Here is a 56,992-nt window from a genome sequence, read left to right as displayed (position 1 = left end):
GGCGCCGTCGCCGGGACGGACTCCAGCAGCCGGGCCAGGGCGTCGCGGTCGGCGACGTCGCAGGCCGCGACGCGTACGGTGGCGCCGAGGGCGGTGAGTTCGGCGGTGAGTTCCCGCGCGCCGGGCGCGTCGGGGCCGCGCCTGCCGGCGAGGAGCAGATGGCGGACGCCGTGTCCGGTGACGAGACGGCGGGCTACGAGTGCGCCGAGGGAGCCGGTGCCGCCGGTGATGAGGACGGTGCCGTCGGGGTCGGGCCGGCGGGGCAGGGTCAGTACGACCTTGCCGACGTGGCGGGCCCTGCTGAGGTGCCGGAAGGCGTCCGGGGCCTGTCGTACGTCCCATGCCGTCACCGGCAGCGGGGTGAGGACTCCTCGGTCGGCGAGGCCGACGAGCTCGTCGAGCAGCTCCCGTACCCGGTCGTCGTCCGCCTCCGCGAGGTCGTAGGCCCGGTATTCCACTCCGGGGAAGCGTCCGGCGACCTCGGTGGCGTCGCGGATGTCGGTCTTGCCCATCTCCAGGAAGCGGCCGCCGCGCGGGAGCAGGCGCAGGGACGCGTCGACGAACTCGCCGGTCAGGGCATCGAGGACGACGTCCACGCCGCGGCCGCCGGTGGCGTCGAGGAAGTCCTGCTCGAAGTCGGTGGTGCGGGAGTTGGCGAGGTGCGCGTCGTCGAGTCCCTGGGCACGCAGGGTGTCCCATTTGCCGGGGCTCGCGGTGCCGTAGACGTCGGCGCCCAGGTGACGGGCGACCTGGACGGCGGCCATGCCGACGCCGCCGGCCGCGGCGTGCACGAGGACCGTCTCGCCGGCTGTGACGCCGGCCAGGTCGCGCAGGCCGTAGAGGGCGGTGAGGAACGCGATGGGTGCGGCGGCGGCCTGCGCGAAGGTCCATCCGGCGGGGACGCGGACCAGCCTGCGGTGGTCGGTCACGGCCTCGGGGGCGAACGCCCCGCCTGGGAACAGGCCCATGACCCGGTCGCCGGGTGACAGGCCGGTCACGCCGGGGCCCGTCGCCAGGACGATGCCCGCGGCCTCTCCTCCGATCGCGGCCCGGCCGGGGTACATGTCGAGGGCGATCATGACGTCGCGGAAGTTCATGCCGGCGGCGCGGACGGCCACCCGGACCTGGCCGGGGCCCGGCGGGCCGGGGTCGGCGTCCGGGACGAGGGCCAGGTTCTCCAGCGTGCCGGGTCCTGTGGTGTCCAGGTGCCAGGCGGCGGCACCGTCGGGGACCGTCAGGCCCGTGTGGGAGGCGCGGACGAGGCGGGGCACGGACACCTCGCCGTCCCGCACCGCGAACTGCGACTCCTCCAGGGCCGCGGCCGTCGCCGGGACGCCGGTGAGCGCGTCGCGGGAGGCGTCGTGTCCGTCGAGGTCGGCGAGGAGGAAGCGGTCGGGGTGCTCGGACTGGGCGGAGCGGACCAGGCCCCAGACCGCGGCGCCCGCCGGGTCGGTGACGTGCTCGCCGTCGCGAGCGGCGACGGCTCCCCTGGTGACGACGAGCAGCCGCGCGGTGTCGTCGGTCTCGGCCAGCTGTGCCTGGAGGTTCTCCAGCACGTGGGAGGTGAGTGCGTGCACGTCGTCGGCAGTGGCGCCGTGGCCGGTGGCGTCGAGGACGCGGACGCCGTCGAGTCCGTCCGCGCGTGCCGTCACCGGCAGAGGCGTCCAGGTCGTGCGGAACAGGGACGCGTGTCCCGTTTCCGGGGCGGGATGCAGGTGTTCGGCGGCCACGGGGCGCAGGACGAGGGAGTCGACGTCGGCGACCGGGGCGCCGGCGGCGTCGGTGATGCGCAGGGACACCGCGTTCTCTCCGGCGGGGGTCAGCCGGACGCGCAGGGCCTTGGCACCCGTCGCGTGCAGGCGTACGCCGTTCCAGGCGAACGGCAGCAGACGGCTTCCGTCACCGGGCTCGGCGATGCCGCTCAGGGCGCTGGGGTGCAGCGCGGCGTCGAAGAGGGCCGGGTGCAGGCCGAACCGGTCGGCGTCGTCGTGTTGTTCGTCGTCGAGGGCGATGTCGGCGAAGACCTCCTCGCCGAGGGTCCACGCGGCGCGCAGTCCCTGGAAGGCGGGGCCGTACGCGTAGCCGGCCTCGGCGCGTTCCCGGTAGAAGTCCGTGACGGGCACGGCGGTGGCGTTCGGCGGGGGCCACGGGCCGGTGTCGGCGGCGGGAGCGTCGCCGGGGTCGGTGCGCGTCAGGGTGCCGCTCGCGTGGCGTGTCCACGCCGTGTCGGCGCCGTCGGGGCGTGAGTGGACGGCGACGGGGCGGTCGCCGGTCTCGTCGGGGGCGCCGACCTGCACGCGGAGGTGCACCGCGCCGTCGGCGGGCAGGACCAGCGGCGCGGCCAGGACGAGTTCGCGGACGGCGCCGTGCCCGACCTCGTCGCCGGCCCGGACGGCCATCTCGACCAGGGCGGTGCCGGCGAGCAGGACCGTGCCGCCGACCGTGTGGTCGGCGAGCCAGGGCCGGTCGGCCGGGGACAGGCGTCCGGTGAAGGTGACGGCGTCGGCCTCGGGCAGCTCCACCGCCGCGGTCAGCAGCGGGTGGCCGGCCGCTGTGATGCCCGCGGCCGCCAGGTCACCGGGGCCGGCGGCGTCGAGCCAGTACCGCCGGTGCTGGAAGGCGTACGTCGGCACGGTGGTGCGGCGGGCGTGGCTGCCGGCGAACAGGGCGGGCCAGTCGACGCGGGCGCCCCGGATGTGGGCGCGGGCGACGGCCGCGAGCAGCGTCCTCGGTTCCGGCCTTCCGTCGCGCAGTGCGGGCACGCAGTCGACGTCCTCGGGCAGGCAGTCGCGCGCCATGGCGGTCAGCACACCGCCGGGCCCGAGTTCGAGGACGGTGGTGGTGCCCTGCTCGACCAGGGTGCGCAGGCCGTCGGCGAAGCGGACCGTGTCGCGGACGTGACGTGCCCAGTACTCGGGGGTGCACAGTTGCGCGGGGTCCGCGAGGGCGCCGGTCAGGTTGGAGACGACCGGCAGGGCGGGGGTGTGGAACCTCAGTCCGGCGGCGACCTCCCGGAACGCGTCGAGCATCGGCTCCATGCGCGGCGAGTGGAAGGCGTGCGAGACGCGCAGCCGTTTGGTCCTGCGGCCGCGGGCGGCGAACACGGCGGCTACGGCCTCGACGGCGGGCGCGTCACCGGAGAGGACCACGGCCTCGGGACCGTTGAGCGCCGCGACGGCGACTTTCTCGGTGAGCTCGGCGAGGGCCTCGTCCTCGGTGGCCTGGACGGCGATCATGGCACCGCCCTCGGGCAGGCGCTGCATCATCGCGCCGCGGGCGGCGACCAGGGCCGCGGCGTCCTCCAGGGACCACACGCCGGCGACGTGGGCGGCGGCGAGTTCGCCGACGGAGTGCCCGGCGACCAGGTCGGGGCGCACCCCCCAGGACTCGACCAGCCGGTAGAGGGCCACCCCCACGGCGAACATGGCGGCCTGGGTGTAGGCGGTCCGGTCGAGCAGGTCCGCGTCCGGGGTGCCGGGTTCGGCGAGGACGACGTCGCGCAGCGGCCGGTCGAGCCAGCGGTCCAGGGTGGCGCAGACCTCGTCGAAGGCGCGGGCGTACACCGGGAACGACGCGTACAGTTCGCGCCCCGTCCCGGGGCGCTGTGCGCCTTGGCCGGAGAAGACGACGGCGAGCCTGCCGTCGGTGGCGGTGGCGTGCGTGTCGTCGCCCGCGGCGAGGGCGGCCAGGTCGTGGCGGGCCTCCTCGGGGGAGCCGGCGACCACGACCGCGCGGTGCGCGAAGGCGGAGCGGCCGCTGAGCGTGAGGGCGATGTCGGCCAGGGCCGGCGCGGGCTCCGTGTCGAGAAGGGCGGCGACGCGTCCGGCCTGGGCGCGCAGGGCCTCCTGGGTCTTGGCGGAGAGGACGAGCGGGACGAGCCCTTCGGGCAGGGCGCGTTCCGGGGCGTCCGCCGGGTGCGGTCCGTCGGCGGGCGTCCCGGCGGGTTGTTCGAGGACGACGTGGGCGTTGGTGCCGCTGATGCCGAAGGAGGACACACCGGCGCGGCGGGGGCGCCCTGTGTCCGGCCAGTCCCTGGCCTCGGTGAGCAGCTCGACCGCGCCGGCCGTCCAGTCGACCTGGGGTGTCGGGGCGTCCACGTGCAGCGTCTTCGGCAGCACACCGTGCCGCATCGCCTGCACCATCTTGATCACGCCCGCCACACCCGCGGCGGCCTGCGCATGCCCGATGTTCGACTTCAGCGACCCCAGCCACAACGGCGCACCCTCAGGACGCGAACGGCCGTAGGTGGCCAGCAGGGCCTGCGCCTCGATCGGGTCACCGAGGGAGGTACCGGTGCCGTGCGCCTCGACGACGTCGACGTCGGCGGGGGTCAGGCCGGCGTTGGCGAGGGCCTGGCGGATGACGCGCTGCTGGGAGGGGCCGTTGGGCGCGGTCAGCCCGTTCGAGGCGCCGTCCTGGTTCACGGCGGTGCCACGGACGACGGCCAGCACGTCGTGACCGTTGCGGCGGGCGTCCGACAGCCGCTCCAGCAGCAGCACGCCCACGCCCTCGGACCAGCCGGTGCCGTCCGCCGAGGCGGCGAACGCCTTGCAACGGCCGTCGGCGGCGAGGCCGCGCTGCCGCGAGAACTCGACGAAGCTGCCCGGGGTCGCCATCACCGCGACACCGCCGGCCAGCGCCAGGGAGCACTCCCCCGCGCGCAGCGCCTGGGCGGCCAGGTGCAGGGCGACCAGGGAGGACGAGCACGCCGTGTCCACCGTCACCGCGGGGCCCTCGAAACCGAAGGTGTACGACACCCTGCCGGAGACCACGCTGCCCGCGCCACCGACGCCGAGGTAGCCCTCGATCTCCTTGGCGGGCCGCACCGCCCGGGTGGTGTAGTCGTGGTACATGACGCCGGCGAAGACACCGACGTCCGCGCCGCGCAGCGCGGTCACGTCCAGGCCGGCGCGTTCGAAGGCCTCCCAGGAGGTCTCCAGCAGCAGCCGCTGCTGCGGGTCCATCGCCAGCGCCTCGCGCGGGGAGATCCCGAAGAACTCGGCGTCGAAGCCGGCCACGTCGTCGAGGAAGCCGCCCTCGCGGACGTAGGACTTGCCGGAGGCGTCCGGGTCGGGGTCGTACAGTTCCGCCAGGTTCCAGCCCCGGTCGGACGGAAACGGGGAGAGGCCCTCGGCGCCGTCGGCGACCAGCCGCCACAGGTCCTCGGGCGAGGCGACGCCGCCCGGCAGCCGGCAGCTCATCGAGACGATCGCGATCGGTTCGTCGGGGGCCGAGGCACCGGGGGCCTGCCGGGCCGGGACGTCGGCCGGCTCGCCGCAGACCTCGCCCAGCAGCCGGTGCGCCAGGGCTTCGGGGGTGGGGTGGTCGAAGGCGCTGGTCGCGGGGAGCCGCAGACCGGTGACGGTGGCGAGCCGGTCGCGCAGGGCGACGGCCATCACGGAGGTGAAGCCCAGCTCCTTGAAGGCCCGGTCGGCCGGCATCTTCTCGGTGTCGGTGCGGCCGAGGACCGCGGCGGTCTCGGCGCGCACGAGCCGCAGCAGGATCTCCGCCCGCTCCTCGGCGGGCACGCTCTCCAGCCGGTCGCGCAGCTGCGCGGTCTCGGCAGGGGTCTGCCGGTCCGTGGTGTCGATCAGTCCGCGCAACGGTGCGGGGACCGGGCCGCCGAGCAGGGCGGCGTTGTCGAGGCGCATCGCGACGAGTGCGGCCTCGCCCGCGGCGTGCGCGGCGTCGAACATCACCAGGGCCTGCTGTTCGGTGAGTTCGCCCGCCGCGAAGGGGAGAGCGCTCTCAGCCGCTCCGCGCGGCCAGGGCCCCCAGGCCAGGGACAGCGCCGGCAGGCCGTGGGCGCGCCGGTGATGGGCCAGTGCCTCGAGCGCGGCGCTCTCGGCCGCGAGCGCGCCGGCGCCGGGGGCGCCGAGGACGCCCAGCGGCGAGGAGCACAGGACGAACGCGGTCAGGTCCCGGTCGGCGGTCAGGTCGTGCAGGGCGTGTGCCGTGGCGGACACGGCACCGGTCCCGGTGATCTCCTCCGCGAGCACCACGGCCGTCAGCGGTGGGCGGTCGCCCTCCGCCAGCAGCTCGGCGAGGGCGTCGCGGTCGCCCGGGTCGCCGATGACGGCGGTCGCGTGGGCGCCGGCCCCGGCGAGTTCGGCGCACAGGGCCCGCACGCTCGCGTGCCCGTGCTCGGAGCCGTGGGCCAGGAGCAGGTGGCGGGCGCCGTGCACGGTCACGAGGTGGCGGGCGAGCGCGGCCCCCTGGGCGGTGGCGGCGCCGGTGACCAGGACCGTCCCGTCGGGATCGAGCAGCGGGAGCGGCTGCTCCTCCCGGTCCGTGGAGACGCGGGCGAGGCGCGGCAGCAAGGCGACGCCGGAGCGGATGGCGAACTGGGGTTCACCGGCGTTCACGGCGGCGACCAGGGGACGGGCCCCGCCCTCGCCGAGCCCGTCGGTGTCGAGGTCGGCGAGTACGAGCCGGCCCGGGTGTTCGGTCTGCAGCGCGCGGAGCAGTCCCCACAGCGGGGCGTGGGCGGGGTCCCTGACGTCCTCGCCGTCGCCGGCGGCCACGGCCCGCCGGGTGAGGACCACGAGCGTGACGTTCTCGTCGCGGTCGTCGGCCAGCCAGTCCGCGAGGGACGTGACGAATTCCGCGATGCCCGCCGCGGAGTCGTAGGCGGTCCGGTCGACGAGGAGGACGCCGGTGCCGCCGTGGGACGCGGTGCCGGCCGCCGTGTGGGCGGCGGCGGGGTCGGTGTGGACCTCGCACGTGATGCCGACGGCCTCCAGGGCGGCGGCCAGGCCGAGCGAGTCGGAGCCCGCCAGCACCCAACCGCCCCGCTCGACCGGCCCTGTTCCCATCGACAGCGGGGAGCTGGGTATCCAGTCGACGCGGAACAGCGAGTCGTACAGGCCACTGCTGGTGGCGCGCAGCCGGGCGGGCGTCTCCAGCAGCCGGTGCCGGATGATCTTGCCCGAGGCGGTACGCGGGATCGACTCGATCTCGTACAGCTCCTCGGGCACCTTGAAGTAGGAGAGCCTGTCGCGGCACGCGCCGAACAGCTCCTCCGTGTCCGGTCCCTGGGGGCCGGGGACGATGAACGCGACCGGCACCTCGCCCAGCACGTCGTGCGGCTTGCCGACCACCGCGACGTCGGCGACGCCGGGGACGGAGCGCAGGACCTCCTCGACCTCTCCGGGGTGGATGTTCTCCCCGGCGCGGATGATGAGTTCCTTCCTCCGGCCGGTGATCGTGAAGTAGCCGGCCGCGTCACGGCGGGCCAGGTCGCCGGTGCGGTACCAGCCGTCGTGGAAGGCGGCGGCGGTGGCCTCGGGCTGGTTGTGGTAGCCGGCCATGACGCTCGGCCCGCGCACCCACACCTCGCCCTCCTGACCGTCGGCGACGTCCTCTCCGGTCCCGGTGTCCACCAGGCGTACGCCCAGACCCACCACCGGCAGGCCGCAGGACCCCTCGACGCGGGCACCCTCGGGCCAGTTGACGGTGATGGAACCGCAGGTCTCGGTGGAGCCGTAGGCGTCGATGAGGGGGACGCCGAAGACACGCTCGAACGACCGGCGCAGTGAGGCGGTGGTGACCGCGCCGCCGACCAGGGCCACGCGCAGCCGGGGGGCGGTGAAGCCGCGGTCGCGTGCCGCGTCGAGGAGGTAGTGCAGCAGAGTGGGGACGCCGGCCAGGAAGGTGGCGCGCTCCTCGTCCAGTGCGGTCAGCACGTCCTCGGCCGACAGGCCGTCGACGATGCGGGCGCTGGCGCCCACGGCCATCACGGACAGCACGCAGGCGATGTGCGAGAGGCTGTGGAAGAGGGGCAGCGGCCAGACGACGCGGTCGTCGGGGCCGAGTCCGGGCACCGGCACGTAGCAGGCGGCCACCGACCACAGGCAGTTGCGCTGGGTGGAGAGCACGCCCTTTGGCCTGCCGGTGGTGCCCGAGGTGTAGAGCATCCACGCCAGGTCGTCCAAGCCGAGGTCGTCACGGGCCGGGGTCGCGGGTTCCTGCGTGGCGAACGACTCGTAGGACAGAAAGCCCGACGGCACCGGCCCGTCGCCGACCAGGACGACCGTCAGGTGCGGGCGGTCCGGCAGCAGGCGCCTCAGCTGGTCCACGTGCGGGTGATCGGTGATGACGAGGCGGGCGCCGCTGTCGTCGAGGATGTGCGCGAGTTCCGCGTCGCTGCTCTGCGGGTTGACCGGGACGCCGATGGCACTGGCCCGGGTGATGGCGTAGTAGCTCTCGACGGTCTCGACGCGGTTGCCCAGGCAGATGGCCGCACGGTCGCCTGGTTGCAGCCGCAAATCCGCCAGGTGTCCGGCGAGCCTCCGGGTCCGCAGCTCCAGGTCGTCGTAGCTCACGCTCCGGCGGGCGTCCCGGTAGGCGACCTTGGCACCGAAGTGCCGGGCCTGGTGGATCAGCAGCTCGGGGAGCGGTCGGATCAACTCCGTGCGCAGCATGTGTCGTCATCCCTCCAGGGCGACAGCGGACGGGCAGTCCGTCATGGCAAACGGTTCGCCCTGCCCGGCACAGTCTCGTCATCCGGTGCTTCTCCGCACCCCCCTCAACACCCCCCTACGCATCCCTAACTTGCGGAGTGACGAGAATTAACCGAGAAGATTTCAGCGCGTGTTTGGAGCCGCGGACGGGCGGCATTAGGCTCCACCGCCGTACGGACGGTCGTCACGTCATCGGCCGACGGCCGAAATACATCCGTGATAGGCGGCCGCATTACCGCGAGCGCCCGGGGAGCGGGAATCCTTTTCCCGGCGGACTTCCCTCGACAGCGGATCCGCAGGGAAAGGGACACCCGGACATGAAAGATTCCTCGCCCCGGCACACGCGCATCGTCGTGGAGCTCGGTGAGCGCGCCTACCCCGTCGACATCGGACCCGGCGTGCGCCACTCGCTGCCCGGGATCGTCGAGCGACTGGGAGCGCGGCGCGCCGCGGTGGTCTCCGCCCGGCCGGACGCCTGGACACCCGACCCCGGCGTGCCCTCGCTGGTGGTGCGGGCCCGCGACGGCGAGACGGACAAGACGCTCGCCACGGTCGAGGCGCTGTGCCGGGAGTTCGTGCGCTTCGGGCTGACCCGTGACGACGTGGTCGTCTCCGTCGGCGGCGGCACCACGACGGACGTCGTGGGTCTCGCCGCCGCGCTCTTCCACCGCGGGGTGCCCGTGGTGCACCTGCCGACCACGCTGCTCGCGCAGGTGGACGCCAGCGTCGGCGGCAAGACCGCCGTGAACACACCCGAGGGCAAGAACCTCATCGGCGCCTACTGGCAGCCCAGCGCGGTGCTGTGCGACACGGACTACCTGGAGACCCTGCCGCGGCGGGAGATGCTCAACGGCTACGGGGAGATCGCCCGCTGCCACTTCATCGGCGCCGGCGACCTGCGGGAGCTGACGCCGGCGGAGCAGATCGCGGCGAGTGTGGCCCGCAAGGCGCAGATCGTGTCCGCCGACGAGCGCGACACCGGCCTGCGCCACCTGCTCAACTACGGCCACACGCTGGGCCACGCACTGGAGCGGGCCACGGACTTCCGGCTGCGGCACGGGGAGGCGGTGGCGATCGGCACGGTGTTCGCCGGGCGGCTCGCACGGGCCGTGGACCGGATCGATGAAGCGCGGGCGGCGGAGCACCTGGAGGTGGTGCGCCACTACGGGCTCCCCCACGAGCTGCCCGGGGACGTGGCACCGGCCCGGCTGATCGATCTGATGCGGCTGGACAAGAAGGCGACGTCGGGACTGACCTTCGTACTGGACGGCAAGGACGGCGCCGAGCTGGTGCCGGATCTGCCGGAGCACGTCGTCGCGCGGGCTCTGGCGGAGATGCCGCGCGCAGCGGGCTGAGAAGGGGCGCACACGACAGCTGGGCCGCGCCGGCCCGGACGGGAATTCTTCCGGGCCGGCGCGGATCGTGCCGTTGCGGGCCGGCGCGGATCGTGCCATTGCGGGCCGGCGCGGGTCATGCCGCTGCAGGCCGGCGCGGGTCATGCCGCTGCGAACCGGCGCGGGTCATGCCGTTGCAGGCCGGCGCGGGTCATGCCGCTGCGAACCGGCGCAGGTCATGCTGTTATGGACAGCGGACGGGAACATCACCGTCACCGGCAACCACCGAGCTGGACCCCGGCACTCGCACGCATCCCTCGCGGAGAACGGCAACCTTGGCGGCGGCCTCCGGCAGCGGGCGGGAGCACCACCGTCACCGGCAACAGGTGCGAGCACCACCATCACCGGCAACGGATGGGAGCACACCGTCTCCGGCAACAGGTGGGCGCACCACCGTCACCGGCAACAGGTGAGAGCACCCCCGCACGGCAACCGACCCCGGCCAACCGCCGCGTCCGGCAACGTGCGAGGACTCCAGCGTTGCCGGCAGCCATCGGCCTGCCCCCGCCGCGTCCTGCAGCGGACCGGAATACCGCCGTTCCCGACAACCGGCCCCGGCCCCACCCCTGCCTGCCACCGGCGAAGGCACCGACGCTTCCGGCAGTCACCGGGAGCGCTGCAGGCCGGGGTGGACGTCGGCCCCCTGGCTCGTCCCCTCGCGGTTCCGCGGTGGCCGCTCCCTGGCCGGCAGTGCCGCACCGGGCGGTGAGGACGGTGCGCCAAGGCGAGCGGGCACCACGGGTGGCAGCGGTGGCCGGGGCGGTCGGGCCGTCTCGGCGGTGACCGTGGCGGTGCAGCGGGCAGCCGCCGGCGAGCTTCGCCGCAGGGCCGCCCTTGCTGCCGCCCTGCGGCGATGCCCAGGTGGTGGGGGTGGATCGCCTGGCCGGGTCAGTCCCCGAGGTGACTGGTGACGATCTCGGCGACCTGGCGGAGCACGCGTGGGCTGCTGAGCATCTCCTCGTGGCCGCAGCCCAGTTCGTGGCGCACGATCTCGCCCGCGACGTAGGGCGCCCAGGCCTCGCTGGAGGCCGCTTCGGCCACCGGGCTGGGATCGGCCGCGAACAGGTGCATCACGCCGCTGTACTTCTCCGGCCTGTGGGCCTTCCAGGCGCCGAGGTCGGTCAGCATGGTCTCGACGAAGGTCTCGGCCGCGCTCTTCCTGCCGTGCCAGGCGTAGTTGGTCGCCATGTCGGCGAACTCGGCGATGTCCTCGTACCTGAGCGGGCGCTCGTACGCGGTGAGGTCCTTGCCGTTGATCAGCAGGATCAGTTCGATCAGGCCCTGTTCGTCACGGTCTTCCTTGTCCGTGATGTGCGGGTTGGTGTTGAACACGCCGAGGAACTCGATCTCCTCGCCGCGTTTCTGGAACTCGGCGGCGACGGCGTGGGCCAGAATCCCCCCGAAGGACCAGCCTAGGAGGCGGTACGGCCCCTCGGGCTGGACGCCCTGGATGCGGTCCGCGTAGTCCGCCGCCATGGCCGTGATGCTGTCGACGGGGGTGTCGAACTCCTGGAAGGTGTGCGACTGGAGGCCGTAGATCGGATACTCCAGGCTGAAGTGCTGGGCGAGCACTCCGTAGCACCAGGCGGTGCCCCCCAAGTGGCGCATGCAGAACAGCGGCCGTGCGGAGCCCCTGGTCATCAGCGGCAGCAGGACGTCGAAGGAGTCCTGCGGCTCGTCACCGGTCAGCCGCCGGGACAGCCCGGCCGGCGTCGGGAACTCCACGAGCATCCGGATCGACAGCTCCAGGTCCATCTCGGAGCGCACCCGGGCCAGGAGGCGCGCCGCGAGCACCGAGGAGCCGCCGAGGTCGAAGAAACTGTCGCGTGGTCCGACCTGCTCCACACCGAGCACCTCGGCGAAGAGCCGGCTGAGCATCAGCTCCGACTGCGTGAGGTGCGTCTCGACCATGGCGGTCCGCGCGACGACGGGTGCCGGCAGTGCCTTGCGGTCGAGCTTGCCGTTGGGGGTGAGCGGGAACTCCTCCAGGGCCACCACGGCGGACGGCACCATGTACAGGGGCAGGGTGTCGGCCACGAGGTTCCGCAGCTCCTTGACGTCGGGCACGCGCCCCGGGGCGGCCGTCACGTAGGCCACGAGGCGCCGGTCGCCGGGGCGGTCCTCCCTGACCGTCGCGGCCGCCTGGTCGACGTCCTCGGACCGCTCCAGGGCGGCCTCGACCTCTCCGAGTTCCACCCGGAAGCCGTGGAGTTTCACCTGGTGGTCGGCGCGGCCGACGTACTCCAGGGCGCCGTCCGCGCGTTGCCGCACCACGTCGCCCGTGCGATACATCAGAGCACCGTCGTCGCCGGGACGGTGCGGCAGGAAGCGCTCGGCGGTCAGCTCCGGCCGGTTGAGGTAGCCACGGGCCACACCGGCGCCGGCGATGAACAGCTCGCCCTCGGTACCGGGCTCGACGGGCGCCAGTTGCTCGTCGAGGACGTACAGCAGGGTGTTGCGCAGGGGCCTGCCGATGACGGCCGCGTCGTCGGGCCGGGTGACCGGGTGCATCGTGGACCACACGGTGGTCTCCGTGGGCCCGTACCACTGGATGACCTCGGCGCCGAGGTCGAGCAGCGTCGCGGCGAGCTTCTCCGACAGCGCCTCGCCGCCGATGAGGATACGCAGACCGCGCAGCACCTCGGGGGTGACGGTGGCCAGCATGTGCCAGTGGGTGGGGGTGGCCTGGGCGGTGCCGATCCGCCTTCGGGCGATCAGGTCGCCCAGTGCCTGCGGGTCCTGCCCGGTGGCGCGGGGTGCGATGACCGCGCGGGCACCGGTGTAGTACGGCAGGAACAGCTCGGGCACCGACATGTCGAAGGTGGCGGTGGTGACCGACAGCATGCGGTCGCCGGGTCCCAGGGACAGCCGCTCCCGCATCGCCTCCAGCAGGTTGTGCAGGGCGCGTACAGGGATCTCGACGCCCTTGGGGGTGCCGGTGGATCCGGAGGTGTAGATGATGTACGCGAGGTCTTCGGGCTTCGGCGGGGCGACCCGTTCGGCGTCCGTCAGATGTCCGGCGGGCAGCGCTGCCACCGCCGCGGCCGTCCCGGGGTCGTCCAGCACGATACGGGGGACGCCCACGTCGGTGCGGTCGGCGTCGACGCGGGCCGACGTCACCAGGGCGACCGGGGCGGCGTCGCGGACCTGGAAGGCGACGCGCTCGGCGGGGTGCTCCGGGTCGAGGGCGAGATAGGCCCCGCCGGCCTTGAGTACCGCCAGGAGCGTGACCAGCAGTTCCGTGGAACGGGGCAGCATCACCGCGACGACACGGTCGGGACCGACTCCCCGGGCCACCAGGTGGCGGGCGAGCCGGTTGGCCCGCTCGTGGGCCTCCCGGTACGTCAGCTCCACGCCCTCGTATTCGAGGGCCGTGTGTTCCGCGACGGAGTCGGCCCGCTCCTCCAGCGCCTTCACCAGCATGTTCCACTCCACAGGATGGGGTACGGATGGTCGCCGAGGTGCCGGTCACACGGCCGGGGTGCGCATCCAGCGGTTCCAGTACGGCCGCCAGCCGTGGCGGTGCCAGAACGGCGTGGAGATCGGGTTGAACATCGCGTGGTAGCCGACCGCCGCGCCGATGCCCATGGCGTCCAGGTCGGCGTGCACGTGGTGGGCGAGGGAGGTGCCGATGCCCAGGCTGCGGTAGCCCTCCTTGACGGCCTGGCAGACGAGGTGCGCGACCGGGGTGGCCGTGATCTTCGTAGCGAGCCATGCCTGCTGCGGCTCCGAGAAGTCCTCGCCCCGGTGCATCCCGACGATCTCGCCCTCGTGCTCGGCGACCCAGATCAGCGGTTCGTCGCGTTTGAACGACGCGGTGATCTCCTCGCGCAGCAGTGCCTCGGTGGTGTCGCGCTCGACGGCGCCGCTGACGGCGGCGTCGAACCGGGTCTCCACCATCTGCAGCTCGAACACCGCCTCGCTGTCCTCGACGGTGGCCCGGCGCACGCGCACCTTGCCCGACTCCGGCACCAGCTCGGTGCCCCTGAGCCGGCCGATCATCACGAACTCGGGAACGAACCCGAAGGCGCGCAGGACCCGGGTCATGCCGACGTCGCGGCTGGGCCACTCGACGGCGGCCATGGAGTCCGCGCCGGGGCGCTCCGGGTGGCTCTCCATGTACTGCTGCCAGCGTGTGAGCAGAGCGGCCATCTCGTCGGGACCGGATACCCGGGGGGTGAGTTCCCAGCGGTCCAGCGGGCCGAGCACCGCCTCCAGCGCGTCGGCGTCGACGCGGGTGTGCGTCAGCAGACCCTGCGCCCCGCTCACCTCCAGAAGCTCTTCGCCGTCGGAGGGGTCCGGCAGCGCCGCGGCCTCCGGAATCATCCGGTCGATGGGGCGCAGCCGGTCGCGGTGAGCGGCCAGCACGGATTCCGCCGTCTGTCCCTGGGGCATCGTGTCGTGTCCTCGGCTTTCGGTTCTCGTTCGTGTCCGCGCGGTTCTCCGTCGTGGCCGTGCGGATTCCGGTCGTGTCCGTGCGGAAGCCGGGGCGGCCCGGCTCGGGGGGACTCGGGGAAGAACAGGGTGGTACGTCGAACCGGCCGGGACCGCGTCAGCGGTCGGCGGCCCTTCCCGGCAGCGCGCGTGCAGTGAGCCGACACCCCACGGCACCGAGGTCCCGGCCGGCCTTCATCGGGGCCGCGGGACCGGTGACCGCGCCAATGGTGTCGTGGTCGGCTTGAATGGTGCGGATCATCTCCGCCTCACCGTCGTGCTGGAACGCGTCGGCTTTTCGGTCGCGTCCGGTCACTTCTTCGGCGCCCCATCCCGACGCCTCCCGAGTATGCCGAGATCCGGTCCGTTCATCAACAGCGGTCTGCTCAATACGCACCGTGCTTTGCAGCGGTCCGTCAGGAGGTGGTTTTTCCGCCCCCCACATTGACAGGCGGAGGCCAGTACTCGGTATGTCCGCAGTCACAAGGGGGAACATAGGGGGGTCCCGCAGGGGAATGACGCCCCGCCAACCACTGGGTTAGCGTGCCCATCGCGACGACCGGCCCCGCCGGGCGGTGGTCGCTCGACCTGCCCGGCCAGGCGCGCGGACCGCGCCGAGACGGTGTTCCGGTGCCGGCGTCCGGGCGGACACCCGGTCCCTGAGGAGCTGTTCCGCGTCATGCCTCCGCGATGGTCCCCGCGGCGGCGTTCGCATGCGCGTAGACCGAAGGAGTAAGAACAGCATGAGCAGTGGTGTGCAACTGGGCTCGGCCCTTCCGGTGTGGCCGCAGTACGACGACGCGGAGCGCACCGGCCTGATCCGGGCACTGGAACAGGGCCAGTGGTGGCGCATGGGCGGCGGAGAAGTCGAGGCGTTCGAGCGGGAGTTCGCCGAGTACCACGGCGGCGAGCACGCGCTGGCGGTCACGAACGGCACGCACGCCCTCGAACTGGCCCTGGAGGTCATGGGTGTCGGCCCCGGTACCGAGGTGATCGTGCCGGCCTTCACCTTCATCTCCTCGTCCCAGGCCGCTCAGCGACTCGGCGCGGTCGTGGTGCCTGTGGACGTGGACCCGGAGACCTACTGCATCGATCCGGCCGAGGCCGCGAAGGCCGTCACCTCGAAGACCCGCGCGATCATGCCGGTACACATGGCCGGCCAGCTCGCCGACATGGACTCCCTCGACAAGCTGGCGGCCGACTCCGGCGTGCCGCTGATCCAGGACGCCGCACACGCGCAGGGCGCCACCTGGAACGGCCGGCGGCTCGGCGAACTGGGCTCGGTCGCCGCGTTCTCCTTCCAGAACGGCAAGCTGATGACGGCCGGCGAGGGCGGTGCGGTGCTGTTCCCGACCGCCGAGATGGCGGAACACGCCTTCGTGCGGCACAGCTGCGGACGTCCGCGGGACGACCGCGGCTACTTCCATCGCACGTCGGGCTCCAACTTCCGGCTCAACGAGTTCTCCGCCTCGGTGCTGCGCGCCCAGCTCGCGCGCCTGGACGGGCAGATCCGGACCCGCGAGGAGCGCTGGCCGCTGCTGTCCTCGCTGCTCGCCGGGATCCCCGGCGTGGTGCCGCAGCGGCTGGACCGCCGGGCCGACCGCAACCCGCACTACATGGCCATGTTCCGGGTGCCCGGCATCACCGAGGAACGGCGCGCGCGGGTCGTCGACACGCTCGTCGAGCGCGGTGTCCCCGCGTTCGTCGCGTTCCGCTCGGTCTACCGCACGGACGCCTTCTGGGAGTTGGGCGCCCCGGACCTGTCGGTGGACGAACTGGCCCGCCGCTGCCCCCACTCGGAGGCGCTGACGACCGACTGCGTGTGGCTGCACCACCGGACGCTGCTCGGCACCGAGGAGCAGATGCACGAGGTCGCCGCCGTCATAGCCGATGTCCTCGGCTCATGACCGCGGCCGACCTCGACGGCAGGCCGCTCCGCACCGCCGTGGTGGGGCTCGGCTGGGCGGCTCGGTCCATCTGGCTCCCGCGGCTGCGCCGTCACCCCGGCTTCACCGTGACCGCCGCGGTGGACCCCGACCCCGCCTCGCGCGCGGCCGTCACCGCCGACGTCCCCGGCACCCCGGTCCTGACGGCCCCGCACGAAGTGGACCCCGCGGAGACGGACCTGGCCGTCGTGGCGGTCCCCAACCACCTGCACTGCGAGATCGCCAGTGGTCTGCTGCGCAAGGGGGTCCCGGTCTTCCTGGAGAAGCCGGTGTGCCTGACCGCGGCGGAGGCGGAGCGGCTGGCCGAAGCCGAACGCGTCGGCGGTACGCGGCTCCTGGCGGGCAGCGCCGCCCGCCACCGCGCCGACGTCCGGGCACTGCTCGCCCACGCCGACGACGTGGGTGCCGTCCGCCACATCGAGCTGTCCTGGGTGCGTGCCCGGGGTGTGCCGGATGCGGGCGGCTGGTTCACCCGGCGTCGGTTGTCCGGTGGCGGTGCGCTGGTGGACCTGGGATGGCATCTGTTCGACATCGCCGCCCCCCTGCTGGGCCCGGCAAAGTTCACGCGGATCGCCGGTGCGGTCTCGGGCGACTTCATCGCACGGGAGACCGCACGGGTCTCCTGGCGCGCGGAAGGGGCCGGGCAGGACCGGGAGAGCGAGCGGGCGCCCGGCGGGGCCATCGACGTCGAGGACACCGCCCGCGCGTTCCTCGTCACCGACAGCGGTGCCTCGGTGTCGCTGCACGTGAGCTGGGCCTCGCACGAGGAGCGCGACATCACCCGGATCCGGGTCGACGGCAGCGCGGGCAGCACGACCCTGCGCTGTACGTTCGGCTTCAGCCCCAACCGCCTGGAGCACCCGGAACTGACCCGCACCGACGAGGGGCGGACCCGTGTCGTCACGGTGCCCGCAGAGCCCGTCGGCACAGAGTACGACCGGCAGCTCGACGAGTTGCTCGCCCAGTTGCGGGGTCCGGCCGGTCCGCACCGGGCCGTCGAGGAAGCACGCCGCACCATCGACGCCATCGAGCGGATCTACTCCTCGGCCCGCACCGCACAGCACGGACCCGAGCAGCGCCGGCCGTGACCGGCACGGCCGGCCCCCAGGTCGGCCCGCGCCGCCGTCCCTGTCGGACGGCAGCGGTCCCCGCCCCCCGTAACCGCCGCCCCACGAAAGGGAGCAGCACAGCGCCATGGACAGTCTTGGAGCCAGCCAAGGCCTCGCCACCCACGACAATCGCGCGGAGCCGATCGACGCGGTCGTCTTCGACCTCGACGGAGTACTCGTCAACAGCTTCGCCGTGATGCGCCAGGCGTTCACCACCGCCTACGCCGAGGTGGTGGGGGACGGCGACGCACCCTTCGAGGAGTACGAGCGGCATCTGGGCCGCTACTTCCCCGACATCATGCGGATCATGGGGTTGCCGCCGGAGATGGAGGCCCCCTTCGTCCGTGAGAGCTACCGGCTCGCCCACCTCGTCCCGGTCTTCGACGGCGTGCCGGAGATGCTCGGACAGCTGCGGGCGCGCGGTGTCGGGCTCGCCGTCGCCACCGGCAAGAGCGGACCGCGGGCGCGTTCGCTCCTCCAACAGCTGGGCCTGCTGCACCTGTTCACCGTCGTGATCGGCTCCGATGAGGTACGGCGGCCCAAGCCGGCCCCCGACATCGTGCTGAAGGCGCTGGGGGTGCTCGGCTCCGACCCCTCGCGGACCGTGATGGTCGGCGACGCGGTCACCGACCTCGCCAGCGCCCGGGACGCCGGGGTCACCGCCGTCGCCGCCCTGTGGGGCGAGACCGACGAGGAGACCCTGCTCGCGGAGAAACCCGATGTCGTACTGCGGGCACCGGCGGAACTCCTCGACGCGTGCTTCGGCAGCGCCCGAACGCCTTGATCCCACGCACTCGAAGACCGTCGACGAGGGGCCTGGGTGTCCCCCGGGGATGGGGTGGGGGTCCGCCGACGGAACATCGCACGGGTGCGGTCACGGGACACCGGCGTCCCGACCGGGCTCGGCGGAACGGTTCCGGCGACCGGGGGTCACCGCCCCCGGGATCCCGGCCTGTCACGGCGCCCCGCGGAGGCTTCCGGAGGGTCCTCCCCCATCACCCTCCACCGTTCTCAGTCATAGCTCGACCGATATTTCACCGGAGACTCGACGTGGGAAAAGCCGTGACGGAAACGTGTAAGCCGGCCCTGCAGCAGCCCGAGTGGGACGACCCGTCACAGGTCCGGCGCATCCGGGAGGTGCTGGCCGCGCGCCCACCGCTGGTCAAGGCGGAGGACGTGCGTGCGCTGCGGATGCTGCTGGCCCAGGTGGCCGACGGCAACGCCCTCGTGGTGCAGGCCGGCGACTGCGCCGAGCACCCGGGTGAATGCGACGCCGCGTACGTGTCGCGCAAGTCCGCGCTGCTCGACCTGCTCGCCGCGACGCTGATGACGGCCGCCCGTAAACCGGTCGTACGGGTGGGACGCATCGCCGGCCAGTTCGCCAAGCCGCGCTCCAGGCCTCTCGAACGGATCGGAGGCCTGGAACTGCCGGTCTACCGAGGTCACATGGTCAACGGTCCTCGGCCCACCCCGGAAGACCGGCGGCATGACCCGCTGCGCCTTCTGACCTCGTACATGACGGCCGGTGACGTCCTGGAGCACCTGGGCTGGCGCGGCCCCGCTCCCTCCGGTCACCGGCCGCGGCCCGAACCCCGGGTGTGGACGAGCCACGAGGCGCTCGTCCTGGACTACGAGCTTCCCTTGGTCCGTGAGCTGGGTGACGGACGCCGCTGGCTCGGCTCGACCCACTGGCCGTGGATCGGCGAACGGACCCGTCAGCTGGACGGCGCGCACCTGGACCTGGCCGCCGGCATCGTCAACCCGGTCGCGGTGAAGGTCGGTCCGACGACCACGGTGGAGGAGATCACCCTCCTGTGCGAGCAGCTCGATCCGTTGCGGGAGCCGGGCCGTCTCACGCTCATCGCACGCATGGGCGCCGACGCGGTCTCCGAGAGGCTGCCCGCGCTCGTGGAGGCGGTCCGGCTGGCCGGGCACCCGGTGATCTGGCTCAGCGACCCCATGCACGGCAACACGGTCACCGGCCCGGACGGTCACAAGACCCGCCTGCTGGTGACCATGGCACGGGAGATCCGGGGGTTCCTCCGGGCCGTGGCCGGCGCCGGCGGCACGGCGGGCGGGCTGCACCTGGAGACCACCCCCGACGACGTCCTCGAATGTGCCACGGACGTGTCCGAGTTCGAGGGGGCCACCGTCCGGCGCACCAGTCTGTGCGACCCCCGGCTCAACCAGGAGCAGGCGGTCTCACTGGTCTCCGTCTGGGCCGACGTGGACAGCCGGCCCATCGCGCCTCCAGGCGGGTCACGGGTGGCCCAGGAGAGGCAGGGGAGCCCGCGGGCCCCGGGCGACCGGGAAGTGCTGTCCGCGCCGGAGCACCGAGAGTTCAGGACCCGGAGCCACGCAGAGGTGTGGCTCGACCAAGCCTAGGGCGACGAACGTCGGACCGTGGCAGCCCGGCCGCCCTTCTCTCCTCGGCCGCCCTGCCGCTTCGGCGCCGGTGCGTCGTGAGAACGCGGACCGTTTCCGTTTTCTGTCCCGGCCTCCTGCCCACTGCCAGGGAGTAGTAGGACCCATGCACCTTCTCGTCAACGGAATTCAGCACCGGGTCACCGGTGAGATTCTTGTCCCGAACTCGAAATACCACGCGCACCGCGCGCTGATCCTCGCCTCGCTCGCCGAGGGCGTCAGCCGCATCCGTGGTCTGTCCGACGCCCGGCACGTCGAGTACACGGTGCGGCTGCTGCGCGACCTCGGCGTGACCATCACCAGGGAGGGTGACACCTTCGTGGTGCGGGGACTCGGCGGGCGGTACGCACCGCGCCGGGAGGCCGTGTCCGCCGGCAGCTCCGGTACCACGCTGTACTTCATGATCGGTCTGGCGTCCCTGTCGGACCGTGCCGTGTCGGTGACCGGGCAGAAGTACTTCAAGCGACGCCCGGTCGGCCCGCTGCTGCGCGCCCTGGAACAGATGGGTGTGGGACTGGAGTCGGCCGACGACTGCCCTCCCGTCCACGTGCGGGGCCGCAGGCCCACCGGCGGTCACGTCACCATCGCGGGAACCCTGTCCCAGTGGATCTCCGGTCTGATCCTGCTGGCCCCGTTCGCGACGCGGCACACCACCATCGAGGTGGAGGGTGAGCTCAACGAGCGCCCCTACCTGGAGCTGACGGTGGCCATGATGCGGCAGTTCGGCCTCCAGGTGACGGTCTCCGAGGACTGGCGGCGCTTCGACATCGAGCCCGGCCAGCGGGCGCACCCGGTCGAGCTGGCGCTGCCGCCGGACATCGGCTCGGCGGCGTTCGGCATCGCGACGGCCGCGCTGCACCCCAGTGACGTGCTGCTGCGCGGGATCACCACGCTGGAGGGCGGTCCGGCCGACCACCCGGAGTTCCACTTCCTCGATGTCGCACGCTCCATGGGCGTTCCGATGGAGGTCGACGAGGCGGCCGGCGGGATCCGGATCCGGCAGGACGCGCCGCGGCTCACCGCGGTCGACGTCGACTGCCGCGACATCCCCGACATGCTGCCGATCCTCACGACCCTCGCCACGTTCGCACGCGGCGAGTCGGTGTTCCGCAACATCGCGCACACCCGGCTCAAGGAGTCCGACCGCGCCGCCGCGATGCTCCAGCTCAACGCCATGGGCGGCCGTCTGGAGCTGTCGGACGACGCGCTGCGGGTGCGCGGCGTGGACGGCCTGACCGGTGCCAGGCTGTCCTCGTTCAACGACCACCGCATCCTGATGTCGCTCGCGGTGGCGTCGTCGCGGGCACAGGGACACTCGACGCTGACGTATCCGAACGCGCACCGCATCTCCTATCCGACGTTCCTCGACTCGATGAACACCCTCACCGTGCCCGTGTCGGTTGAGGACGGTCCGGCGGACCCCGCCGGGGACCGTACCCCGGCCGCCGAGCCCGAGGCCGTCGGGCCCGAGCCGGCGTCCCGGGTCACGCTGCCGCAGTGGCTGCGCCGACGGGCCGAGACGCGGCCCGGGGACACGGCCGTCGTGGACGTGCGCTCCGACCGGGACGAGGTGATCACCTGGAGCGAGCTGGCCGAGCGGGTGGACCGCGCGGCGGCCCTGCTGCTGCGGCTCGGTGTGCGGCCGGGCGAGAACGTGGCGTACCAACTCCCGAACCGCGTCGAGTTCGTGGTGCTGTCACTGGCGGCACTGCGCATCGGGGCCGTGTGCTGCCCGGTCATCCCCTTCTTCCGCAAGCGCGAGGTCGGTTACGTCCTCCGGCGCTCCAGGGCGCGGGTGCTGGTCGTGGCGGACCGGCACCGCTCGCGCCGCCCCGCCGAGGAGGCACTGGACCTGGTCGCGGAGAACGGATCGGACCTGGATCTGGAGCACGTGGTGGTCCTGGCGACCGCGGGCGGCCCCGCCCAGCTGCCCGAGTCTCCCGCGGGCGGGACGGCCGTGTACGACTGGGAGCAGGCGCTGTCGGCGACAGTGGTCGACCGCGCTGCGCTGGACTCCCTCGCGCCGGCCCCCGGGATGACGGCGCAGCTCCTGTTCACCTCGGGAACCACCAGCGAGCCCAAGGGCGTCACGCAGCCCACGCGCAACCTGGTCAGGGCCGTGGCGATGGAGATCGGGCATCTGGGGCTCGGCAAGCAGGACGCGATCTGGGTGCCGTCGCCGCTAGCCCACCAGACGGGCTTCCTGTACGGCATGGTGCTCGCCCTGGTGCTGGGCGTGCCGCAGATCCTGCAACCGGAGTGGGACGCCAAACGGGCCCTGCAGTCGCTCAACGACCACCGCGCGACGTTCGTGCAGGCCGCGACGCCGTTCCTGTCCGACCTGGTGAAAGCCGTGGAGGAGAGCGGGGAGACACCGCGGCACCTGCGGATGTTCGTGGCGACGGGGGCCATGGTGCCCCGTGGCCTTGCGGAGCGCGCCGGACGGGTGCTGGGCACCGACGTGTGCGGGGCCTTCGGCACCACGGAGACCTGCCTGGGCGCACTGTCGTCACCCCGCGACGAGCCCCGGCAGCGCTGGGGCTCCGACGGCCGCGCCCTGGACGGCATCGAGCTGCGGATCACGGACGACGAGGGGCTGGTGCTGCCCGCGGGCGAGGAGGGCAACTTCGAGTTGCGTTCCCCCACGGTCTTCGAGGGCTACCTCGGGCGTCCCGACCTGACGTCCCAGGCGTTCACCGAGGACGGCTGGTACCGCACGGGTGATCTGGCGACGATCGACGCCGAGGGCTTCCTGCGGATCACCGGACGGGTGAAGGACGTGATCAACCGCGGCGGTGAGAAGATCCCCGTCTCCGAGATCGAGCAACTGCTCTTCCGGCACCCCGCGGTGGACGACGTCGCGGTGGTCGCGATGCCGGACGAGCGCCTCGGTGAACGCGCCTGTGCCTTCGTGGTCCCGGCCGCGGGGGCGGAGCTGACCTTCTCGGAGATGCGGCGGTACCTCGACGGACACGAGGTGGCCAAACAGTACTGGCCGGAGCGCCTGGAGCGGATCGACGCCCTGCCGCGCAACCCGATCGGCAAGGTGAAGAAGTTCGAACTGCGGGCGCTGGCCCGTGGCTTCCGGCCGCACGACGAGTGCGCCACCTGACACCGCCCGTCCCCGTCACGGTGCCCACCGTGGCGGGGAGGGACAGCAGACCGGAACGACGAGACGAGAGCAGGGGCGGCACATGACGGACGACGAGCGGTTCCAGGAGCTGCGTACCCGGGTCGAACAGTGGGTCGAGGGGCCTGGTGAGCAGTGGGCCGAACGCATCGAGGAGACCGGCCAGGTACCGGAGGAGCTGTGGGCCGAACTGAACGGCCTGGGGTTCCTGCGGATAGCCGCTCCCGCGGAGTACGGCGGACTGGGCCTCGGCTTCGCGCGCTGGATGGAGCTGATGGAGATCTTCTCCCGCTCGCACGGCTCCGTGCGCATGATCGTGCACGTGGTCAACGGCATCTGGCGGTCGATGGACGGCCACGCCGACGACGAGCAGCGCAAGCGCTTCGTCATCCCCTCGGTCACCGGCGAGATCAAGATCGCCTTCACTCTCACCGAGCCGGGCAACGGCACGGGCGCGGACATCACCACGTCGGTGGTGCGCGAGGGCGACACGTACTACCTCTCGGGCCGCAAGCACCTGATCACCTTCGGCGTGCGCTGTGACTACTACCTGCTGGCCGCCCGGGTCGAGGGCAGCACCGGGCACGACGGCACGGTGGCCCTGCTGGTGCCGCGGCACGCACCGGGCGTCACGGTCGAGAACACCTCCGACACCATGGGTGTCACCGGCACCGACCACGCGTCGCTGACCTTCGACCGCACCCCGGTGCCGGTGGACCACCGGCTGGGCGCGGAGGGCCAGGGCCTCGAGGTGTTCCTCGGCGGTTTCCTCACCCCGTCCCGGATCTCCGTGGCGATGAGCTGTGTCGGACTCGCGCAGCGCGCCCAGCAGCTGGCTGTCGAGTACGCCCGCAACCGTGTCACCTTCGGCAGGACGCTCACCCAGCGCCAGGCCATCCAGTTCATGCTCGCGGAGAACGCGGCGGACATCGAGGCCGCACGGCAGCTGGTCCTGCACGCGGCCCGCCGCTTCGAGGAGGGCGCCGACGACGCTTCCATGCAGTCGTCGATGGCGAAGATGCACGCGGTGACGATGCTGACGAACGTCACCGACAAGGCACTGCAGGTGCACGGCGGGCTCGGATACTGGAAGTCGCAGAAGATCGAGCGTGTGTACCGCGACGCGCGTGCCCAGCGCTTCGAGGAGGGCACCAACGAGGTGCAGAAGGCCGTGGTCTTCCGCGAGCTGCTCCAGCGTGCCACGTCCCGGGACGGAGAGGGAACGGTCCGATGAACAGTCCACACTCGCGGCAGACGGCCGACCGCCGGCAGGTCTCCCTGATCACGGGGGCCTCACGCGGCATCGGCCGTACCCTGGCCCTCACCCTCGCCCGCCGGGGCGGCACCGTGGTCGTCAACTACAAGAAGAACGCCGACCTGGCGCAGAAGACCGTGGCCGAGGTCGAGGAGGCCGGCGGTCAGGGCTTCGCGGTCCAGGCGGACGTCGAGACCACCGAGGGTGTCACAGCGCTGTTCGACGAGGTGGCGCAGCGCTGCGGGAGGCTCGATCACTTCGTGTCCAACGCGGCGGCGAGCGCGTTCAAGAACATCGTCGATCTCGGTCCGCACCACCTGGACCGCTCGTACGCGATGAACCTGCGGCCCTTCGTCCTGGGGGCGCAGCAGGCCGTGAAGCTGATGGACAACGGCGGGCGGATCGTGGCGCTGTCCTCCTACGGCTCGATCCGCGCCTACCCCACCTACGCCATGCTCGGCGGCATGAAGGCCGCCATCGAGTCGTGGGTGCGGTACATGGCGGTGGAGTTCGCCCCCTACGGCATCAACGTCAACGCGGTCAACGGCGGGCTCATCGACTCCGATTCGCTGGAGTTCTTCTACAACGTCGACGGCATGCCGCCCATGCAGGGCGTCCTCGACCGCATCCCCGCGCGCCGTCCGGGCACCGTGCAGGAGATGGCCGACACCATCGCCTTCCTGCTCGGCGAGGGAGCGGGTTACATCACCGGGCAGACCCTCGTGGTCGACGGCGGACTCAGCATCGTCGCGCCGCCGTTCTTCGCGGACGCGGGTGAGGCGCTCGAGCTGCCGCCCCGGCCGACGCGAGACGCCTGACCGGACGAGCCGACGACCGGAAGAGCCGACGAGAGGGGACGGCAGGTGCTGGACCACGTCTTCGAGCCTTGCGTGATCGGTGGCCTGACGGTGCCGCACCGCATCGTCATGGGTGCCATGCACCTGAATCTGGAGACCCTGGACGACGGCGGCGCGGCCCTGGCCGCGTTCTACTCGGAACGTGTGCGGGGCGGTGCCGGCCTGATCGTCACGGGCGGCTCCGCGGTGGACGCGGCGGGTTCGGGGGGCCCCGGTTACGGCGTGCTCGACGACGAGGACCACAGGTCGGCGCTGCGCCGGGCCGCCCGTGCGGTGCACGACGGCGGAGGTCTCATCGCCCTCCAGCTCTTCCACGCCGGGCGGTACGCGCTGCCCGGCACCCCCGGTGCGGACGGTGCCGCGCCGCTCGCGCCGTCCGCCGTGTACAGCCGGTTCTCCCGCACCACACCGCGGGCGATGACCGCGCGGCAGATCAGGGAGACCACCGCCGCCTTCGCCCGGGGTGCCCGGGCGGCGTACGACCTGGGGTTCGACGCGGTCGAGGTGATGGGCTCCGAGGGCTATCTGATCAACCAGTTCACCGCGCCCCTCACCAACCGCCGCGACGACGCCTGGGGCGGTGACGCCGGGCGGCGGCGGCGCTTCCCGGTCGAGGTGCTGCGGGCCGTACGGGCCGCGGTGGGACCGGGATTCCCGGTGCTCTTCCGGATGTCGGGCGCCGACCTGGTCGCCGGCGGTACCCCGTGGGAGGAGACGGCCGCACTGGCCGTCGCGCTCGCCGACGCCGGTGCCGACGCGCTCGCGGTGGGTGTCGGCTGGCACGAGTCCCCGGTGCCGACCGTGCAGGCGCAGGTACCGGCGGGGACGTGGGCCGTGTACGCCCAGCGGATCAAGCGGGCACTGCGGACGGCGGGTCACGACGCGCTGCCGGTCGTCGCCTCGAACCGCTTCAACCAGCTGGCGCAGGCCGAGGAGGTGTTGGCCGCGGGCGACGTCGATCTGGTGGCCATGGCCCGCCCGTTCCTCGCGGACCCGGCCATCGTCGGCAAGTCCCGCGCGGGGGCGAGCACGTCGGTGGACCTCTGCATCGCCTGCAACGAGGCGTGCATCGACCGGTCCTTCGGCACCGAGCGGGTGTCCTGCCTGGTCAATCCGCGGGCGGGACACGAGAGCGAGTTCCCGGCCGGCCGCTCCCCCGCGCGCCGGGGCAGGTACGCCGTGATCGGCGCGGGAGTGGCGGGACTGGAGGCGGCCCGCACCCTGGCGAGGCTGGGGCACGGGGTCGAGGTGTACGAGGCGGCGGACGAGCCCGGAGGCCAGTTCCGGCTGGCCGCCCGGGTGCCGGGCAAGGCCGACTTCGGCGCGACCGTACGACGGCGCGCGCGGGAACTCGACGATCTGGACGTGCCCGTGCGCCTGGGCCACCGTTTCGGTTCGCGGGACGTACCTCGTCTGCGCGCCGTGGACGGAGTGGTCGTCGCCACCGGGGTCCGTCCCCATCGGCCGGACCTGCCCGGCGTCGGACTGCCGCATGTGTTCGACTACGCCCAGGCGTTCGCGGACCCCGACGCGTTCGGCCCGCGCGTCGCCGTCATCGGGGGCGGTGGCATCGCCGTCGACCTGGCCCACCTCCTCACCGGCGGCTCCTCCGCCGCCCTCACCCCGGAGGAGTTCCTCGCGTCCCGCGGCCTCGCCCCGCCGCGGAAGGCGGTCGCGGGGCCACGGGCCGTGCCCGTACCGGCAGAGGCGTCTCGGCAGGTCACGGTGATGCGGCGGGGCGGCAGGATCGGCACCGGAATCGGGCCGTCCACCCGGTGGGTGGCCATGGAGGAACTCCGCGCCGGCGGCGTGCGCCTGCTCACCGACGTCGTGTACGAGGAGATCACCCGGGACGGTGTCGTGGTGGAGGCCGCAGGGGAACGGCGGTTGGTCGCCGCCGACCATGTCGTCCTGGCCACGGGTCAGGAGAGCCGGCGGGATGTCGTCGACCTGCTCCACCGGGCCGGGGTCCCCTTCGAGATCGCGGGTGGCGCCGCCGACGCCCGGGCGCTCAACGCCGTACGGGCCACCGCTCAAGGGCTGCGCGCCGCGCACCGCATCGTGGAGCGGACCGCATCGCGGAAGCAGGGCCGAAGCGGATGAGCGAGGATCCGGGGAGTCCTCGGCCGACGCGGGGCGCGGCGCCGTCGAAGCCGGTGGATCAGCCGGAGTCGGTGCGCAGGTAGCCCGGCAGACTCTGGCGGTTCTTGACGGCCAGTTTGCGGTAGACCCGCGTCAGGTGCTGTTCGACCGTGCTGGGCGTGATGAACAGCTTCTCCGCGATCTCCCGGTTGGTGTACCCCATGACGGCCATCGAGGCGATCCTGCGCTCGGAGTTGGTCAGCGAGGCGATGGCCGTGGTCCTCTCCTCGTCCTCCGTCACACCCGCCTCGGCGCTCGTGTCCGGCAGCAGTTCCCGGCACAGCGGTTCCGCCTGACACAGGTGTGCCACCCTCCAGGCACGGCGGATGATCACCCGCGCACGGCGGTGCTTGCCCAGCGCATGGTAGGCCCGCCCCAGATCGGACAGGGTCCTGGCCAGTTCGTAGGTGTAGCCGTCCGCCTCCAGGAGGTCCGCGGCCTCACCGAGCAGGCGCGGGCGCTGCCCCAGCGAACTGAACACGGCCATCAGGCGCAGGGCGAGCGCCCGGCTGACGGTCTCCTCCGGCCCTGGGAGGGTCAGCTGCTCCTTCATCAGGCGCTTGGCCTGGTCTCGGTTGCCCTGCAGCAGCCACGCCTCGGCCGCGCTGCTCCGCCAGGGCACGATGCCGGGCAGGTCCAGTCCCCACTTGCCCATGAGTTCGCCGCAGGAGAGGAAGTCCCCGAGCGCCGCGCGCGTCCGGTTCATGGCCAGGTGGTAGTGCCCGCGGGCGTACAGGTAGTGCAGTCCGTACCGGCTCTGGAACATCTCGTCGGGGATGCTCCGGTTGACCAGTGCCGTGGCCTCGTCCAGCTCCCCCATCCGGGTGTGGGCCAGGATCAGCGTGCCCAGCGGCAGGCCGACGGCGGTGCCCCATCCCTGGACGGACACGTGCTCCAGGGCCGACGTGCCCCGCTTCACCGCCTCCCGGAGGTCGCCTCGGCGCAGCCGGATCTCCGCCTCGGCGGCGTCCAGGACGCCTTGCCACATCGGGGAGAGGCGCCCGTTGTGGCGTTCGTCCAGGCTCCGGCACCGGTTGGCGGCATCGCTCAGCCGACCGCTGTAGACGAGGGACATCAGCGCGAGGAGGGTCGCTTCCTCGGCCCAGGGGGCGTTGTGGTTGAGATCGAGCTGGCCGAGGACGTGCGAGGCCCACTCCTGTGTCTCGCCGGTGCGCCTGCGGACGAGGCCCCCGGAGAGCGCTCCGATCGACTGCAGCCAGAAGCTCCGGCCCCGGCTGGTGGGCGCTCCCTCAGGACCGGTGGGCGCGGGCCCGCTCTGTGCCCGTCCCGCGAGCGGCGGGTAGGTGCAGGCCAGCCAGACCTCCATGTCGTTCATGTCGGCCGGCTGCTTCGGCGTGCCGGGCCCGGGGGCGATTGCCGCGGACGGCTGCCGCGCCGCCCGCTTGCGGAGCAGCGCCAGGATCTCGGCGGCCTCCTGCGTACGGTGCAGCCACAGCAGTTGCCGTACGAGCAGCATCGTCTCGTGGGGATCGAGCTGATCGTTGCGGACCGCCTCGGTGAGCGCGATCAGGTGTCGCAGCGACGCGGGCGGGCTCAGCTGCCATTCGGCCTGGGCGAGCCTGGTCCGGACCTCCCAGCGGTCCCTTTCGTTCGTGCAGGACTGCTGGGCCGAGTTCAGGTAGCGCAGGGTGCGTTGCACCTCGCCGTGCAGCAGTGCCTCCGAGGACGCCTCCAGCAGCACGCGCAGCGCCCAGGGCTCCGACACCCGGCCGGCTTCGGCCAGATGACGGGCCGCGTCGGCCGCCGGGGCACCCTGGTCGTAGAGCAGTCGCGCGGCCCGGTGGTGCAGTTGCTCCCGGTCCGCGGGGGCCAGGTCGTCGAGGACGGTGCGCGCGGCCAGCGCGTGCCGGAACCTGCCCGCCCACAGCAGCCCCGCCTCGGTCATGGCGTGCTGCGTCCGCTCGACGGTGGCCGCATCCGTGTCGACCAGTGCTCCGAGGTCCTCCGGTGAGGCGTCGTCACCGTAGACCGCCATGGCGCGAGCCACCCGCAGTGTGTGGGGTTCGCTGCGGTGCAGGCAGTTCAACAGCGCGCGTCGGTAGCTCTGTTGACGGATCTCGCCGCCGAGCTGCTCGTCGTGGATCAGGGCGTCGAGCAACAGGGGGTTGCCGCCACTGTAGGTGAGGAACGTGTCGCTCAGCTCTCGGGCCGCCCCCGTGCCCAGGCGCAGACCGATCAGGGTCCGCACGGCTTCCGGGGACAGCGGTGTGAGCCGGGCGGACACGACGGAGGACTGCCGCAGGAGTTCGGCATGGAACGGACGGTGGGACCCGCACGGCTCGGCGCGCTCGGTGAACACCATCAGGAGCGGTGCCGAGGGCAGCCGGCGGACCAGGTACAACAGGCACTGCTGCGACGCGGCGTCCATGTGGTCGACATCGTCCACGCACACCACGACGGGTGTGGTGGCGGCCAGTTCGATGACGGGCAGGAAGAGGTCGTACCAGATGTCGGCCCTGTTGAGCTCGACGGCCTCGTGCATGTTCTCGGGCCGGGTCGATCGCATGAGCCGGCGGAGCACGGGTGAGATGCGGCCGCGCAGTTCCGGGGGGAGCGCCGGACTGCCGAACAGCTGACCGAGGGCGCCGAAGGGCAGGTCCCGCTCCTCCAAGGAGCAGACGGCGTTCAGCGGGATGACCTCGACGGACTGGGCGTACTCCGTGACCTCGCGCAGGAACTCCGTCTTGCCCGCGCCCACCGTCCCCTCCAGCAGGAACACCTGCCCCGTCGGCTGCGGAGCGGCCAGCCAGGTCCGGACGCGGTCGAGTTGTTCCTCGCGTTCCATCAGCACGGTTCGCCGCGTTCCGTACGCACCGGAACCAGCAGGCGGGGCCACCGGCGGCATCTCCTTCATCATGCCCCCTCCCGCGCCACATTCGGACTGCCAGCATTCCGTACCGCCGGAGCGGATATCACGGATAAGGAGTTCATGCATCTCCCTGAGTGACTGTTCACGCTGTTCCGGGAGCCACGTTAACCCGATCAACTACCTTTTCGATAGTGACGCATTTTGTACGCACAATGATCACATGCGACAGTCTCAGCTGCACCGATCGTCGCGCTCCGACCCCGGTCAGACACTCGGAGACACCATCGAGCTCCATTTTTCAACGAGATTGACGGGGTGTTTTCGGACTATGGTGCACGGGTTGGGGGAGCCGAAGACGAAATGAATCATGGGGAAATAATGCTCAGGAAACGGCCAAGGCCGAAATGTTTCGAGGCGGTTTCGAGGCCCGGGATGCCTAATTTTCAATCGCTTGCTGATCATTTCAGAATGAGGTGAGAGGACCGTGACCGGCCCGTGCCGGGCCGGGTGGATCACGACCGGTGACGGGGCGACGATCCCGGCCGCCCGGAGGCACGGGCCCCTCACCCACAGCTCGGGCGGAGCCGCCCACTGACTACGGCCGCGCCCTGCGCTCAGGCGGTGAGCAGGTGACAGGTCACGTCCGCCGGCGTGCTCGCGAGTGACCGGAACACCCGCACCTCAGACCCCAGTGATTGGCCGAAACCGCCTGCACACATGAGGAGTCAGGCGTTAGAGTCAGTGTCCGGACCCGGGTCGTCGCTCGTACCGATGACACCAGTCGAATCAGGCTTCCACGCTGTCCGGGGATGCGATCGCACCGCGCCCACCAGCAGCTCCCCTCCTCGTCTGCCGTCAACTCCGGCTGACCGCGCACCGTTGGAGCTTCGCCATGACCGCCGTCCAGGCATCCGCATCTGCCGTGCCACGCGACTTCTTCTGCGAGCACTCGCGCAGCAAGAGCCGGGTACTCGTCCTGCTGGCGCACCCGGCCGGTCCCACCTGCCTGCAGACCGTTCTGACCTGCCGCGACGCGCTCCTAGCCCAGCATGCTGCGCTCCTGCTCTCCCTCTCCGCCCTGCACGGCGCCCTCACCCCGCGTCAGCAGGCCACGGCGCACAAGGTCGTCACGGCGCTGCCGGATGCCCCCGCCGCCTCCTTCCGGCAGGCTCTCGAGCGGGCTCGTGACGGCGTATGGCCCACCCACGCGTCAGCGATCTTCACCTGGCCCGCCGACGACCCACTCGACTGGGTCCATGAGGACGGTCAGCGGGAGGACCTGCCCGTTTCCGCGACCCGGTCGCCGGGCGACGCCCGGCTGGCCGACCTGCCCGGTCCGGTGGTCCGGGTGGTGCAGCTGCGCGAGTTCCACGTGTACGACCGGGCCAAGGCACTCAACGCCGCAACGGCCTGCGGCTGGCAGCCGCTGCCGGACGAGGAGCTGGGCGAGGATGATCCGGACGACCTGGTGGGTGCCGTCATGTTCGCCGCGGAGACGACCGGCGAGCTGCCCGGGACGGACTGTCTGACGGACGCACAGGAGGGCCACCTGCTGCTGTCCGCACGAGGCGACGAAGTGGCCGACTGGTCCGCCGACCCCGTCCGCGTCAATTTCGGGGCCGGCTGGCGGCTTCGCCGCGTGCCCAACCTCCACGCCGCACTGCAGCGCATCGCCGACGCGCCGCCCGCGCGCAAGGAGCCGCAGCCGGACTTCGCCTCCCTCTTCCCCTGTCCCGCCGCCTGCGGCTGCGAGGAGGAGGACTGCGAGAAGTGCAGTTGGTGGCTCACCCCGCGCACGGCCGACCGGCTCTTCGGCGCGCTCGTCTGGTTGGCGGACACGGCCTACGACGACGTGGCGGAGCTGCAGGACCGGCCCGTCGTCGAGGAGGACGACGGCACCTGGGGCTTCTACTCCCGTCTGCCGCGCGTGACCTGGCACCAGGGCCGGCAGTGGCGGCGCGGTGTGGCCCGCGCCTGCGACGACCTGGCGGACGACCTCGCCCACGGCAAGTGGCCCCAGCCCACCTGCGCGGCCGAGGAGATGGTGCTGCATCTCGCCCTCGACGACGCACCCGAGGCCGCGGACTTCGAGGAGGACACCCCGTCCCACACGACACTGCCCACGCACCGCGACGACTACGACTTCGACGCCTGCTCGGAGCTGTTCTTCCCCGATCACGACGTACTGCGGCTGTACGACCGCCGGCACAGCGACACCCCGGACGCCCCGGTGGGCTCGCAGGGGTCCTGCCCCATTCCGGCCGCGCTGCAACCGGACGAGTGGTTCGAGGACTTCCTCAACGTGAACCCGCGCTCACCTGAACGCGGATTCCGCCGCTGAAGCATCCGGAGGATTCGAAGGCTGGGGGACGGCTTCTCCGCCGCCCGCCGCCCACAGCGCCTCCGGTGCGAAGCCGCCTTCTTCGCCGCCCCCCTCTCGGCGGCTTCGACGACCCGGGGCACGACGGGCCGGTGCGCAGCACTCGCTCCGGCACCACGCAGGATCACGTCGAATCCCCGCAACACGAAGTGTCACCCCCAACGGCTCGCCGACGTCCACCGAGGGCCCGTCGTCCACCGTCCCGCCGGCTCCGCTCCCTGATCACAGCTGGTCGGAGACCGCCGACCAGGCCGGCCGGAACCGGAGAGGCTCGGCGGTACGCCACACCACTCGTCACGAACGGATCGCCGGCGACGGCGGCCTCGATCGCCGACCGTTAGCCCTGCGGCCACGACCAGCCCGCCGGTACGCGGTTCCAGCGGGCCCGCAACGCGTGCCATCCCGGTGGCGAACCGTCCCCGCCGGTTGGAGTAGTGGGCTTCCTTGAACACGTCGATGGCTCTCCAACGGCGCGCGGTACCTGAACACGATGACGAACATGCCCCCAGTCAAGAGCGGGTGGGGGCCGGGAGCGCCAAGACCGGTTCTCGCCCGTCGCCATGGGCTGACGCCTACGGCAGCAGACGGGAGAGCTGAACGGGGCGTGCAGGACATCCCGGGCGTGGAGCTGCGTCACCCTCGGTACTTCGCCGCCGTCGCCGAGACCGGCACCGTGACCGAGGCGGCCAGGCGTCTGCGGATCGCCCGCTCGAAGGTCCGGCGGCACCCCTCCGGTGCGAAGCGGGGCTGCCGCTCCCTGGCCGCGCGCTCGACCGCGAAGCGCAGCCCCGCCACCTCGTGCGTGGCCGGGGCGTCCGGCCGGCGGGCCGCCACCAGCAGGGCGCCGAGTTCTTCGTCGGAGACCTGTGACAGGTTCGGGTGGCGGTCCTCGTGGTGTGGGGTGGAGTCCGGGTCGGTCAGCGCTCGCATCAGCCGGTCCGCGAGGTCCATCAGGCGTCCCTCCTGATCCGGTGCGCAGGAGTGGCGCCCCGCCGGCACCGGCCGTCGCCGCGTTCGAGCCGATGTCCGCCGGCGAGCGTGCCGGGCCACGCGGCGTCGAGCGGGGCGCGCCCGCGGGAAGTGGTGGTGAGGCCGTCGTACAGCAGGGCCGGATGATGACAGGAGGGACTGACAACGCGGTCGATGCTCCTGTCCACGACACCGGCCGGTCGGCGACGAGGCTCCCTTCCGCCTGCCTCGCAACCGCAGCTGGACACTTCTCCCCGGGTGCAGGCGCGGAGGTCCTCAGGAGGCGTCCGTACCGTGATCGACGAGGGGCACGGCGGATGCCAGGGCGCGGGCGGAGTCCGCGAAGTACTGCTCGTCGGCACCCTCGGCGAGGCCGAGGATGACGCCCTGGCTGAGACCGACGAACAATGCCCTCAACGCAGTGACGAGGCGTTGTGCCTGGTGCGCCGTCACGACGCCTCCGTCGTGCGGTCTTCCGGTGAACAGCGCGATCAGGTGCTCTTCCTGCGCTCGTACGGACGCGGCGAGCTGGGATCCCAGGTCCGGGTCGTGCAGAGCCATGTCCAGCAAGGTGATCTGGAGCGCCAGACCTGACCGTGCGTCGGGAGCGTCACACGTGCGCCGGTAGTACCGAGCGAAGGCCTCGGCCGCTTCCACCAGATCCAGGTCGGCGGGGACGGCCTGCTCGACCTCTTCGTAGTGAGGCCGCAGGTAGTCGGCCACGAGGGCGACCACCAGCCCGTTCTTGCTCCCGAACAGGGAGTAGATGGCTCCCGTGGTCAGGTCGGCGCGCTCGGCGATCTCCTCGAGCCTGGCCCGGTACCCGTCCCGGGAGACGACCTGGAAGGCAGCGTCCAGCAAGGCGCGGCGGTTGCGTTCCCTGGTCTCCGCTCTCGTCATTCTCATAATTTGATTATTGCCGTAATCTCATTACGAGACCAGTCGGAACGAGCGTCAGGGAGAACCAGCTATGGCCCAGACCATGGAACCGCCAGTGACACGCCGGACGGCCGGGGTCGTCGCCGATGGCGCCTTCAAGCTGTTGCTCGCCGGTGTCTACACCGCCGGCGCCGCCCCACTCGGCCGACTGCTGGGCGTGCCCGCCTGGCTGATGGTGGTCTCTGGCGTGGCCCTGCTGATCGGTGGCGGGGTCGAGATTCGGTATGTGCGGAGACGGCCGATGCGCACATACACGCGGCTCATGGTTGCCTACGACAGCGGATGGGCGCTGACGGCGCTCGCCGGCCTCCTGACGGCATGGCAGGGCGGCGAGGCCGGGGGTGAGATATGGATCGGGTACCAGACGGCGGCCCCTCTCGCGCTCGCCGCACTGCTGCCGGCCTCGCGGCCCTGACGTTCAAGGGATCCACGAGGCAGCGAGGTTCCAGGAGTCAGTCGTGCCGGGCGTGCCGACAACTCACGCGTCCGGCCGTCGCTGGTGCTGCGCCGTTCCCCAACAAGCCTCCCTCACTATTCAATTTTGACTAGACTGCGGGGATGGAGACGACCATCCCGATCCTCCCCTGCCAAGCCATCCAGCCGGTTCTCGACTTCTACGCCGCCCTCGGGTTCGAGGTGACCTTCCAGCAGAAGAGCCCCAACCCGTACGCGGTCGTGGAGCGCGGCGGCATTCAGCTCCACTTCTTCGCGCTGAAGCAGTACGAGCCGGCTGAGTCCTACAGCACGTGCTACGTCCGTACCGATGATGTCGATGGGCTGCACGAGGCCTTCCGGGCCGGCCTGAAGGCCGCGTACGGGAAGATCCCGACCCGGGGGCTGCCGCGAATCGGGCCACTGAAGGACACGTCCTACGGCACGCGACAGTTCCTCGTGACCGATCCGGGCGGCAACTGCCTGCGCATCGGACAGCAAACGAGCCAGGACCAGCACCACCGACCCGCACCCAAGGAACCCTTTGCCCGAGCCCTTCACCACGCGTCCCTGTTCGCTGACTCGAAGGAGGACCCCGCGGGCGCCGCGAAGATCATCGACCGGGCGCTGCGCAGGGAAGACGAGCAGCCCACGCCCGTGCAGTTGCTTCGACTCCTCGTGCTGCGCGCCGATGTCGCCGGGCGCCTCGGTGACGAGAGCGCCGCGAGGTCCGCACTCACCCGAGCAGCCTCCATCCAACTCACCGACGAGGAACGGGAGTCGGTCCATGACGACCTCCAGCGCCTCGAAGAGCTGGGGGCCTGAGGCAGTGTGACGGGGCGCTACGACAGCCTGGCGGTGTCGGCTTCTTCCGGAATCGTTCCGGCCTGACTCCGTCAGGTGCTGCGGGGGTGCCTGGCGAGCGGGGGGCGGGAGCGCTGTGGGACTGCCTTGGTTGGGCGGACTGTTCACAGCCCCCCGCACCACCGCGCGGCTCATGGGTGCGGATACCGGCCTTCGCCTAGAACCGGCATGGTGAAATCATCAAGCGGTGACGGAAGCGAGCAGCGACGAAGGCCGCGCCTGCCGGCGCGAGATCGAGCGGGTCGTCAACGAGATCGCCCAGGGGCTCCGCACGCTGGAGGCCGGCGTGGACTGGTTCTCCGGCTTGACTCCGGCACGTCGGCAGGAGGTACTGCGGGAAGTCGCCGGCTATGCGATGCAGGCGCACATCACGGCTGCGGACGGCCGTGCGGGGGTGGCGCGGTCCGGTGTGAGTCCCAGGGCCAACCCCTCGGTGATGATCTGCATGGACCCGCCCCGGTACGGGTTCGCGGGCCTCCCCCCTGCCGAACACGTCAAGGCGTTCCGCGTCCTTGTGTCCGTGTTCGCCGTTGCCGACACTCGCCGCCGCGAGACGTACTGCAAAGGCGCCTGCGGACACGCATGGCACAATCTGCCGACTGCGGCCGAGCGACCCTAGCGTCGGCCATTGCGGCCCTCGGCCGGTGTGTCCACAGGACCACCCCCCTCGTGCGGGGCCCGGTCCGCCGACCCGGGCTCGTTCGGTTCGGGCTTCGGTGTGAGCGCGGTGGTGGCACGCGGCGCCGTCTGGCTGACGGGGCGGTTCGAGGCCAGCCGGTCCGCGCGCCCGCCCAACGGGCCGTCGGCAGGTTCGGCACACCGGGCACACCGCCCCGCCTCCCGCTGGGCGACTTCCCGTTCCACAGGGTCAGGACGGACCGGGACCCGACTCCGTGACCAGCCGCGCTCGGGCCGCAGTGCGCACCTCGGGCGACTCCATCGGGTCGTCGCGCAGCACCGCGATCCGAGCCAGGGCCTCCGGTCCGGCGGGGGCCGAGGTGATCGCCAGCAACCGCGCCCTCTCCTCGCAGTCCCACAGCGACTCGGTGTACACGTAGTCCAGACCGTCTCGGTCGATGGCGGCGAGCGCCTCCAGGTACGCCGTCCGCTCGTAGGAGTGCGGGGTGCCCAGCCAGAAGCGCCGCAGGACGGGCACCGCGGCCGCCGCATCGGGCCCGAACCGGGCCAGGCGGCGGGCCGTCCGGTCGGGACCGCACCAGGTACGCGCCGCCCATTGCCGGGCGAGTTCCGCCACGAGTCCCGGCAGTGCCTCGGGGCCGGGGTGGTCGGCCAGGACCTCTCCTCCCAGCTGAGCCAGCCAGGGGCGTTCGTCCTGCGCCCAGCCGTGCGCTGCCGGTACGGCGGCGGCTCCGAGGCGCTCGACGGCCCGCCTGAGCGGGGGCAAGGGCCGACGGTCGTCCGCAGTGCCCAATGAGGGGACCAACGGGATCAGTTCCGCAGCAGGCTCCCGGCTGTTCAGCTCCAGCAACGCGTCGAACTTCGTGACGTCTTCTGCGCGGTTGTCGGCGAGGAGAGTGAGAAGCTCCTCCGTACCGAGCCCGGCCAGTGACGGGCGCGGTACGGCCGGGCGGCTCTGCACCTCGATCCCGAACCGCTCCCACGGCTCGGAACACCACGGAAGCTCCGCTTCTCCGCCGATGCGAGCGCGTGCCACGTCCGCGAGGTCCTCCCACCACTCTGCCGGCCAGCCGGTCGCCACCGACTCCAACACAGCGACCCAGTGCTCACCTTCCCGGATGTAAGCGCGAAGCCCGTCCCAGGCCTCGTCCGTCCCGGCGAGAGCCAGTAGCTCAAGGACGTCACAGGCCCGCAAGCAGGATTCCCTGTCTCCTGCCAGCTGGTCCACGACCGGTGTCGGGGACAACCGCAGGTCCTGGACCAGCCGCGCCAGATACAGGGGCCGATCGTCGGTCCCGTCCCATCGCCAGTCACGGCGGATCCCGTCGTACACGAACGCCGCAGTTCCGCAGGGGTCCTGCAGCGCCCGTACGGCGCCCAGGCCACGCCCGCGTTGCAGCAGGCCCTCGACGGAGTCGGGGTGGGCGTATGTCATCACGTACTCATCGCTCATCACCCGCAACCCTGCCCGACTCCTCATCGGCCCGCCAGGCGATATCGGCGAGGCCCCCACCAGGCGTCGGTACTGGACGAACGCCCATCTCCCGACGAGGCGACGGTGCCGCCAAAGCTCGGGTTCCGACTCAACGTTCCTTCTCGCACAGCTCACCGAGCGCCTGCCCGAATGGCTCGATGCTGTCCGGCGGGACGACCTGCCCGGCCCAGCCTCCATACCCTCGCCGCGGGCATCGAACGCGACGGCGACGCCGTCATTGCCGGCCCGGCTCTGCCCTGGAGCTCGGGCGTTGTGGAAGGGCACCTGAACCGGATCAAGATGTTCAAGCGCCAGATGTCCGGGCGCGCAAGCTTCGCCCTGCTGCGGAAGCGCGTCCTCATGTCCTGGCACCGACGACTTGAGGAACTCGATGGCAGCGGCGTCGGCGGATGTGCAAGCCTTCTCCTTCGAGATACCGACGGAGAAGACCGTGATGAACAGCGGCGACGCCCTCGATCAGTTCAGACACATCGCACGTGAGAGGGCATTTGGCAGGCATGTCGGGTCGGACCGGCTCATTCAGGCAGGTCTGGACGCGCTGATGGCCGGGGGTCGAGAGCCCCTCCCTGGCCATGCTGGCCGGACTCCTCCGAAGCGAAGAGCCCGAAGCGCCGGAGCTCTTCGATCGAGTACTCGATGAGCTGGGCCTGCTCTTCCACCCACCCGCGGAACCGCGGGCCGCGAAGTGGGCGATGGCCTACTGGATCGCCGGTCAGATCGCCGACGGATCCCTGGCTCCCGCCGCCGGCACTCACCTCATCTGGGCCGACATCGCCTATGACCTCGGCTACCCCGAAGAGCTGGAACCCCTGGTGCACTGCGCGCACAACCTCGCCGGCTGGGAGGAGAGCTGGGGAGTCTCCGTCGAAAAGCTCAACGGAGATGCGGTCGAGGCAGCAAAGCAGTTCCTCACCAAGCGGTCTGCAGCCGAGGCAGGAGACTGACCCGGGGTCCTCGCCATCGGGGTCGGTCGACCGCAGGCTGATCCACTCACTCGACATGGCGGCACCACGGAACCAGAGCCAGATCCTGTACACGGTGTGGTACGTCGGTCTGCTCCTGGAGGCCCCGCTCGCGACGCCGTGGCCATAATCGAGCACGTGGCCGCGCGGCTCGGCGTCGAGGACCCGCCGGTGGTCAAGAGGTACACGGGCACGCCAGACGCTGTACGGCCACAGCGTGGGAAGTCCGGGACACCTACGGCTACCACCGCTACGGTCACGCCGAGTGGGGCCGGTGATTCCCTACGTTCCTGCACGTCGGATCGGCGGCCATCAGAGGAGTCGGCGGCGACCTGTGTGCGCGCGGAGTCAGGTGAGGCGGACTACTGAGTGCACCTGGGACCACACCTTGATCGGGTTTGTACACGAGCCCTGGGTGTGCTTCGCCGCTCCGAGTGATCTGGTTCGGTCGTGGGCATCTTCGGGGCGTGAGGTTGGGGGGACTCTTACGACACGTACCTGTGCCGCGCCCGACGGTTCGGCCGGACCGTCGTCACGCCCCTCGACGGCCGTCTCCGAAAGCGGCGGGCGGCTACAGCAACGTCGCCATCTCCTCGGACGCGGGCCGGACTCACGCGATCACAGACTCACGCAGACAAGGGGGACCACCCATGCCGTGCACCCCGTCGATCTCTCGACGCACCCTGCTCACGGCAGCGGCCGGAAGCGGCCTCGCGATCGCTGCCGCGACCACCACCACGCTGGCGACCGCCACACCGGCCCAGGCCTGGCAGCACCTGTGGACCTGGTGCTATCAATGCGGCCAGCTGTGGTTCTCCGGCAACGGCAGCGGATACTGCCCGGTCGGCAGCGGCATCTTCGGCTGGGATCACGGACACCAGAGCTCGGGCAGCGGCGATTACCTCCTGCGGTACGACACGGACCCCGGCGTGGGTGACACCTACTGGATGTGGTGCCGAGACTGCGCCGCCCTGTGGTCCAAGGGCTGGTCGGACAGTGGACGCACGAAGTCCTACTGCCCCAACAGCAGTCTGCCGCTGCGGTGGCACAACTCGTCCGGTTCGGGCAACTACAAGATCGAGGCTCTGCCCGACGGCACCAACGGCCCCGGTGGCCAGCGGCACTGGTTCCTGTGCCTCCAGTGCTCCGGCCTCTTCTTCACGGGCAACGGATCCAACGGGACCTGTCCGGCCGGCGGCGCCCACCGGCACTGGCTGTCCCCCGAGCCGCAGATCGGCTACGAGTACGTGCTGCGCCAGCTCTGAACCGGCCGGCCGCTGCCCGCGGGAGCCGCCGAACACAGCAGCGATGCCGCCTCTCTCCGAATCCGGTGGGACGGGCGGGGTCGTCACGTCATGTGCCGCCGGCTCAGGCGGCGAACAGGACACGAAGCTTGGCCGCTTACGGCCACCGACGTGGGCCTCGTCTCACTCGGCCTGAGCAGTTCGCGGGCCGTCCCGACCAGCGTCTTGGGGATGCCGGCCGGTGTGCCAGAGCCGTCTCAGGGTCTCGAGTTCGGTTCGGGGGAAGTGCTCGCCCCACTTGCCTCGGTAGCCACTCTCGCCGTAAGTCTGCGCGACCTCGTCGAAGCACCGGATCACGGCGCGGGCGAGTTGGTCGATGCCGAGCTGACTCGACCAGATCTCGGTCCCCCTGTTGTCGTGATCGCTGCCATTGCGCAGTTCCAGCACGCGGACCCAGACGTCGTCGCCCTCGCGGAAGAAGATCCAACGGTAGGCGGTGGGTTCAGCCTCGAACTGGGCACGGGTCTCCGTCTCCCCTCCGATGAGCCGGGCCACCGCGGTCAGGAACTCCTCGGGCGCGTTGGTGATGTAGGACGCGGTGACCTCGGCCTTCGCTTGGTGATTCTCGAGCGTGCAGTCAGCCCATCCGTGTGTCCCCAGCTTCCAAGTGAGGCGTATGCCGGCTGTCACTGGTGCTCTCCGGTGAGGAAGCTCCGGACGTCGGCTGCGAGGGCAGCCATCCGCTCGCCGGACTCCAGCCACGTGGTCGCCGAGGCGCTCCAGCCTCCGGCGGCCCGCGGCCAGGGTCGCAAGGTCCAGGTCAGCCCGACGTGGCCACCGGAGCGGAAGACGGCCGCCACCGTCAGGTCTCTGTTGTCGGTCTGCCAGCTCCGTTCGCCGTCCCATCCCCGGTAGTCCGCGGCCAGTTCTTCCAGGAACACGGCGAGATCGCCGTCCCGGATCCAGGCGACGACCTCGTCGACGCGAGCGGTCATACCTGGGGCGCGCAGTTCGACGCCGTAGTGCGCACGGCCCGCGTCAGAGCCGACCCGGTCGCAGAAGGTCACGCCGACGAACGTGTTGTCCTGACAGCGGATGGTCACGCTCGCTTTGCCGTCGGTGTCGGCGCGCAGGGAAGTCATGGGCAGAACGGTAGGCCATCGTCGCGTTCGACGTCTCTTGCGCTGCCCCCGGTACGCCGGGAGGTCCGCACCACCGGGCCGCGCGCACCTGGTCCGCGACCTGAAGCGGCTCCGCCTGCTCATGGACCGCCGCCGCCCGTCGTACGCCACTGGCGATCTGTCTGCTGACCTTGCCGTAGGAGCGTGCGCGCATCGCGGGCGTGTGCGCATCGCGGCGAGGGAAGCCGAGGTCAGCGGGAACGGCGAGCGCCACGTCCCGCTGCGCCGGGGTGAGAACGGCAACTCCATTACCGCGTAGGCCACCGACTGCCAGTCGTATCCACGTCGAGGACCGTATGCTCGCAGCGTCTCCAAGCCCTGGTTGAGAATGAACCCGCGGCCGGACTGGCCAGGCGCTGACACCGGCGGCCAGCCGAACTTGGACCGATCAGCATCGCCGACCTGGCCGGTCACCGGTTCGGCAGTGCGCCTCTCGCCGCGTTCGGCGGCTCTGGGGGGTCGCCTCCGGCTGCGTCAGCCTGACATGGTGGAACGGCGTGTCGCCACGTGGGAAGGAGAGGTGGGCCCTCCCCGTACGCCGCGGAGGATCCAGAAGACGAGTCGGAAGGTTACAGCGCCCCCTGAGCGGCCGTCGCCTCATAACAACCCATACCAACGAAGACAAAAGGGGTACGACAGTGACGCTTTACGGCATCAAGCCCGTCTACATCGCTGCCTTCTCGTTCCTCTGCCTCGCAGCCGGCGCGGTACAGCTGTTTCGGCACGACGGCCCCTACTGGCTGGTGATCGTCCTCTTCGTGGCCGTGGCCTGGAGCAACGGGCAGTGGCGGAAGGCCGCGCAGGGTGATCCGGCCCAACTCTCCGGCGCCGCTTTCCTCATGATGCTGCTGGCCCCCTTCCTGAGCGCCGCCGCGCTGGTGTGGGGAATCGCCATGGAGCTGTGACCCGGGTCCGGTCAGGGCACTTTCACCTCACACACGTCGGACCGTCGAGGAAACACCGGCGCCCGATCAGCCGGACCAGCACTGGCTCCCCCATGGACCGGTCGTCCTGTCACCGGCGACGCCGGACCGGGAACGAGGTCGACAGAGCCTTGCAGCAAGCCTTATGAGGTTGACCTTTCGCGCTCAGCAGTGAACTCGTCGAGGAGTTGGAAGAGGACGTCGATCGCGCGCTGCTCATCCTCCGGTGGCAGGTCCCACATGTTCTCCCAGCCGTCCGGGAGGGCGATATGCAGGACCTGGCCCGGCCAGGCGTGGTTGCAGTCGCGGCCACGGCGTGCGACAAGCCACTCGTGCCAACCGGCCAGCCCCGCGCTGCCGTGACGCGCCGCATGCTGGTCGTAGCCGATCAGGAAGGAAGTCAGCATGTGGAAGGACGACTTGCCGACGAACATGCCGGGCCGTTGTCCGACGCACGCGAAGTACTCGCGTTCGCTCATCTCCGACAGCTGTTTCACCGGGTCCGACACCGCCTGCCTCGTCCAACTGCCGGAAACTTCACAAGACCCCTCAATCGTATGGCGTCCCGGTCCGCCGAAGGGGACCCACCGTGCGTCATTCGTTCAAGGGGGCTGCTCCGGCAGGCTCGCGTTCTCCGCTGCTCCGGTTGAGGTGTTGGTGTACAGCTCGGGCGCGACGAGAGGTAGCCCTCGTGGGGGAGGCGGATCCTCCGCGAGGATGACGCACGTCGTCGTGGTTCGCACCATGCTCGAGTCATGTCGATCAGGCACTCCTTGGGTGAAACAGTGCGCCCCGCCCCGCTCCAGGCAGACCGCCTCCAGCTGAGCAAATGGCCTGGACGCGCCGCTGCAGCATGGGGGTTCTCGTTCGCGGTACCCAGCTTCGTCTGGGCAACGGGCAATACCTTCGGCGCGCAGTCGACGGTGTCGCCGTCGTTGGTGAAGCTCGCTCGCGATGGAGTGCCATGGTTCCTGACCGTCCTGGTCGTGACCGGCTTCCTGAAGCTCTTCGGGGCACTGGTCGGCATCGGCCTGACGCGACCGCGGGGCTCGCTGATCAGCCGGCTCATGGTGCTCTGCGGCGGTGGCGCGGCAACCCTGCTCACGTGGCATGGCGGCCTCTTCGTCGTCCACGGCGTACTGGTCGAGGCTGGGGCCGTCTCCGTGGAGCCGGATCTGACTGGGCTGACCGGTTGGTACCTCTACTTGTGGGGGCCGTGGTTCATCGTGGGCGGTCTGATCTTCGCGTGGGCCACCGTGCTGTATGTCCGCCCACGCGATGATCGGCGCAAGGTGCGCCTCTATGGTGACGTGGGCGCGCTCGGTGCCCTGGTCCTGTCCTTGGCCTCGACGGCTACCGGGATCGGTTGAAAGCGGGCACGTAACTGCTGGCCCGCCTGCACGGCCCCGTTCACAGGGCTGATCCCGCGCCGATTTCGCAAGCTGGTGACCGTGCTGCGGCGCGGGGAAGCCGGCAAAGTCCGTCCGCACGCCATGCTCCAGTCGATCCGCTCTTCGGCGTCGGCATCGGTCAGGATGGCCTGGAGAACCGGATCCCAGGTCTCATCCGCGGACCAGCGGCGATGGCGCTCGTACACCGTTTTCCCGTTCCCGAACCGCTCTGACAGGCCCCGCGACGGGACGTCGGAGCGGATCCGGCACGGCATCCCATTGATCACTCTCCGGTGATCGCTCCACCGCCCGTCCAGGCGACCGGACTTCGGCATGCGGTGAGGGGTGTGCCCACTGATGGCGCCCTCGTCCTGCCCCTCCTCCCGCTCCCCCCTGCCCCAGCCCCAGCCCCTGCTCGCCCAACGCCTCCCTCGCCTTCCCCCGGCACGGGTGAGGTGACGCGACCAGAGCGGTGGACGCGCGTGGCGCCTGGCTGTCCTGATCACGATCAGCCGCCTTGAGGAGCGTGGTACCAAGTAGGTACCATCGAGTCATGCCATCACTGAACGTGTCCTTCTCCGACGAGGAGCTGGAAGGCGTCCGAGCCGCCGCCGCCGCCGAGGGCAAGAGTCTCAAGCAGTACCTGCACGACCTGGGCGTACGCGAGATGCACCGCAAGCGGTTCGTCGCCGGCGCCACCGCCTGGGCCGACAGGCTGCGCGAGGAGTTCGACGAGGCGTTTCCCGAAGAGGTCGCGCCCTCCCAGCGCGGCGACGGGATCACGGCAGCCTGATGGTCGTACACATCGACGTCTCCTGGCTGCTCGACGTCCAGGAGGCCGCCCTCGGGCACGAAGACGTGACCGTGACCGACTACTCGGCGCTGGTGGCGGCTGTCGCCCGGCACAAGACCCGGATGCCGACGCTCGAGGCCTCCGACCCGGATGCCGCCTGGCGCGCGGCCGCGCTTCTGCACACGATCGTGCGCCTGGAGCCCCTCCCCCACCGCAACAGCCTCTTCGCCGCCTTCGTGGCCGCCCAGTACATGGATCAGTCCGGGGAAGGAATCGACCCCCCGTACGGCGCCCTGTCCGACCTCGTCAGAAAGGTTCGGGACACCCGACTGAGCGTCTACGCCACCGCCGAGGCCCTGCGGTCCTGGCGCATCTGATCCAAGCAGGCCGCCGGCGCACTGCGTACTCCGCGCGGCCCTCACCGCCGGCAGACCCGGGAGGGGCCGGGGGCCGCCGCGGATCAGGGACAGCGGGGGCGGGGTGCCGTCCCGGCGTCCAGGCCGCCGGGACCGGGCTCAGCAGGGCGGCCGCGAGAGGCCCGCCGCCCGTCCGGCGTGGATCCGCCGTTGCCGGGCGGGCGAGCCAGCCAGCCAGCCAGCCAGCCAGCCAGGCGGAGGTTCGCTCGATCATCCACCGGGTAGCCCGACCCCGGGCCATCGGGCGATGTCCGTGCGGCGACACGTACGCGGTCCCGCCCTGTAAATACCGGTCCGGCAACCGCTAACGGCCCACGGAGCGCAACCCGCGCTCCCGCCTCGGCAGCCGCGGCTCGATCCGCTTCCGCAGCTCATCCCAGACGTTCCGCGGTGGTGCCCCCGCGCGCCGGACCGCTCCCAACCCGCTACCCGGGCACGGACGCCACGGGCCGGCGAGGCTGTGCAGTGTGGACGCGAGTGGTGAAAAGGGTTCCCGCAGGCAGGCAGCGGCGGTACCCGGAGGCCTCGACCGGCCGTCGGCCGGGATGGTGTGTCAGACCACGGCGAGCCGGTCCACCAGCAGCTCCACCCTGGGTTCGGCGTATTCGGGCAGCAGGCGGCCCGCGCGGGTCAGGGTGGCGATCCCGTGCAGGGAGGCCCAGAACACCTCGGTGAACAGCCCCGGGTCGATGCCGTTCCCGGCGACCTCGCTCAGACTCTCCATCAGCGCGGCGAAGGCGTCCTTCAGGGGCTCCGGCGTGTCCTCCTGCGCGTACGCCAGGCCGCCGTCGAGCTGGAAGATGGCGTCGTACACCGCCGGGTTGCGCTCGGCGAAGTCGAGGTAGGCGCGGGCGAGGGCGGCGACCCTTTCGCGAGGGTCGTCCACGTCGGCGGTCGCGGCACGCACCGCCACGGCCAGTTCGGCGGCCCCCTCCAGGGCGACGGCGCCGATGATCTCGCGCTTGCCTCGGAAGTGGCTGTAGAGGACGGGCTGGCTGTACTCGATGTGCTCGGCCAGCCGGCGGGTGGTGACCGCGTCCCAGCCCTGTTGCTCAGCGAGTTCGCGGGCCGCCGCCACGATGAGGCGTTCACGGGCCGCCCGTTCGCGCTGCTTGCGTTCCTTTACCGACATGATTCGATCCTAGCATTGCTAGACAAGCGAGCGACAGCAGCACTAGCGTTGCCTCACTGCCTAGCATTGCTAGCTCAACGGAGGGATCGTCATGCTCGACGCGCTCGAAATCGTCACCACCGTCGTCGTCGGTCTCATGGTCGGGGTGGAGTTCTCCGTCGCCTTCATCATGAACCGGATCCTGGACGCGCTTCCCGAGGACAGTGCCCAGCTCGGGCACGCCCACGGCGGCCGGATGCTCGGTGCCCTGATGCCGTTCTGGTACATAGGCTCGCTCGTCCTCAGCGCGATCTGGGCTGTGGCCGGGTGGCACCACCACGGCGCCGCTCTCGTCGTCACCGCCGCCGGCCTGCTGATCGTCAGCGTCGTCATGTCGGTGCTGCTGCTCGTCCCGATCAACAACCGGAACAAGACCTGGACTCCCGACAACCGGCCCGCCGACTGGAAGGAGCAACTGCACCGTTGGGGCCGGTACCACTACGTCCGCGTCGCCGTCATCATCGCCGCTTTCACCCTGCTGGTCACCGCCCTCACCTGACACCATCCCTTCGCCGTCGTCCGTCCCGTCGGCGTGAGCGGGAGAGGGCCTCGGTCTTCTGACCGCACGGGCCGACGCCACGCCGCCGGCGCACAATCCCCACTCCGTACGACCTACCGGGCTACGCCCAACTCATCGCACCGACGAAGGCTCTCAAGGAGAAGACCCATGTGGCTGAAAAAGTGCAACACCGTGCTGGCCACCGCTTTCATCCTCTTCATCCTCTGGTTCGGGACGGAGTTCATCCTGAGCCCGGAGACGACGGCGCCGGGCTTCGGCCTGCCGCATTGGCCCTCCGGCGACGGCGACGGTTTCCTGATCGTCAAGGGGATCCGCGACATCGTCCTGGCCCTGGTCCTGGGCATCCTGCTGGTGACGCGCCACCGCCGGGCGCTGGGCTGGGTGCTGCTGGTGGAGTCCCTCGCCGCTTACGGCGACATGGCCACCGTGCTGGCCCACCACGGATCCGTGGCCACCGCACTCGGCGTCCACTGCCTGACCGCGACACTGATGGTGGTCAATGGCCTGCTGATACTGCGCGAGACCCGCACGGTCGCGGCCGCTCCGAGAACGCGCGTTCCGCAGCCCGCCTAGGGCGCGGGCCGGGTCGTCGATCAATCGGTGGGTTCCCCCTCCCTCCGCTCCAGGCCGTGACCCTGGCCCCGGCCCTGGCCCTGACCCTGGCCCGGTAGTCCTTCGCGCGTGACGCGCCCGGAACCGTGGGCGAGGAGCGGGAGTTCATCGAGCCGGACCTGCCGAGAGCCGCCGCCGAAGAGGAAAAGGTGGGATGTCCAAGGCCCGGCAGGCCGGCAAGGCCGGGCCTGCCGGCGACCGCACGCGCCACAGCGCCGGTACGGGTCCGAAGGCCCGGCACCGGGGCTTCTGCAATGCCCAGGAGGGGGCCGCCTGTGGGGTGCGCCCCCCCTGGGGCTGGTGTGCCGGCGGCGGTTCAGCAGGCGCCGAGGTCCTGCCAGACGCCCCACTCGCCGGTGGTGCCGGGCTCCTCACCCGTCGTCCACCACTTGGCCTTCCAGGTGTGGCCCTTGTACGAGACCTGCTGGCCGCCGGTGTAGACCTTGTCCTTGGCCCACGGGGCAGCGGTGCACTGGCTGCCGGTGCCGCCGGTGACGGTCAGGGAGTAGGTGGCCGAGTGGCTGCCCGAGGTGCCCGCGCCGGTCACGGTGACGGTGTAGGTGCCGGAGGCCGCGGCGGAGGTGGTGGCCAGGGTGAGGGTGGAGGTGCCGCCCGCGGTGACGGACGTCGGGCTGAGGGAGGCGGTGACGCCCGCCGGGGCCCCGCTGACGCTGAGCTTCACGGTCTGGGCGTCCCCCGCGGTCACGGCCGTCTTCACGGTGGCCGTGGCGGTCTGACCGGCCGTCACGGAGCCGGAGGTCGGGCTGAGCGCGACGGAGAAGTCGTTCGACGGCGTGGTGGGGCCGCCACCGGTGAACGGCGCGAAGATGTGCGTGAAGTCCCACGTGTTCTGCTGGATGCCGGAGCAGTTGTCCGCCGCCGCCCCGCCCGCGCAGCTGCCGTTGTCGCGCTGCAGCGCCCAGAAGGACAGGGTGTTGATGCCCTTGGCGACCGCCCAGTCGTACACGGTCCGGGCGTTGGCCAGGGTGAAGGTCTCCGCCTTGCCGAAGTCGTCGACGCCCGGCATCTCCGTGACGCCGACCATGTTCCACAACTGGGCCGCGTTCTTGCCCGGGTACAGCTGCGCGAGCAGGTCGTACAGGCCCTGGGCGGCGGTCTGGGTGTCCTTCGCCATGTCGTGGGCCTGGTTGTCGTAGTAGTCGAACGTCATGAGGTTGACGACGTCGACCCGGGTGCCGTTGGCGACCGCGTTGCGCAGCAGCGCCTCGCCGGTGTCGCCGAGGCCGTGCGTGGTGGTCGGCAGGGTGTAGGAGATCTCCACCTTGCGCCCGTTGGCCGCGGCCCAGTCCTCGACCAGCTTGATGGCCTTGTTGCGGCGGTCGATGGCGGCCGTGTTGTCGAGCGAGTCGACCTCGATGTCCATGTCGAGCCGCGAGATGTCGTAGGTGGTGATGACCTTCTCGTACGCGGCGGCGATCTGCTGCACGTCGGTACAGCTGTCGGCGATCTCGGTGCCGGTGGTGTCGGCGGTGTACCCGCCGAACGAGGGGATGACGTCACCGCCGTTGCTCTGGATCGTCTTGATGTCGGCGCCGAAGGTCGAGGCGGCGATCGGCATGCTCGTGTCGCCGTTCCAGTACGGCGTGCAGGAACCCTTGGCGGCGGTCTGCAGGAACGCCATGGTCAGGTGCTTGGCGCCCGACTGGGCGGACAGGGCGGCGGGGCTCTCGCCGGTCCAGGCCTCGAAGTACGGGGCGAAGACGTGGTTCGGCAGGGGCGTCGCGGCCTGGGCGGTGCCGGTTCCCGTGAGGGCGAGCCCCGTCGCGGCCGCCATGGTGACGGCAGCGGTGAGGGCTGCGCGGAAGGAACGCACGAGTCTCATGTCAGTCCCGGTGTGTGGAGGGGGTGGCCGATGTCCCTTGAGGGGACAGGAAGTTGCCGACTACTGGGATAGCGCCCGCCAGAGGCTGGGTCAATGGTCTGGACCAAAAAGGGACTAGACCAATTCGGGTCCCTCGGCGCCCCCTGCCTGAACAGGGCGCCCGCCGGGGGACTGGACCACGCTCGAACGTCCTGCACGCGGGCGCACTTGCCGCCGTGAACCTCTTGACCGGCCCCCGCGTGAGGCTATGGTCTAGACCTAGTTGGCATCAGGACCGGACCAGTACGTGACCCCACACGCCGCAGGAAAGTGAGATGGCATGAACGCAAAAAGACGGGCGGCTCTCGCGATCGGTGCGCTGGTCGCACCGGTGCTCGCCGTCAGCCTCCCGGCGAGCACGGCCAGCGCCCACGGATGGGTGACGCTGCCCACGAGCCGTCAGGAACAGTGCGCCGAAGGCGTCGTCGCCTGCGGACAGATCAAGTACGAACCGCAGAGCGTCGAGGGACCGAAGGGACTGCAGAGCTGCAGCGGCGGACACGCGGAATACGCCGAGCTCGATGACGACAGCAAGGGCTGGAAGGCCACTGCTGTCGGCACGACGGCGACGTTCACATGGCACAACTCGGCCCGGCACTCCACCGCGAACTGGCAGTACTTCATCAACGGCCAGAAGATCGCCGAGTTCGACGGCCACAACCAGCAGCCGGCGGCGGACGTCAGCCAGCAGGTCAACTTCGGCAGCTTCACGGGCCGGCAGAAGGTACTCGCCGTCTGGAACATCGCCGACACCGCCAACGCGTTCTACTCCTGCGTCGACGTCACCATCGGCGGCAGCGGCGGCGGGGGCAACGGAGGGGGTGGTGGGGGCACCGGCGGGGGCACCTGCACGGCGTCGGCCTGGGACCCCGCCCGGGTCTACAACGGCGGTGACACCGTGTCCTACGAGGGTCACAACTGGCGCGCCAAATGGTGGGTGACCGGGGACAAGCCCGGAACCACCGGTCCCTGGGGTGTCTGGGAGGACCTCGGCGCCTGTTAGGCCTCCTCTCTTCCGGATCCTGCCAGGGTGCGTGGTGCAGGGCATGCACACCCGCCGTGTTGTCGTCACTCGCCGGCGCTCCCCGTCGACCACCTCTCCGCCGTGCAACCTCACGCACCGGAGTGGCTGGGGGCGGCCGGAAAGAAAGCGCCAGGGTTCGATCCGGGAGATGGGCCCGGTACCGCAACGGTGCTCGCCGTGACTGCCGGCCAGGGTGGGAGCACCGGACCGCCGCGGACGGGCTGGACCAGCTCGGCAGGGACCGGTCGGGCGATCGCCCTGGAGTCCACTGCCCTTACGTACGACCAGTCGTGTTCCTCCTAGGCGAGCCGGATGGCCATGCTGCGGCCGAGACCGGCATCGGCCACGATGCCGGCACTGCCATTCGCTGCGACGGCGACCGGTTCAGCGGCCCCGTGACCGGCTGCGCCCTGGACACGTGCCCGGCCTCGCCGGCGACGCCGGCCCGCCGACGTCGCCGGTCGTCGCCCGCCTGTTCCTCAGCCAGGGACACCCTTCACTCGAACATTTCGAAAGCCTGGCGGTGCGTCGCCCGCCTTACGACAGGAGACCCGACAGCTCACTCGCCGACGGGGGGTCAGGCGGTCAGCGTGGCGAGCTCCGCGTTGGCGCGCTCGGTGACCAGGGCGAGGACGCGGCCGGCGGCGGCCAGGTCTTCGGTGGGTATCCCACCCCAGATACGGGCGGTGAGGGGAGCGGTCTCCGCGCCGACGGTGTCGAGCAGCTCGCGCCCGGCATCCGTCGGGCGGAGGTGAGCGCCGTCGGTGACCAGCAGTCGCTTGACCAGCAGCTCGTCGACCGTGGCACGGATGCGGGCCGGGTCGGCCTTGAGCGAGCCCTTGACCTGGGTGACGAGTTCGTCCGTCGTCTGCGGGGTGTCGGCGGTGACGGCCGCGCGCAGGGCGATCTGCTGCTCGAAGGTGATGCCGTGCCGGGCCAGGGCGCGCTCCAGGACGCCGCGGGCGGCGTAATGGGCCAGGCCGAGTGCACGCGCGTCGGCGAGGGGTGCGGTGGCGGATGCGTCGATGGTCATGGTGTCGTCCCCTGTGTGCTCTTGTCGTTCGGTACGGATGGAGCGAGAGGTGCGTCGAGCAGGGTCGTCAGCTCGTCGGTGAACGCGCGTGTCCGCGGGGCGTCGAGGCCGCCGAGCGGATCCAGCAACTGCTGAAGCAGTTCCTGGACCACCGTGATGGCCTGCCGCGTGACGGCCTGTCCCCGCTCGGTGAGGGCCAGCTGTACAGCGCGCGGATCGCGGGGGTCGCGGGTGCGCTCGATCAGGCCGGCCGACTCCAGGGCGCGCGCCAGCTTCGAGACGTACAGCGCCTCCAGGCCCGTGTGGTCGGCAAGCCGGCGCTGACTGGGCCGCTCACCGGCGCGTTGCATGCCGTACAGCGACGCGACCAGTGAGTACTGCGCGTGGGTGAGGCCCAGTGGAGCCATCGCGCGATCGACCGCGACGCGCCACTTGTTGGCGAGCCGCCATACGAGGAAGCCGGGCGTGGGGCCCGGTGAACCCTTGCTCATGGCAAATAGATTACATGGCTACTATGTTCATGGCTACTATTTTTCCGGTCGGGTACGTGAGGGTCCGGGTCGCATGTGTCCTTGTCGCGCCCCTGTTTGTGTGGCGCACGGGGCCCGGGTGGCTTCGGACCCCGCGGGCCCCCGCCGAGTTGGCGGGGACCCGCGCCTGACCGGCAGAGGAACTCACGGACTGCCCGCGACGAGCAGCATCCTGGCCTCCACGGCCTGCCTTCTGCTGACGGCCTTGCGGCCCGGCCTCACTTCAGGTGCCGGGCGAAGAAACGGGCCGCGTCCTCCCCCGCGGACTCCGGGACGCCGGTGTGCCCGCCCATGTGGCTGTGCAGCGACTTCTCCTTCGAGCCGAAGGCGTCGAACAGGTCAAGGGCCGCCTGCCGGTCGTTGCCTTCGTCGTCCCACTGCAGCAGGACGTGCAGCGGAATGGTGACCCGGCGGGCCTCCTCGAACACGGCGCGGGGCACGAGACTCCCGGCGAACAAGCCGGCGGCCACGATGCGCGGCTCGACCACCGCCAGGCGAACGCCGATGGAGATCAGTCCACCCGAGTATCCGACCGGACCGCCGATCTCGGGCAGCGGCATGAGGGCGTCCAGGGCGGCCTGCCATTCCGGGACGGCCCTGTCGACGAGCGGGAGGATCAGGGCGTCGATGATCTCGTCGCTTACCGGCCCGCCGGCTGCCATGGCCCGGCGCAGGTCGGCGCGAGCCTGCTCGGCGGCGGCCCAACGAGGCCGTTCACCGCTCCCGGGAAGCTCGATGGTGGCCGCGGCGAACCCGTCCGCCGCGGCTCGCCGGGCCCGAACCACCAGTCGGGGATACATCGTGCGCAGTCCGAGCGGTGGGTGGGCGAGAAGGATCAGCGGCGCCGGTGCGGACGCGGATGCGGATGCCGGCGTCCACAGGATGCCGGGGATATCGCCGATGGTGAATGCGCGTTCGAGGACGTCGTCCTCGAGACGCTGTTCGGAAGTGAAGTGGAGAGCCATGGTCGTGCCTTTCGGGAGGGCGCGTGAACGGCGCTCCCGGACGACCTATCGCCCGACCGTGACCCCGAGGGAGAGCACCCATGTCGATACGTTCACGGGTACCACCTCCTCGTTCTCTCGCACGGCCTTCCCCAAGGTAGCAGCGGCCGCCGTGGTCCGCCCATCGCTTTTCGCGCGAGCTCCGCGGCCGGAGGCCAGGGAGTCGGAGCACTGTGCCGATACTCCTTGGAATCTGAGGAGCCGCTTGGGCCTGATCACCGCTTCTGAGGCGAGGCTCTGCGACAGCGGGACGCGCCGAGGGTGCTGTTGCGCCGTCGGGTTCTCGTGGACGAGGCCGATGCGCCGGCCGGAAGCACCGCCTCGTCACCGCCCTCGTCGTTCTCGACGCCGTCGGCGAGTCCTCCGCAGGCACAGGGGCACGGTGTCGCCGACGACGGTCCGCGGGGTCTGGGTCACGCGGAGCCGGATGCCGGGCTTCCGGTCGGGGGCGAACGACCGGCAGCACGTGATCGACCCACGCGTCGTCCCCCGCGCCCCCGGTGACGACCCGCAAGGAGAGCGAGCGTCGCACGGAGACCGGCGAGTGGACCGGCGGGCGGCGGAGGACTTGCCGTACATCTTCATCGGAGTACAAGGCGACCAGTGCGGCGCACCCGCGCACCGCTCCTGTCGCCGCGGTCAGCCCAGGGCGCCGACGGCCGGGGGGTCGACGGCTCGCACGACGACCACGGGTATCTCCCGGGTGGTCTGCGTCTGATAGACCGCGTACTCCGGCCTGGCCGACACGATCAGGCTCCACAGACGCGGACGTTCCGCGCCGGTGGCGGGACGTGCCCAGGCGGCGAAGGCCAGCGCCCCGACCTGGATGGTGACGTCCGGGTCGGCGAGCAGGTTGAGGTACCAGGCCGGGTGGTGGCCGGCACCGCGGTTGGAGGCCGCCAGGACGTAGCGGTCACCGTCACGTGCGTAGACGAGTGCGGTGCGGCGCAGTTGGCCCGATCTGCGGCCCCGGGTCGTCAGCAGCAGGTCGTTCACGCCCGGCCGGGGCCGGCCGCCGGTCTCCTCGAAGCGGCGGATGTGCTCGGCGACGAAGGGGTTCCGGCTGTCGTGGACCTCCGTCATCGCGCCTCCCCGACGCTGACCGTGGCGCGGTGGTGGCGGGGGGCGTCGATCTCGTCGAGCAGCGCGATCGCGAAGTCGGCGTAGGAGATCCGGCTGTCCGAGTCCCCGTGGTCGGCGATCCGGTACCGGCCGGTGCGCGTACCGTCATGGTCGAAGTCGCCCGCGGGAGCCACGTACGCCCAGTCGAGGCCGCCGGCCCGGAGTTCGTCGAGGCCGGCCGCGTGGCCGAGGTGGAACGAGCGGTACTCGTCGGGGTAGCCGGGCTCGTCCATCAAGGCAACACCGGACTTCCCGGGCAGGACCGATGCGAGACCGACCACCACCAGGCGGCTGACGTCCGCCTTCGCCAAACCGCTGCTCAGCGCGCGGGAGGAGGCGGTGAAGAACCCGTGCGCCGGCACGGACAGATCCACGGCGGCACTGACGGCGGCGTCGTGACCGGCGGCCGCCCGCTCGATGCTCAGCGCGTCGGTGACGTCGCCCGCCACCAACCGCGCACCGGCCAGGTCACCGCCGTGGCGCGCGGGGGCGCGCACCACGGCGGTGACCTGGTGACCGCGCCGCTGCGCCTCGGCGACGGCCTGCCGCCCGGCCCGGCCCCCCGCGCCGAAAATCACGATGTCCACAACGAACCGCCTCTCCCCCAGGGCCGGAGACCGTGTGCTCCTGGCCGGTCCACCGACGTTAACGACGGCCGTGGTTACCGACCGGATACCGGCTATCGTGAGGCCATGAGGAAACCCCTGCCCGCCGACATGTTCGACGAGTTGTGCCCGTCCTCGCTCAACCCCATCCGGTTCGGCGACAAGTGGGCGGCCCTCGTCATCCGCTGCCTCGAGTCCGGGCCACGCCGTTACTCCGAACTGCGCGTACCCCTCAGCCGCGTCACTCCCAAAGTGCTCACGCAGTCCCTGCGCTCCCTGGAACGCGACGGCCTGATCACACGCACCGTCCACACCGACACCACCCCGCACGTCGAGTACGAACTCACCCCGCTGGGCCAGAGCATGCTCGAACCGATGGCGGTCGCCTGCGCGTGGGCCGAGCAGCACTGGGACGAACTCCTCGACGCCCGCGAGTCGTACGACCACGCCACCCGCGTCGACCAGGTCGTCTGACACGGCCACCGCGGCCGCAGGTCGGAGCAGCACGCCGCGGCAGCACGCCGGACGCGCGCGGGCATCGCCCCCTCGACCGAGCCGGACGGCGCGTCGGGCACAGCTCGCTGAGGCGGCACGGGTCAGATCACGCCGTCGATGAGCGGATCGTGCTGTTCACCTTCGCCGTGCTGTTCACCTTCGCCGTGATGGTCGTCGCGCACCTCGTTCTCCCGAGCGCCCGCTAGGCCGACCGGGATGCGGGTGCGCGTCATTGCGTGAGTGATCGCGAAAGCCTTGCCACCCTTGGCCCATGCGCAACCGCCCTACAGTCGTCGTGGAGGCGCCGGACGACCGGGGCCGGCGGGCCCTGCGGGTGCGCGGGGAGACCGTCGGGCGGGCTTGGTCGCGACGCGGTCTCGAGCGGCTGGTGCGCCGAGCGGGCCTGCCGGACCTGGACCTCGACGACCCGGGGCAGGTCGATTGGCTGGCAGACCCGTTCCACTGGCCCGACCGTCCTTGGCGCAGACGAGCCGCTGGGGCCCTGATGGCACTTGGGCTTCTCGTGTCCGCCGCCGTGCTCTTCCATGTGGGGACGAAGGACGCGGTCAACGCGCTGGCGTACGGCGGGCGCGTCGTCGGGGTCGTCTTCGTGGCCGCTTCGCTGGTGGAAGCGGTCGCGGCCGTGGCGGCGAGCGACTACTGGGGCAACAGGGCGGTGCGCTACTCAGGCGCAGCCGTCCTCGTCGGCGTCGGCAGCGTGACCGTCACCGACCTCATGTTTCTCATCACTCAGATCCAGGGTCGGTCGCTCACCATCTTCCTCTGGCTGTGGATCGGCCTGGCCGTGTGGGCGGCCTGGGCGCTGTGGATGCTTGCACGGCAGGGGGTGTGGCAGCAGATCCCGCACCCGAGAGGTATCGCGATGAGCGTGGTGGTGTCCGCGGTCATCGGCATCGCAGGCCTCGTCTATTCCCAGATGTACGTCCCTTACTCGACGCCTGTGAAGACTCCGTTCAGCGTCTCGTTCGGCGAGCCCGCACTGAGCGCGGACGGAAAAATGCTCCATGTCCCGGAACACGTGGAGTTCCGCAACAGCGGGTCGGTGCGGATCTATGTGGTGGGTACCCTTTGGAAAGTCTTGGCGTGGCCCACTCGGTTCACGGAGAAAGGCACGACAGAAGACACCTGGAAGCGAGAGTTCCAAGATTTCGACGAAACAGTGAGACACGTCGTCTACGGACCCTCCCGCATGCTGGGCATGGGGACCTTCGCGAACCCTGGCGATCGCCTCGATCCCGGCGACGATCTGTCGCGGGACTTCGTGGTCGACGTACCGCTGCACGCGGGGATCGGTCGTGTCGAGATCGTCGCGGACACTTCGTTCATCAGGGCCGACCGGGGCAAGCTCGGAAACAACTACCAGGATTCGGAAGAAACCTCCTGGAACCAGGAAACCGGAGCACACGAACAGGATGCCCCGGACTGGCTCACGAGTGCGGGAAACGACTTCCTGCGCTACCACGCCAAGATCTACCACAGCAGCGAGATGCTGAACCTGACGCACACCACGGACTATGTGAGCGCGTGGTGGGTCCTCCCCGTCGCCTGGCCCGAGCACCCTCTTGTCGCCAAGGGAGACATGGACCCTTACCTGAACGTCTCGATCGCACGCAAAGCCAACGGCAGCGAACGACTCAGCGATTCAGAGCAGGAGCCGTACGGAATGAACACCAAGTCCCGGTGGGCCGAAACATCCGTCGATCAGCTGTTGAAGGCCGCCCGGTAGCCGTCCGAGAGTATCCGAGAGCCACTGGCCGATGCTGTCGGCCATGCCCGTTCACCAGGCCGGTGTCTCCGGCCGAAGGTGTCCGCCGGTGCCGCCGGCCGGCGACGGTCACAGCCCGGCTACTGCGACGCGCGCGAGGCCGCCCCCGCAGACGCGACATCCAGGTCCACCACGACTTCGTCGTCCTCCCAGCGACCACGCTGCGAGATCGCCAGGCCGATCAGGGCGAGCTCAGCCGCCTGGTCCCGAAGCGCGTACTCCTCATGGGTCTCAGGAGAGCGCCCACTCAGTTCGTCACGTTTCCACGCGTCCACCGCGGCCTCGGCTACGGTCCTGGGCAGTCGGACCGTGACCCGGCCGACTTGAGCGTCGACATGTTCCCCGATCGCCGCCAGCACCTTCGCGTCGTACCGGTACCTCACGTACTCCTCGTGATCCACCATGAGGCGAGGCTACCCAGGACCATGGCATCCGCTTCCACCGGTTTATCCGGCGCGACGTCCCCGGAAAGTGACGAAGCCGGGCTGGACGGTACGGTTGCCCGCGACCTGTCGACGCGGCCGCCGGATCACATGACCAGGTCGCCCACCGGCTATCCCGCGGTGAGCGACCTGCTTTGATGTGCAGAGTTCAAGG

At 71.2% G+C, this 56,992-nt stretch carries 45 protein-coding genes and 2 pseudogenes (1 of these 47 cut by a window edge); 27 read left to right on the top strand and 20 right to left on the bottom strand.

Annotated elements, in window-relative coordinates; all coding sequences use genetic code 11:
- Positions 1-8,423, bottom strand: partial view of an SDR family NAD(P)-dependent oxidoreductase gene (locus ACZ4VF_RS36025; protein ID WP_467931325.1) — the 5' portion only. The gene continues 1,069 nt to the left of window position 1, outside the view; only the first 8,423 of its 9,492 coding nucleotides appear in the window; the start codon lies at positions 8,421-8,423; the stop codon falls past the left edge of the window.
- A 356-nt stretch (positions 8,424-8,779) separates the two neighbouring features.
- Here ACZ4VF_RS36025 and ACZ4VF_RS36020 point away from each other — a divergent pair, with 356 nt between their 5' ends.
- The gene (locus tag ACZ4VF_RS36020; RefSeq protein WP_467931323.1) at positions 8,780-9,817 is read left to right on the top strand and encodes a 3-dehydroquinate synthase family protein; all 1,038 of its coding nucleotides are present in this window, start codon (positions 8,780-8,782) and stop codon (positions 9,815-9,817) included.
- 927 nt (positions 9,818-10,744) lie between these two features.
- Here ACZ4VF_RS36020 and ACZ4VF_RS36015 read toward each other — a convergent pair.
- From ACZ4VF_RS36015 to ACZ4VF_RS36005, 3 genes are all read right to left on the bottom strand, one after another.
- On the bottom strand, positions 10,745-13,279 hold the full coding sequence (locus tag ACZ4VF_RS36015) for an amino acid adenylation domain-containing protein (RefSeq protein ID WP_467931322.1): 2,535 nt from the start codon (positions 13,277-13,279) through the stop codon (positions 10,745-10,747).
- Positions 13,280-13,324: 45 nt separating this feature from the next.
- Entirely contained in the window at positions 13,325-14,251 is a 927-nt protein-coding gene (locus ACZ4VF_RS36010; protein WP_467931320.1) for a GNAT family N-acetyltransferase, read from the bottom strand.
- A 157-nt stretch (positions 14,252-14,408) separates the two neighbouring features.
- Positions 14,409-14,606 carry a hypothetical protein gene (locus ACZ4VF_RS36005; protein ID WP_467931319.1) on the bottom strand — a complete coding sequence of 66 codons (198 nt, stop codon included), beginning with the start codon at positions 14,604-14,606 and terminating at the stop codon, positions 14,409-14,411.
- Positions 14,607-15,033: 427 nt separating this feature from the next.
- Between ACZ4VF_RS36005 and ACZ4VF_RS36000 the strand changes: the two genes are divergently transcribed.
- The 8 genes from ACZ4VF_RS36000 (at position 15,034) to ACZ4VF_RS35965 (ending at position 27,114) form a co-directional block, all read left to right on the top strand.
- Positions 15,034-16,197, top strand: a complete 1,164-nt coding sequence (locus tag ACZ4VF_RS36000) for a DegT/DnrJ/EryC1/StrS family aminotransferase (RefSeq protein WP_467931318.1) — start codon at positions 15,034-15,036, stop codon at positions 16,195-16,197.
- Positions 16,194-17,324, top strand: a complete 1,131-nt coding sequence (locus ACZ4VF_RS35995) for a Gfo/Idh/MocA family protein (RefSeq protein WP_467931317.1) — start codon at positions 16,194-16,196, stop codon at positions 17,322-17,324. Before ACZ4VF_RS36000 ends, ACZ4VF_RS35995 begins: the two co-directional genes overlap by 4 nt.
- Positions 17,325-17,430: 106 nt before the next feature.
- Positions 17,431-18,129: an HAD-IA family hydrolase gene (locus tag ACZ4VF_RS35990; RefSeq protein ID WP_467931315.1), complete on the top strand. Its 699-nt coding sequence runs from the start codon at positions 17,431-17,433 to the stop codon at positions 18,127-18,129.
- Positions 18,130-18,407: 278 nt separating this feature from the next.
- Positions 18,408-19,730, top strand: coding sequence for a 3-deoxy-7-phosphoheptulonate synthase (locus ACZ4VF_RS35985; protein WP_467931314.1), 1,323 nt, complete (start codon positions 18,408-18,410; stop codon positions 19,728-19,730).
- Between the two features lie 145 nt (positions 19,731-19,875).
- Positions 19,876-22,881: a 3-phosphoshikimate 1-carboxyvinyltransferase gene (gene aroA / locus ACZ4VF_RS35980; RefSeq protein ID WP_467931313.1), complete on the top strand. Its 3,006-nt coding sequence runs from the start codon at positions 19,876-19,878 to the stop codon at positions 22,879-22,881.
- A gap of 82 nt (positions 22,882-22,963) precedes the next feature.
- Positions 22,964-24,133 carry an acyl-CoA dehydrogenase family protein gene (locus ACZ4VF_RS35975; RefSeq protein ID WP_467931311.1) on the top strand — a complete coding sequence of 390 codons (1,170 nt, stop codon included), beginning with the start codon at positions 22,964-22,966 and terminating at the stop codon, positions 24,131-24,133.
- Complete coding sequence (chcA, locus tag ACZ4VF_RS35970; protein WP_467931310.1) at positions 24,130-24,972, top strand: 1-cyclohexenylcarbonyl-CoA reductase; 843 nt, start codon at positions 24,130-24,132, stop codon at positions 24,970-24,972. Before ACZ4VF_RS35975 ends, chcA begins: the two co-directional genes overlap by 4 nt.
- Positions 24,973-25,017: 45 nt before the next feature.
- Entirely contained in the window at positions 25,018-27,114 is a 2,097-nt protein-coding gene (locus ACZ4VF_RS35965; RefSeq protein WP_467931309.1) for an oxidoreductase, read from the top strand.
- Between the two features lie 58 nt (positions 27,115-27,172).
- Here ACZ4VF_RS35965 and ACZ4VF_RS35960 read toward each other — a convergent pair whose 3' ends face one another.
- Positions 27,173-30,031, bottom strand: coding sequence for a helix-turn-helix transcriptional regulator (locus ACZ4VF_RS35960; RefSeq protein ID WP_467931307.1), 2,859 nt, complete (start codon positions 30,029-30,031; stop codon positions 27,173-27,175).
- Positions 30,032-30,875: 844 nt separating this feature from the next.
- On the opposite strand from ACZ4VF_RS35960, the gene ACZ4VF_RS35955 reads away from it, so the two are divergent.
- Together ACZ4VF_RS35955 and ACZ4VF_RS35950 are read left to right on the top strand one after the other, a co-directional pair.
- Positions 30,876-32,324, top strand: a complete 1,449-nt coding sequence (locus ACZ4VF_RS35955) for a hypothetical protein (protein ID WP_467931306.1) — start codon at positions 30,876-30,878, stop codon at positions 32,322-32,324.
- A gap of 529 nt (positions 32,325-32,853) precedes the next feature.
- Positions 32,854-33,330, top strand: coding sequence for a helix-turn-helix domain-containing protein (locus ACZ4VF_RS35950; RefSeq protein WP_467931305.1), 477 nt, complete (start codon positions 32,854-32,856; stop codon positions 33,328-33,330).
- A 278-nt stretch (positions 33,331-33,608) separates the two neighbouring features.
- Here ACZ4VF_RS35950 and ACZ4VF_RS35945 read toward each other — a convergent pair whose 3' ends face one another.
- Positions 33,609-34,232, bottom strand: coding sequence for a TetR/AcrR family transcriptional regulator (locus ACZ4VF_RS35945; protein WP_467931330.1), 624 nt, complete (start codon positions 34,230-34,232; stop codon positions 33,609-33,611).
- Positions 34,233-34,302: 70 nt separating this feature from the next.
- Here ACZ4VF_RS35945 and ACZ4VF_RS35940 point away from each other — a divergent pair, with 70 nt between their 5' ends.
- From ACZ4VF_RS35940 to ACZ4VF_RS35930, 3 genes are all read left to right on the top strand, one after another.
- Positions 34,303-34,686 (top strand): hypothetical protein, encoded by a 384-nt coding sequence (locus ACZ4VF_RS35940; RefSeq protein ID WP_467931303.1) that lies wholly within the window; start codon positions 34,303-34,305, stop codon positions 34,684-34,686.
- Between the two features lie 143 nt (positions 34,687-34,829).
- Entirely contained in the window at positions 34,830-35,528 is a 699-nt protein-coding gene (locus ACZ4VF_RS35935) for a bleomycin resistance protein (protein ID WP_467931302.1), read from the top strand.
- 226 nt (positions 35,529-35,754) lie between these two features.
- Positions 35,755-36,186 (top strand): DUF5958 family protein, encoded by a 432-nt coding sequence (locus tag ACZ4VF_RS35930; RefSeq protein ID WP_467931301.1) that lies wholly within the window; start codon positions 35,755-35,757, stop codon positions 36,184-36,186.
- A gap of 249 nt (positions 36,187-36,435) precedes the next feature.
- On the opposite strand, the gene ACZ4VF_RS35925 is transcribed toward ACZ4VF_RS35930, so the two are convergent.
- Positions 36,436-37,659 carry a hypothetical protein gene (locus ACZ4VF_RS35925; RefSeq protein WP_467931299.1) on the bottom strand — a complete coding sequence of 408 codons (1,224 nt, stop codon included), beginning with the start codon at positions 37,657-37,659 and terminating at the stop codon, positions 36,436-36,438.
- Between the two features lie 163 nt (positions 37,660-37,822).
- Here ACZ4VF_RS35925 and ACZ4VF_RS35920 point away from each other — a divergent pair.
- The 3 genes and pseudogenes from ACZ4VF_RS35920 to ACZ4VF_RS35910 form a co-directional block, all read left to right on the top strand.
- A pseudogene (locus tag ACZ4VF_RS35920) lies at positions 37,823-38,046 on the top strand (ISL3 family transposase); the annotation flags it as partial.
- Positions 38,047-38,273: 227 nt separating this feature from the next.
- Positions 38,274-38,645: a hypothetical protein gene (locus tag ACZ4VF_RS35915; protein WP_467931298.1), complete on the top strand. Its 372-nt coding sequence runs from the start codon at positions 38,274-38,276 to the stop codon at positions 38,643-38,645.
- A 668-nt stretch (positions 38,646-39,313) separates the two neighbouring features.
- Positions 39,314-39,928: a hypothetical protein gene (locus ACZ4VF_RS35910; protein WP_467931297.1), complete on the top strand. Its 615-nt coding sequence runs from the start codon at positions 39,314-39,316 to the stop codon at positions 39,926-39,928.
- 162 nt (positions 39,929-40,090) lie between these two features.
- Here ACZ4VF_RS35910 and ACZ4VF_RS35905 read toward each other — a convergent pair whose 3' ends face one another.
- Together ACZ4VF_RS35905 and ACZ4VF_RS35900 are read right to left on the bottom strand one after the other, a co-directional pair.
- A complete protein-coding gene (locus tag ACZ4VF_RS35905; protein ID WP_467931296.1) occupies positions 40,091-40,597 on the bottom strand; it encodes a hypothetical protein in 507 nt (168 codons plus the stop codon).
- Positions 40,594-41,049: a DUF6228 family protein gene (locus tag ACZ4VF_RS35900; RefSeq protein ID WP_467931294.1), complete on the bottom strand. Its 456-nt coding sequence runs from the start codon at positions 41,047-41,049 to the stop codon at positions 40,594-40,596. The genes ACZ4VF_RS35905 and ACZ4VF_RS35900 overlap by 4 nt, the downstream gene beginning before the upstream one ends.
- 677 nt (positions 41,050-41,726) lie before the next feature.
- Between ACZ4VF_RS35900 and ACZ4VF_RS35895 the strand changes: the two genes are divergently transcribed.
- Positions 41,727-41,993, top strand: a complete 267-nt coding sequence (locus ACZ4VF_RS35895; protein ID WP_467931293.1) for a hypothetical protein — start codon at positions 41,727-41,729, stop codon at positions 41,991-41,993.
- Positions 41,994-42,154: 161 nt separating this feature from the next.
- Here ACZ4VF_RS35895 and ACZ4VF_RS35890 read toward each other — a convergent pair whose 3' ends face one another.
- Positions 42,155-42,490 (bottom strand): hypothetical protein, encoded by a 336-nt coding sequence (locus ACZ4VF_RS35890; RefSeq protein WP_467931292.1) that lies wholly within the window; start codon positions 42,488-42,490, stop codon positions 42,155-42,157.
- Positions 42,491-42,766: 276 nt separating this feature from the next.
- Between ACZ4VF_RS35890 and ACZ4VF_RS35885 the strand changes: the two genes are divergently transcribed.
- On the top strand, positions 42,767-43,381 hold the full coding sequence (locus ACZ4VF_RS35885; protein ID WP_467931290.1) for a DUF3995 domain-containing protein: 615 nt from the start codon (positions 42,767-42,769) through the stop codon (positions 43,379-43,381).
- Here the strand turns inward: ACZ4VF_RS35885 and ACZ4VF_RS35880 are convergent.
- Entirely contained in the window at positions 43,312-43,737 is a 426-nt protein-coding gene (locus ACZ4VF_RS35880; protein ID WP_467931289.1) for a transposase, read from the bottom strand. The two genes, ACZ4VF_RS35885 and ACZ4VF_RS35880, sit on opposite strands and share 70 nt — an antisense overlap.
- A 218-nt stretch (positions 43,738-43,955) precedes the next feature.
- On the opposite strand from ACZ4VF_RS35880, the gene ACZ4VF_RS35875 reads away from it, so the two are divergent.
- Positions 43,956-44,195, top strand: coding sequence for a hypothetical protein (locus ACZ4VF_RS35875; RefSeq protein ID WP_467931288.1), 240 nt, complete (start codon positions 43,956-43,958; stop codon positions 44,193-44,195).
- Positions 44,195-44,572 (top strand): toxin Doc, encoded by a 378-nt coding sequence (locus ACZ4VF_RS35870; RefSeq protein WP_467931286.1) that lies wholly within the window; start codon positions 44,195-44,197, stop codon positions 44,570-44,572. Before ACZ4VF_RS35875 ends, ACZ4VF_RS35870 begins: the two co-directional genes overlap by 1 nt.
- Before the next feature lie 592 nt (positions 44,573-45,164).
- On the opposite strand, the gene ACZ4VF_RS35865 is transcribed toward ACZ4VF_RS35870, so the two are convergent.
- The gene (locus tag ACZ4VF_RS35865) at positions 45,165-45,743 is read right to left on the bottom strand and encodes a TetR/AcrR family transcriptional regulator (RefSeq protein ID WP_467931285.1); all 579 of its coding nucleotides are present in this window, start codon (positions 45,741-45,743) and stop codon (positions 45,165-45,167) included.
- Positions 45,744-45,834: 91 nt separating this feature from the next.
- On the opposite strand from ACZ4VF_RS35865, the gene ACZ4VF_RS35860 reads away from it, so the two are divergent.
- Together ACZ4VF_RS35860 and ACZ4VF_RS35855 are read left to right on the top strand one after the other, a co-directional pair.
- Positions 45,835-46,281: an anthrone oxygenase family protein gene (locus ACZ4VF_RS35860; RefSeq protein WP_467931284.1), complete on the top strand. Its 447-nt coding sequence runs from the start codon at positions 45,835-45,837 to the stop codon at positions 46,279-46,281.
- 168 nt (positions 46,282-46,449) lie between these two features.
- Positions 46,450-46,875 carry a DUF4267 domain-containing protein gene (locus tag ACZ4VF_RS35855; protein ID WP_467931283.1) on the top strand — a complete coding sequence of 142 codons (426 nt, stop codon included), beginning with the start codon at positions 46,450-46,452 and terminating at the stop codon, positions 46,873-46,875.
- A 355-nt stretch (positions 46,876-47,230) separates the two neighbouring features.
- On the opposite strand, the gene ACZ4VF_RS35850 is transcribed toward ACZ4VF_RS35855, so the two are convergent.
- Positions 47,231-48,757, bottom strand: a complete 1,527-nt coding sequence (locus ACZ4VF_RS35850; protein ID WP_467931282.1) for a glycosyl hydrolase family 18 protein — start codon at positions 48,755-48,757, stop codon at positions 47,231-47,233.
- Positions 48,758-49,076: 319 nt separating this feature from the next.
- Here ACZ4VF_RS35850 and ACZ4VF_RS35845 point away from each other — a divergent pair, with 319 nt between their 5' ends.
- A complete protein-coding gene (locus tag ACZ4VF_RS35845; protein WP_467931280.1) occupies positions 49,077-49,799 on the top strand; it encodes a lytic polysaccharide monooxygenase in 723 nt (240 codons plus the stop codon).
- 598 nt (positions 49,800-50,397) lie between these two features.
- On the opposite strand, the gene ACZ4VF_RS35840 is transcribed toward ACZ4VF_RS35845, so the two are convergent.
- From ACZ4VF_RS35840 to ACZ4VF_RS35830, 3 genes are all read right to left on the bottom strand, one after another.
- On the bottom strand, positions 50,398-50,853 hold the full coding sequence (locus ACZ4VF_RS35840; protein WP_467931279.1) for a MarR family transcriptional regulator: 456 nt from the start codon (positions 50,851-50,853) through the stop codon (positions 50,398-50,400).
- Positions 50,850-51,344, bottom strand: a complete 495-nt coding sequence (locus ACZ4VF_RS35835; protein WP_467931278.1) for a MarR family winged helix-turn-helix transcriptional regulator — start codon at positions 51,342-51,344, stop codon at positions 50,850-50,852. Before ACZ4VF_RS35835 ends, ACZ4VF_RS35840 begins: the two co-directional genes overlap by 4 nt.
- A gap of 257 nt (positions 51,345-51,601) precedes the next feature.
- Positions 51,602-52,348, bottom strand: a complete 747-nt coding sequence (locus ACZ4VF_RS35830; RefSeq protein ID WP_467931277.1) for an alpha/beta hydrolase — start codon at positions 52,346-52,348, stop codon at positions 51,602-51,604.
- Positions 52,349-52,823: 475 nt separating this feature from the next.
- On the opposite strand from ACZ4VF_RS35830, the pseudogene ACZ4VF_RS35825 reads away from it, so the two are divergent.
- Positions 52,824-52,979 (top strand): annotated as a pseudogene (locus ACZ4VF_RS35825) (fumarylacetoacetate hydrolase family protein); the annotation flags it as partial.
- Positions 52,980-53,026: 47 nt separating this feature from the next.
- On the opposite strand, the gene ACZ4VF_RS35820 reads toward ACZ4VF_RS35825, so the two are convergent.
- Both ACZ4VF_RS35820 and ACZ4VF_RS35815 read right to left on the bottom strand, forming a co-directional pair.
- Positions 53,027-53,470, bottom strand: a complete 444-nt coding sequence (locus tag ACZ4VF_RS35820; RefSeq protein ID WP_467931275.1) for a nitroreductase family deazaflavin-dependent oxidoreductase — start codon at positions 53,468-53,470, stop codon at positions 53,027-53,029.
- Positions 53,467-54,096, bottom strand: coding sequence for an NAD(P)-dependent oxidoreductase (locus tag ACZ4VF_RS35815; RefSeq protein WP_467931274.1), 630 nt, complete (start codon positions 54,094-54,096; stop codon positions 53,467-53,469). The genes ACZ4VF_RS35820 and ACZ4VF_RS35815 overlap by 4 nt, the downstream gene beginning before the upstream one ends.
- Positions 54,097-54,201: 105 nt before the next feature.
- On the opposite strand from ACZ4VF_RS35815, the gene ACZ4VF_RS35810 reads away from it, so the two are divergent.
- The gene (locus tag ACZ4VF_RS35810; protein ID WP_467931273.1) at positions 54,202-54,588 is read left to right on the top strand and encodes a winged helix-turn-helix transcriptional regulator; all 387 of its coding nucleotides are present in this window, start codon (positions 54,202-54,204) and stop codon (positions 54,586-54,588) included.
- A 122-nt stretch (positions 54,589-54,710) separates the two neighbouring features.
- Here ACZ4VF_RS35810 and ACZ4VF_RS35805 read toward each other — a convergent pair whose 3' ends face one another.
- On the bottom strand, positions 54,711-54,842 hold the full coding sequence (locus tag ACZ4VF_RS35805) for a hypothetical protein (RefSeq protein ID WP_467931271.1): 132 nt from the start codon (positions 54,840-54,842) through the stop codon (positions 54,711-54,713).
- Positions 54,843-54,880: 38 nt separating this feature from the next.
- Between ACZ4VF_RS35805 and ACZ4VF_RS35800 the strand changes: the two genes are divergently transcribed.
- Positions 54,881-56,356 (top strand): hypothetical protein, encoded by a 1,476-nt coding sequence (locus ACZ4VF_RS35800; RefSeq protein WP_467931270.1) that lies wholly within the window; start codon positions 54,881-54,883, stop codon positions 56,354-56,356.
- A gap of 119 nt (positions 56,357-56,475) precedes the next feature.
- Here the strand turns inward: ACZ4VF_RS35800 and ACZ4VF_RS35795 are convergent, their stop codons facing one another.
- Positions 56,476-56,799 (bottom strand): hypothetical protein, encoded by a 324-nt coding sequence (locus ACZ4VF_RS35795; protein WP_467931269.1) that lies wholly within the window; start codon positions 56,797-56,799, stop codon positions 56,476-56,478.
- Positions 56,800-56,992: the final 193 nt, after the last annotated feature.

The sequence above is a fragment of the Streptomyces sp. NPDC029151 genome (assembly GCF_055564315.1).
This window is presented reverse-complemented; position numbering and strand designations above follow the sequence as displayed.

Bases quoted from the DNA above. Each gene is read 5' to 3' on its own strand.
- ACZ4VF_RS35850 (WP_467931282.1), bottom strand. From the start codon at position 48,757: ATGAGACTCGTGCGTTCCTTCCGCGCAGCCCTCACCGCTGCCGTCACC.
- ACZ4VF_RS35830 (WP_467931277.1), bottom strand. From the start codon at position 52,348: ATGGCTCTCCACTTCACTTCCGAACAGCGTCTCGAGGACGACGTCCTC.
- ACZ4VF_RS35900 (WP_467931294.1), bottom strand. From the start codon at position 41,049: ATGACTTCCCTGCGCGCCGACACCGACGGCAAAGCGAGCGTGACCATC.
- ACZ4VF_RS35990 (WP_467931315.1), top strand. From the start codon at position 17,431: ATGGACAGTCTTGGAGCCAGCCAAGGCCTCGCCACCCACGACAATCGC.
- ACZ4VF_RS35800 (WP_467931270.1), top strand. From the start codon at position 54,881: ATGCGCAACCGCCCTACAGTCGTCGTGGAGGCGCCGGACGACCGGGGC.
- ACZ4VF_RS35820 (WP_467931275.1), bottom strand. From the start codon at position 53,470: ATGACGGAGGTCCACGACAGCCGGAACCCCTTCGTCGCCGAGCACATC.
- ACZ4VF_RS35910 (WP_467931297.1), top strand. From the start codon at position 39,314: ATGCCGTGCACCCCGTCGATCTCTCGACGCACCCTGCTCACGGCAGCG.
- ACZ4VF_RS35865 (WP_467931285.1), bottom strand. From the start codon at position 45,743: ATGTCGGTAAAGGAACGCAAGCAGCGCGAACGGGCGGCCCGTGAACGC.
- ACZ4VF_RS35810 (WP_467931273.1), top strand. From the start codon at position 54,202: ATGAGGAAACCCCTGCCCGCCGACATGTTCGACGAGTTGTGCCCGTCC.
- ACZ4VF_RS35995 (WP_467931317.1), top strand. From the start codon at position 16,194: ATGACCGCGGCCGACCTCGACGGCAGGCCGCTCCGCACCGCCGTGGTG.
- ACZ4VF_RS36000 (WP_467931318.1), top strand. From the start codon at position 15,034: ATGAGCAGTGGTGTGCAACTGGGCTCGGCCCTTCCGGTGTGGCCGCAG.
- ACZ4VF_RS35945 (WP_467931330.1), bottom strand. From the start codon at position 34,232: ATGACGAGAGCGGAGACCAGGGAACGCAACCGCCGCGCCTTGCTGGAC.
- ACZ4VF_RS36020 (WP_467931323.1), top strand. From the start codon at position 8,780: ATGAAAGATTCCTCGCCCCGGCACACGCGCATCGTCGTGGAGCTCGGT.
- ACZ4VF_RS35835 (WP_467931278.1), bottom strand. From the start codon at position 51,344: ATGAGCAAGGGTTCACCGGGCCCCACGCCCGGCTTCCTCGTATGGCGG.
- ACZ4VF_RS35925 (WP_467931299.1), bottom strand. From the start codon at position 37,659: ATGAGCGATGAGTACGTGATGACATACGCCCACCCCGACTCCGTCGAG.
- ACZ4VF_RS36010 (WP_467931320.1), bottom strand. From the start codon at position 14,251: ATGCCCCAGGGACAGACGGCGGAATCCGTGCTGGCCGCTCACCGCGAC.
- ACZ4VF_RS35885 (WP_467931290.1), top strand. From the start codon at position 42,767: ATGTCGATCAGGCACTCCTTGGGTGAAACAGTGCGCCCCGCCCCGCTC.
- ACZ4VF_RS35875 (WP_467931288.1), top strand. From the start codon at position 43,956: ATGCCATCACTGAACGTGTCCTTCTCCGACGAGGAGCTGGAAGGCGTC.
- ACZ4VF_RS35955 (WP_467931306.1), top strand. From the start codon at position 30,876: ATGACCGCCGTCCAGGCATCCGCATCTGCCGTGCCACGCGACTTCTTC.
- aroA (WP_467931313.1), top strand. From the start codon at position 19,876: ATGCACCTTCTCGTCAACGGAATTCAGCACCGGGTCACCGGTGAGATT.
- ACZ4VF_RS35840 (WP_467931279.1), bottom strand. From the start codon at position 50,853: ATGACCATCGACGCATCCGCCACCGCACCCCTCGCCGACGCGCGTGCA.
- chcA (WP_467931310.1), top strand. From the start codon at position 24,130: ATGAACAGTCCACACTCGCGGCAGACGGCCGACCGCCGGCAGGTCTCC.
- ACZ4VF_RS35915 (WP_467931298.1), top strand. From the start codon at position 38,274: ATGCTGGCCGGACTCCTCCGAAGCGAAGAGCCCGAAGCGCCGGAGCTC.
- ACZ4VF_RS36015 (WP_467931322.1), bottom strand. From the start codon at position 13,279: ATGCTGGTGAAGGCGCTGGAGGAGCGGGCCGACTCCGTCGCGGAACAC.
- ACZ4VF_RS35805 (WP_467931271.1), bottom strand. From the start codon at position 54,842: ATGACGCGCACCCGCATCCCGGTCGGCCTAGCGGGCGCTCGGGAGAAC.
- ACZ4VF_RS35950 (WP_467931305.1), top strand. From the start codon at position 32,854: ATGACGAACATGCCCCCAGTCAAGAGCGGGTGGGGGCCGGGAGCGCCA.
- ACZ4VF_RS35960 (WP_467931307.1), bottom strand. From the start codon at position 30,031: ATGATGAAGGAGATGCCGCCGGTGGCCCCGCCTGCTGGTTCCGGTGCG.
- ACZ4VF_RS35975 (WP_467931311.1), top strand. From the start codon at position 22,964: ATGACGGACGACGAGCGGTTCCAGGAGCTGCGTACCCGGGTCGAACAG.
- ACZ4VF_RS35935 (WP_467931302.1), top strand. From the start codon at position 34,830: ATGGAGACGACCATCCCGATCCTCCCCTGCCAAGCCATCCAGCCGGTT.
- ACZ4VF_RS35880 (WP_467931289.1), bottom strand. From the start codon at position 43,737: ATGCCGAAGTCCGGTCGCCTGGACGGGCGGTGGAGCGATCACCGGAGA.
- ACZ4VF_RS35795 (WP_467931269.1), bottom strand. From the start codon at position 56,799: ATGGTGGATCACGAGGAGTACGTGAGGTACCGGTACGACGCGAAGGTG.
- ACZ4VF_RS35845 (WP_467931280.1), top strand. From the start codon at position 49,077: ATGAACGCAAAAAGACGGGCGGCTCTCGCGATCGGTGCGCTGGTCGCA.
- ACZ4VF_RS35855 (WP_467931283.1), top strand. From the start codon at position 46,450: ATGTGGCTGAAAAAGTGCAACACCGTGCTGGCCACCGCTTTCATCCTC.
- ACZ4VF_RS35870 (WP_467931286.1), top strand. From the start codon at position 44,195: ATGGTCGTACACATCGACGTCTCCTGGCTGCTCGACGTCCAGGAGGCC.
- ACZ4VF_RS35860 (WP_467931284.1), top strand. From the start codon at position 45,835: ATGCTCGACGCGCTCGAAATCGTCACCACCGTCGTCGTCGGTCTCATG.
- ACZ4VF_RS35890 (WP_467931292.1), bottom strand. From the start codon at position 42,490: ATGAGCGAACGCGAGTACTTCGCGTGCGTCGGACAACGGCCCGGCATG.
- ACZ4VF_RS35940 (WP_467931303.1), top strand. From the start codon at position 34,303: ATGGCCCAGACCATGGAACCGCCAGTGACACGCCGGACGGCCGGGGTC.